Below are 57,020 nucleotides of genomic sequence, written 5' to 3'. Positions count from 1 at the left end.
GTGAAGTCACCGTCGAATTCGGCGGCGTTGATGATCGCGACCTTCAAGGTGTGTGTGTGCAGGTTGGGCGTCTCGCTGTAGAGCAGCATGGCGTCCATGCCGTTGAGTCGCTTCACTTCCCCACCCCCTGCGGACCGTCGGTGTCCAAGGGCTCCATCGAACCACTCCGGCGGTGATGATCGGGGGGGTTTCAGTCAGCGGGAGCGCGGAACGCCTGCTCAGTTGACGGCGGGGATGACTTTGTCGGCGAAAAGCTGGGCGTACTCGACGAACCGTTCAGCGGGCAGTCCGGGGGTCCGCAGCATCATGAAATGCTCGACGGGTATTCGCTCGCGCATCGCGCGGAAGTGAGCGACGGCCTGATCCGGCGTCATGATCTGGAGGATTCCGCTGCGTTTGAAGGTATCGATATCCATCTGCTGCGTCGCGGCGTTGGCCATACCGATCGCGTTGTCCTCGTTCATCCATGCGCCGTAGCTGGAGAACACGTGGTGGTAGAAGGGGGCGAGCTCCTCGAGAGCTTCGTCGGGATCCTCGGCAACTGTGAAGAACAGCCCGGGAATACGGATGGCTGCGGTGGCCGGATCTCTCCCGCGGAGTCGCAGTTTGACGAGATAGGAGTCGCAGACCTCTTCATTTTTGAGGTAGCCGTCGGCGTGAACGGCGACCCGCTCGAGGGCCCGGTCCGTGAATCCGCCGATGTAGAGAGGAATTTGTCCGCGCGGTGGCGCGGGCATGATTCGCGCGTCCTTGACGGTGTAGTGCTTTCCGGCGAAGTCCACCGTCTCGCCGGCCCACAGCGCGCGAACGATGTGCAGGAACTCGTCGAAACGAGTTCCACGCCGGTTGAACGATTCTCCGTACATCTCGTATTCGCGGCGCCGGTAACCGATCGCGAGCGCTGTCTCGAGCCGGCCGTCGGAAAGGATGTCGAGAACAGCGCACTCTTCGGCGAAGCGCACGGGGTGATAGAGAGGCCCGATCGCGACGGCCGCGCCGATACGAAGCGTCGATGTTCGTGCCGCCATTGCTGCCAAAACCAGATTCGGCGTCGGGAGATAACCGTCGTCGGCACCGTGATGCTCGGGTAACCATGCGCCGCGAAACCCGACGGTCTCAGTCCAGGCAACTATGTCGAGCGTTTCCCGATACACGTCGACCGAGGGGCGCCGCCACTGCTCGGGATTCCGCATGTCGTACAGATAACCGAAGGTGAGCGCCACGGGTCTTACCTACCGCGCGTCATCCGACGCTACCGGCCAATGATCGAGCCATGTCGGCGGCGGTGGCGACCGACTGCAGCACCATGGACCCGAATGCGTCGGCGACCTCGCGGTCGCCGTCCGGAGACGTCGCGTTGCGCGCATAGGTTCGTTCCAACACGATGCCGATCTTGAAGTTGGCCAACACCAGGTAGTAGTCGAGGTTGTCGGTCGGCAGGCCGCTGATGTTCTCGTAGTGCTCCAAGAGTTCACTGCGCGGCGGCATGCCCTCCATCGGCAGGTAGAAATCGGTTTTCGGCTCGTCACCGTCGTAGCCGAGGACCGCCCAGGCGAGGTCCAGCAAGGGGTCGCCGATCGTGGTCATCTCCCAGTCCACCAACGCGGCCAATCGTGCCGGTGCACCGTGGGCGAACATCACGTTGGCGAACTGGTAGTCGCCGTGCATGATGCCTGGCGTGAAGTGTTCGGGCCGGTTGGCTCGGAGCCAATCGGCGGCGATGTCCAACCCCGGCAGCTCACGAACCTGAAAACCCGAGAGAAACGACAACCAACGGTCGACCTGACGTTCGTGGAAGCCCTCTGGCCGGCCGAAACCCTGGAGACCCTGCGCCCGCCAGTCCACCCGTGCCAATTTCGCGGCGCCTTCGACCAGCTGGAACGCGAGTCCGCGTCGGGCCTCCAGATCGGTGTCGAAGGGCGCCGCCCAGCCCCTGTCCATCGGGCTCCACCCGTCGATCTCGGCCATGACATAGAACGGCTTGCCCAGCACTTCACCCGTCTCGTCCGCAGCGATCAATTCTGCGTGGGGGACGTCGGTACCCGACAGGGCGCGCACCAGGCGGATCTCGCGCAGCAGGTCGGCCAGTCGCCGCTCATCAGCGCGATCACCCGGCATCCTCATGACCATCCGGCTCCCGCCGCGTTGGATCACGTACAGCGCGTTCTGGGACCCACCTGAAAGATGCTGCAGCACAGGCAGTTCACCGCTTCCGGTCACTTCCTGTTCGTCGAGCCATCGGCTCAGGCGGTGGACGTCGATGCTATTGTTCACGAAAGCGCTCCTGTTTATGTCCGGACTCGATTCAAGCAGTGGCTTTGGGACCGCGAGGATTCCAGAACGACAGACGCCAACTGGACATGTCCAGGCAGTCGGACATGACGATTCTTCCGGCCGCCACGCCCTCCTGGATCTTGTTCAGGATGGCATCGACATCGCCTTCCATCTCGTAGATGATCGCGTACCGATGCTCGGGTGCTGTTCCGCCCTCCATGTGATAAATGTCGGCGTCCTTGAGGTCGTAGCGTTGCGCCGACAGCATCCCGGGAATGGCGAGCAGGTCCGGAATGTGGACGTTGTCGTACCAGTCGTTGAACTCGTCGTCCCTGCCCTCCAACGGGTTTGAGAAGACGATCTGGATAAATCTGTCGGACATGTTGCTCCTGTTCTGATCTCAGGTGTTCTGTTCCATCGCGGCGATCCATTCTTCGTAGTCGGCTGCCTTCGCGGACAACAGTTCCTGGCCGAGGGTTGAGTCCAATATGAGGAAGCGCTCCGCGTCGATCGCATTGACCAAGCGGTCAGCCACCTGCGCAGGAGTCGCGGCATTCTGCACTATCGGGTGGTCGGCCGGTATTCCGTCACCCAGCAGCATCGGCGTCAGCATCGGGCCCGGGCAGAAGCATGAGACCTTGATCCCTTTCGGTCGGTACGTGGCGGCCAGCCACTCCGAAAATCCCAAAGCCGCTTTCTTGGTAACCGAGTAGGCCGGCTTGTCGGGGTGTAGCGCCAAAGCGACGATCGACGCAGTCTGAAGAAGATAACCCTCGCCGCGCGCGAGCATCGCCGGCAGCACTTCCCGAACGGCGTACACGTGCGACATCACATGCAGGCGCCAGCTCACGTCCCACAACTCGTCATCGGCGATGCGGCCGTGCTGAGCAGGACCGGTGTAACCGGCGTTGCTGAACCAGATGTCGACATCGCCGTGGGTTCGGCGAGCCAGGTCTGCAACGGCGCGGACGTTCTCCTCCACCGTGATGTCGCACGCCAGACCTACGGTGTCGACCGCTTTGCAAACACGCTCGACACCCTCCGGGTTCTTGTCGGTGACAACAACTTTCGCGCCCTCATCGGCGAATCTGTGCGCGCACGCCTCACCGATTCCGCTACCGGCTCCGGTGATGACGACGACTTTGTCGCGCAGCTGCATCTATAAGGCCCGCTCCGAAGACGCCATGGCGGGGCGCAACTCGCTGACCGACTTGACGCTGATGTCCCAATCGCCGACCTGAGCACGCAGCGCGCCCACCGTCGCCTGTTCACGGGGGACGTGCGCGAACGGATCGTACCGGAAGTGCCGCATGGCGTTGAGGTGTGTGATCTTGTTTATCTCCTCGTCGGGGACGTCGACAAGTGACTTCATCAGCACCTCCGGCGCCTGCGGCCACGTGGTGTCCGAGTGCGGGTAATCGCACTCCCAGGTGATGTTGTCGATGTTCAGGTGATGGCGGTTTTCGATGCCCACGAAATCGTCGATGAAGCAGAAGATCACGTGCTCCTTGAAGATCTCGGATGGCAGGCGATCACCGAGGTCCATGCCGCTCCAGTGCTGTGTGTGCTTGTAGATGTAGTCCACCCGCTCGCAGAAGTACGGCAGCCACCCTGTGCCCCCTTCGGACAGGGCAATACGAAGCGAGGGGAATTTCCGGAAGACCGGGCTCCACAGCAGATCCGCTGCGGCGGAGAACAATCCGATCGGAGAGAGGGTATAGATGAGCTCGATGGGCGCATCCGGAGAAGTCATGGGTGGCGCAGAATTCGACCCGAGGTGGATGCACACGACGGTGCCCTCGTCGGCGCAGGCCTCCCAGAACGGATCCCAGTGCTCGTCGTAGATGCTCGGCAGGCCCAGGTCATAGGGGCTGGAAGAAAAGGTCACGGCGTGGCACCCACGTGCAGCGAGGCGCCGCACTTCGGCGGCAGTACCCTCCGGGTCCCACATCATGGGTAGTCCCAGAGGGATGATCCGGCCGGGGTGTGTGCCTGCCCAGTCTTCGACGTGCCAATCGTTGTAAGCGCGCACCATCGCCGCGGCCTGGTCCTTGTCCGCGGTCTCCATGAACAGCTGACCGCAGAATCGGGGGAAGGATGGAAAGCACATCGAACCGAGAACGCCGTTGGCGTTCATGTCCTTTACCCGAGCGTCGATGTCGTAGCAGCCCAGCCGGATCTCTTCGATCGATGTGGGTTCCATGCCGAATTCGCTCGGTGGACGCCCCGCTACGGCGTTGAGCGCGGGGTTGAGAATCTCCTGGTTCTCATAGGTCCAGGCCATCGTACCGTCGTCACGACGGATGAACCGGGGTGCCTTGTCTTCATATTTCTTGGCGACCCGCCCCTCGAACATGTGGGCCGGTTCGATCACATGGTCGTCCACGCTCACCAGAATCAGATCATCGACGTTCATTTTCTTCCTTTTCTTCGGTGACGGTTCGCCGCGACGGTTGTGCACAACGGATCAACCCATCAGGTCGAGCATCAATCGCTCACTGAATTCCGACTCCTCGGCCCACGCCACATTGGCCGCCATGGCCCGCGTCCACACGGACACCGCACGGGCTGAGTCATGATCAGCAGCCGCGCTGACGAACTGTGAGAAAAGGCCCTGAGTCCGGCGATTGGATTTCGTGACCCAGGGAAGGCCCGTTACGTCGGCCGTGATGCTCGGTTCGACGGCAACGCGAACCCAGTGCAGAATCTCGGCGATCACGGTGAGTGCGGGATTCTTGACGGCAGAGAATGCGATCTTCTCTGCCTCTCGATAAGTGGTGACGAACCTTGCGGTGTCTTCGACGGATTCGGCGAGGTCGGTGTTGATGCCGTTGAGAACGGTGAGTTGTCTCGCTCCGATCCGCGATGCGACCAGACCCATGATGGAGGGTTCGATCAGCCGAAGTCCCCGGTGGAAGTCGGCCAGGGTGGTGCCGCGCGCTTCGAGCACGATCCCGGCCAATTTGGCGGCGACACGTGTGGTGGGAGTCCGGATGGCAGCCCCGGCCCGGTCGCCCGTGCGCAGATCCAGAAGGAACTCCATCTCCAGAATCCGTAAGGCCTCCCGCAGTGTGGGTCTGGATATGTCGAATTCGGCGGCCAACTCGGCCAACGGCGGCAGGCGGTCCCCCTCACCCAGCCGGCCCTCGGCGATACGCGCTCGGATCTCGGTGGCCACCACAGACGCCCGGCGGGGTGCCGATTCGCCACTGTCGTGCCCGGCCTGGGCCCGCCACAGCGGTGTGACATCGATCGGTTGCCGGCTGACGTTCCGGCTTACCAGCATCCGATTGGTGGTGTAAAGGTAGTCGCTCCAAGTATTTTGGGCGAGCGCCCCGTCCCTGCGCCTGGCCGCGTCCAGGAAGGCGCTGTGGCTGACCACCACGCGCCGAGCTATCTGCTCGGCCGAAGAGTTGTCGGTGCTGCCGATGGAGGAGTAGACCTGCCCGGCGTAGATGTCCCGGAAGACGCCGGCGATGACCGCAAGGGTGCGGTTTCCGGACAGCTCGATGACGGCCTGGTCGAAGGCCGACATCGCGGTGACGAAGGCGAGCGGACTGTCGGCCGCCCGTTCCGCATCGTGGAGTTCGACCAGCGTTTCGATGTCTTCGAATCCGGCTTGGGCAGCGAGTAATTCCGCTGCCGGCGGTTCGACGACCGTGCGCACCTCTTCCAGATGAGCGAGGGTGGTCTTGCGCAGTTGCAGAAGAAGCGCCACGTATCGGGCCACCGCGTCCAGGCCGGGCCGCCGGACCACCGCGCCACCGCCGCGGCCGCGCCTGATCTCGACGAGCTGCTGGGACTCCAGGATCCGCAGCGCCTCGCGCAGTGTCTCGCGGGAAATCTGCAGTTGCGCGGTCAGGTCTGCTTCGGGTGGGAGCTGCTGATCGGCGGCGAGCTGGCCGCTGAGGATCTGGCGCCGAAGGTCGTCGGCGAGCAGATGCGAAACCTTCCTGGTGTTGCGCCTCGGCAGGGCGCGCCACACCGGGTCGCCACCGTCCATGGGCACAGGTGTGACGGCTTCGCGGGTCTGCGTATCGCGGTTTTCGGTCATACCGCAGTCAATACCATCGCGCCGCATTGTGGATACAGGCCGCTTGCCACCAATGCGACCTGAGCCTCGGGAACCTGCCGGGCCCCGCCCTGACCTCGCAGTTGCAGCACCGCCTCATTCAAGAGGCCGATTCCGTGGAGTCGGCCTTCGGCAAGCTGGCCGCCCGCTGTGTTCAGGGGGAAGTCGCCACCTGGCGCCAGGCGTTTTCCATCGCCTACCCAGTCGCCGAATTCCCCTCGAGCGCAGGCGCCGAGCGTTTCGATCCACGCCACGGTCACCGGTGTGAAGCCATCGTAGAGTTGCGCGACGTCGACATCATCGATCGTCACCGATGACCTGCGCCATAGCCGCTGAGCGCAATCGGCCATACCTCCGTAGAGGAAGTCGACATCGAAGACCCAGTCCGCGCCGCGTCCGGTGGCGTAGCTCATCGCGTCGACCAGCACCGCGGGTTGGCGTAGATCCTTCGCACGCTCGGCGGTGGTGATGACGGTGGCCACCGCGCCGTTCACGGGGTAATCGCAGTCGAGTACGCGCAGCGGGTCGACGATCATCCGTGAGGACAGATAGTCGTCCAGGGTGACTTCGTCCCGCAGCACGGCACGGGGGTTGAGTGCAGACCACCTTCGTGCGTTGACCGCGATGCGGCCGAAATCTTCTTCCGGGCGTTCGTACTCATCCATCCAGCGGCGCTTCTTCAGCGCGAGATTCACCAGGATGCCGCCGAGGTAGCCGTAGGGGGTGAGGAACTGATCTCGCCCGGTGATCTCGGCCGGCCCGCTGACCACACCTCCCTGGTGGCCGGCGGCGCGGGTCAGGCACCGGAAGGTGAGTACGGTTTCACACACCCCGGAGGCCACGGCCATGACGCCCGCGAGGGCGCCAGCCATTCCCGACGGGTTCGATGCCATGATGTCGGCGAAAGCGGCCAGGTCTGGCACCCCGAGCAGTCGCGCCATATCCTGGGCGCCAGGCGATTCCGGCCCGAACTTGTATTCGAAGATGCCATCGATGTCTGTTGCGTTCAGCCCGGCATCCGCCAACGCATCGGCGGTCGCCGCGAGCGCGAGCGAGTTCGGGTGGGGCTCGCCCTTGCGGCTCAGTTCGGAGTAGCCGACGCCGACGATTGCGACGGGACGGGTCAATGAACTCATCAGGCGGCCTCGGAGAGTCGGAACTGCGGAAGCGTGAGCGAACCCCGGTTCGCGTACACGACCTCGACCCGCATGCCGCAGGAAAGCGCAGTGCCATCGGGAACACCGACCAGATTGGTCAGGATGCGCAGGCCGGGTTGTTCGTCGAGTTCGACGAGCACGACAACATACGGCAGAGCGTCGATGAAGCCGGCGTGCAGCGGCCGGTCGACCACCGCGTAGGAGTAAATGAAACCGCGGCCGGAAACTTCGGCTGGCTCGAAATCCTGTGCCTGGCAACGGGAGCAGCATACTTCAGGCGGATACTGCAAAGTGCGGCACGAGCCGCAGCGCTGAAGTACCAGTCGATGCTCTGCGGCGGCGTTCCAGAAGAACCCGCTGACATCGTCGGGCGCCGGCACCGGCCGAGGATCGGCCGACGTTTGGGCGTCCTTCTCAGTCACCGATCTCCTCCGCTCGCGGTGTCGTAACTACTAAAGCTAAAAAATACGACAGAGTCAACTATTTAGCACGCTCCGCCACGGCGGCGGCTACAGCACCCGCACCTGGCCTTCAATGGCCGGAACCGTCTCAGGGAGTCGGTAGGTAGAGATCCCGTTGCGGTACATCACGTTTTCGCGGGCGTGCTCGGGTAAGTGCTTGACGAGCCAGCGGGGGTCGTCGAACGTCCAGTGCGGGTAGTCCGAACTGTAGAGAAGGATCTTGTCGCACTCCATCCACTCGAATGCGCGAAGCAACTCCGTCTTGTCCTCGGGATAGTCGAGCGGTTGGGTCGTGAACTTGATGTGATCCTTGACGTATTCGGACGGCCTGCGCTTGATGTCGACCCAGGGCTTGCGCGCCTCGTAGATGGCGTCCATCCGCCACATCAGCGGCAGGATCCAGGTGAAGGCGTGCTCGATGAAGACAACGCGCAATGCGGGAAATCGGTCGAACACTCCGTCGAAGATGAGGCTCATCACCTGGTTCGCAGCCAGTAATGAGTAGGTGACCATGAAGTCGTGGTTGTAGCTGGGTATCCCGACTGGTGGCATCGGAAGTTCCTCGTGATGGCTGCGGCCAAGGTGGCAGCTGACGGTGATGTCGTGTCGGGTTGCCGCTGCCCAGATCGGGTCGTATTTCGGATCGCCCCATGACGGCCGGGGTTCGGCATTGATGAGGACCTGGGCCATGTAAGGGTGAGGGGCCCACCGCTCGATCTCGCGGACACACGCCTCGGGTTCCTCGATTGCGAGGCAAATAGATCCACGCCATCGTTGGTGCCAGTTGTTGCGATCGTCGAGCCAGTGGTTGGCTTGCCAGCTGTTGTGGGCGGAGCAGATCGCGGCGGTCGCCTCCGGCAGTCGGCAACTGCCGTGTATCGGCTCCAATATCGCGATGTCGGCACCGGCCTCGAGGATCAATTGTTTGAAGGCCAGTTGAGGATCGCTGCCGGCAAACTCGCCATCTGCCGGAAAGGTGTCTACGCGCATAGCGCGGGCATGGGCGTAATCCGGTGCGTCGTAATAGATCTGTTCACCCACGGGTCGGCTGAGAAAGTACTTGCTGCGCCACGGCTCGGGGATGTACTGCGTCAGATCCCCGCTCCTGGGAACGGGATGCACGTCGGAGTCGACACAGCGAACAGCGATCCGCTCGGCGGGTGCCGTGCGTTCACCTGTGTGGATAGTGGGCATCATCTCTTCTTCGTCACTCGAAATACGCAGCAGTCAACAACTCGGAAGATCGTTGTTCTACTGGAGCGCCCGTTGTCGACCAAGCTGCGAATCTGGGTCGGCAGACATCTCATCGAGAACAATGGCCTGTTCCGGACATGACTGCGCTGCCTCGCGCACTCGTTCCTCCTGGTCGGCCGGTACGACTTCAGTGACCGCGGAAGAGCTACCGTCCACTTCGCTGAGTTCGAACATGTCGGGCGCGATCATCGCGCAGAGCGTATGCCCCTGGCAGCGGGTCGAATCGACGTGGACCTTCACGAAAATCTCCCTCCGAGAGCTCCGGGCCGTGATCGCGTCATACCCAGCGGGCAGCGATCACCGACGCACGGCCACTCGATCAGCTAACCGCAGACAGCCGACCTAGTCAACTATTTTTCATGTTAGGGTCGCATCGCTACTGGCGAGGGTTCGTTCCGCGCACCGTGCGGAGCCACGAAGGCGGGAGGGTTCGATGCCGACTGAGCACACGACGAGCACGGGGACGGTGGCCCCGCCGAGACCGACAGCCGATCGGCAGCTGCTCATCGACGGCCGATTGGTGGAAGCGGACAGTGGGCAGGTGTTCGCGTCCGTGAACCCGGCAAACGGCCAGGTCTTCGGCCACGCGCCTGACGCATCTGTCGCTGATGCGGAACGCGCCGTCGCAGCCGCGCGACGGGCATTCGACCACACTGAATGGTCTACCGACACCGCGCTGCGCACCCGTTGCCTCGAACAGCTGCACACCGCCTTGCTGGATCACGCTGGCGAGCTCAGGGAGCTGACCATGGCCGAGGTGGGCGCCACCCGGATGCTGACCGAGGGTCCGCAGCTCGACAACCCGATAGCTTTGGTCGCCTACTACGCCGATCTGCTCAAGAGCTACTCGTTCGTCCAAGACCTCGGCGTGGTCGAGAGCCGGGGACAGCAGCATCACCGCTGGGTCGAAAGGGAGGCAGTCGGCGTCGTCGCCGCGATCATCGCCTACAACTATCCCAACCAACTCGCGCTGGCCAAGTTGGCTCCGGCACTCGCGGCGGGTTGCACAGTGGTCCTCAAAGGTGCGCCGGACACGCCGCTGGTCACGTTGGCCATCGGTGAGTTGATCGCCGAGCACACCGAAATTCCGGCGGGAGTCGTGAACGTCCTCTCCGGTGCGGATCCGCATGTCGGCGCTTTGCTGACGACGAGTCCCCAGGTGGACGCGGTCACCTTCACCGGGTCCACCGCGACCGGCCGACGGATAATGGCGGCCTGCAGCGAGACCCTCAAGAATCTGTTCCTCGAACTCGGCGGAAAGTCGGCGATGATCGTCCTCGACGACGCCGATTTCGCGAGCGCTGCCATGATGGCCACGTTCATGATCACCTCGCACGCCGGCCAAGGGTGCGCACTGATGAGCCGAGTGCTGGTGCCGCGCAAGGCCAAAGACGACTTCGTCGAACTTCTGGCCCAGAACTTCGCCGTGGTGACATACGGCGACCCGCTGGACCCGAACAACTACATGGGTCCGCTGATCAGCGAGCGTCAGCGTGACAAGGTCCATCACATGGTGCGCAGGGCGGTGTCTGCAGGCGCGAGGCTGGTCGTGGGAGGGAACAAGGTCGATCCCGGATTCTTCTACGAGCCGACACTTCTGACGGATGTGGACCCAGACAGCGAGATCGCCCAAGAGGAGGTCTTCGGGCCGGTCCTGGTGGTCATGGACTATGACGACGACGACGACGCGGTGCGGATCGCGAACAATTCCATCTACGGATTGTCCGGCGGTGTGTTCGGCAGCCACGACCGTGCCGTCGGTGTGGCGCGCCGGATCCGCACCGGAACGCTGAGCATCAACGGCGGGGACTACTCGGGGCCCGACTGCCCATTCGGCGGCTACAAACAGTCGGGCATCGGCCGCGAAATGGGGGTTGCAGGTCTCGAGGAGTTCTTGCAACGCAAGACTTTCGCGGCGGCAGTCCAGTGAAACCGCTCGACGGCATCCGAGTCCTCGAGGTGGCCATGTACGGGTTCGTCCCGACGGCTGGTGCGGTATTGGCCGAATGGGGCGCCGAAGTCACGAAAGTGGAGCACGCGGTGACGGGTGACCCTCAGCGCGGGTTACGCCAGATCGGTGCGTTGGTGGTCGAGGGGGAGCCCAACCCCAATGTCGACAACGCCAATCGCGGTAAGCGGAGCATCGGTTTGGACCTCTCGATACCTGAAGGGCGCGAGGTGCTTTTCGAGCTCACGCGACGGTCGGATGTGTTCCTGACGAGCTTCCTGCCCTGCGCTCGAACGAAGTTCGGCATCGACGTCGACGACGTCCGTGAGATCAATCCGACAATCATCTACGCTCGGGGGAGTGCTTTCGGTCCTCGTGGGCCCGAGGCCGACAAGGGCGGTTACGACATGACGGCGTTCTGGTGCCGCGCGGGTGCCGCTGCAACGGTCACGCCGCCGGAGATCGACGGCATGATCAGCCTGCCCGGTCCTGCCTACGGCGACACGATCTCGGGGACGAATTTGGCGGGCGGGGTCGCGGCGGCGTTACTGAAGCGCGAGCGTACGGGTGAGCCCTCGGTGGTCGACGTCTCCCTGTTGGGCAGCGGAGCATGGGCAATGGGGCACACGATAACGCTGACCAACCATCTGGGTCAGCGGCTCGTGGCCCAACCCGCGAACGCCAACAGGTCGCCCAACAATCCATTGGTAGGGCTGTATCCGACGGCCGACAATCGATTCATCTCGTTCGTGATGATGCAGCCGACGAAGTTCTGGTCCGACGTGTGTCGGCACATGGATCTGCCGGAGCTCGCCGACGACCCGCGATTCAGCGATGTCGAGTCGATCGCCGCCCATGCACCAGAGGCCGCGGAGATTCTGTCCAAGACCATGGCCAGCCGCACGCTGGCCGAGTGGTCCGAGCGGTTCTCGACCCTGGCCGGACCGTGGGCGCCCGTACAGGACACCCTCCAGGTCGCACGCGATGTCCAGATCCGGTCCAACGAATACCTGGTGCAGGCGGGCCAACTGGAGTTGGTGGCCAATCCGGTGCAGTTCGATGTGACTGCGCCTCAAGTCGAGCCCGCCCCGGGGTTCGCGGAGCAGACCGATGAGATCCTCGCCGAACTCGGGTTGGACTGGGAGCAGATCATCGATCTGAAGACGCTGGGTGCCGTGACCTGACGTCCAGAACGTCGAATTCGATCGGTACCTTCGCACGTCTGCCAAAATAGTTGACTCGGTCGTCTGTCTGAGGTTAGCTAGGCGCGGCACCGGTCGCCCGGTGGCCTACAGACCCTCAATGTTGCGGGAGGGAGAGCACCGATGCCGCATCCGATCGCGCGTCCCCTGGTAGGCGTGGCAACTATCGCTGCGGTGGCAGGAATTGCGGTGCTGGTCGCGCAGTTGTTCCGTGGCGGATTCACCGAAGCTGTACCGGTCACAGTGGTTTCGCCCCGGGCGGGGCTGATGATGTACCCCGACGCCAAAGTGCAGATGCGCGGAATCCAAGTCGGCAAGGTCGCATCCATCGAGTCCTTGCCATCCGGCAGGGCCGCAATACATCTCGCGATCGAGCCCGGACAACTGGAGATGATCCCCGCAGATGTAGAGGTCAACATTGCATCGACAACGGTGTTCGGCGCCAAGTTTGTCGAGCTCGTCCCGCCGGCCGGATCCTGGTCGCAGAGCCTCACCGCCGGCCAGACGCTGGAGGCCGGAGATGTCACAGTCGAAATCAACACGATCTTTCAACGGCTCTCATCGGTGCTGGCGAAGATCGACCCTGCCAAGCTCAATGAGACTCTCGGAGCGATCTCGTCGGCCGTGAACGGCCGGGGCGACCGCTTCGGTAGAACTCTTGAAGGCTTCGATTCGGTTCTCGCGGAGGTCAATCGGAGTCAGTCCAGTCTGGAGCACGACATAGCCGTCGCTCCGGAGGTCCTGGCCGCCTACGCCGACAGTGGGACCTTCATCACCGAAACCCTCGACAACGCGGCGCATGTGAGCGAGTCGATAGTGACAGAAGAGCGCAACCTCGATGCCTTCCTGGTGAATATGATCGGTCTCGCGGATATCGGAAACGACGTCCTTGGTGGTAACCGTCAGGCACTCACCGACGTGATGCATCTGTTGATCCCCACAACCGATCTCACCAAGCAATACCACGAAGCATTGACGTGCTCACTGCAAGGGGTTCTGCCGCTTGCCAATTCCGCGCCAGAGTCCGTACCCGGTATCACGATATCGACCGCTTTCACCCTCGGTGTCGATCGCTATCGCTACCCGGCGGACCTGCCCAAGGTGGCGGCGAAGGGCGGACCGCGATGCGCTGATGTGGGTATGCCCAACCTGCCGTTCGAGTCCAGGCCGCCGTTCGTGGTGGCCGACGTCGGCAGTAACCCCTGGAAGTACGGGAACCAGGGCTTGCTGCTGAATGCCGACGGGCTCAAGCAGTTCCTCTTCGGTCCCCTCGACGGGCCGCCGCGCAACTCGGCGCAGATCGGGCAGCCGGGGTGAGGGGCCAGCGGCGCACTGGTGTCAAATTCGGCATCTTCGCATTGATCATGGCGCTGTTGACCGCGGGCCTGTTCGTCACCTTCAGTGAACACCGATCCGGCTCGGCAACAACCTTTTCCGCAGTATTCGTCGACGCCTCCGAGATCACCAGCGGTGACAGCGTGCGGGTGGCCGGCATCCGGGTCGGCACGGTGCGCGATGTAACTTTGCAGCCGGATAAGACGGTCGAGGTCACGTTCGATGTGGATCGTGGCGTGGTGTTGACGACCGGCACGAAGGTGGCGGTTCGGTACTTGAACCTCGTCGGAGACCGCTACTTGTCCCTCGTCGACGGGCCGGGGTCCACGCGGATCCTGCCGGCAGGGTCCCGGATACCGTCCGATCTCACCGTGCCGGCGCTTGACCTCGACGTGCTGCTTGGTGGATTGAAGCCTGTTGTACAAGGGCTCAATCCGCAGGACATCAACGCCTTGACGGGCTCGCTGCTTCGTATTCTGCAGGGCCAGCAAGGAACGCTCGAATCGATCTTCACCCATACGTCGTCGTTCACCACCGTCCTGGCCGACAACGGTCAGGTGGTTGAGCAGTTGATCGCCAACCTGCGGTCACTCCTGACCGTCCTGTCAAAGGAGGGCGGTAAGTTCTCCGCCACCATTGACCGCCTCGACGTGCTGGTCGGTGAATTGTCCGCCGAGCGCGACCTCATCGGTTCGGCGATCGACTCGGTTGCGAACGGAACGGCGTCGCTGGCCGGTCTGCTGGCCGACGCGCGTGCGCCGTTGAACGGAACCGTCGACGAACTCGGCCGAGTGGCACCCCTGCTCGAAAAGGACCTACCCCACCTGGAAGCGGCGCTGAAGAAGGCTCCCGGAAACTACCGCAAGTTGGTTCGCATTGCCTCGTATGGAAGCTTCATCCAGTTTTATATGTGCGGCATGACCATTCGGGTCAGCGACCTTCAGGGCCGCACGGCGGTCTTCCCCTGGTTCAAGCAGCAGACGGGGCGGTGTGCGGAGGAATAATGCTGAAATACCGAGGCTCCCACCTGCCTAGAGCGGGCTTCATCGGTGTCGTCGTCATCGTTTTGACGATTGCTGTCGGGTTGCAGCCAGAGCGGTTGGTGTCGTGGGCTACCGACGTCAGATATCAGGCGTTGTTTGCCGAGGCCGGTGGACTCGCAGTCGGCAACGACGTGACCGTTTCGGGCACCAAGGTGGGTTTGGTGCAGGAAATCGAACTTGACCGCGGTAAGGCGCGCGTCACCTTCACTGTCAATTCCGGGGTGTCTCTGGGATCACTCACCACGGCGCACATTCGCACCGGCTCCCTCTTGGGTGAGCGCAAACTGACCCTCGAGTCGGACGGTCCTGACGTCCTCGCGCCGTTGTCGACGATTCCGCTGACGAGGACGTCGTCGCCGTACTCGCTTACTGACGCGGTGGGTGACTTCACCACCAACTTCGCCCACACCGACACGCAGGCGTTGAACCAATCCCTGGACATGTTGTCGACCACGATCGATCACATCGCGCCACAGCTGGGCCCGACATTTGATGGGTTGAGCCGTCTTTCGCGGTCGCTGAACAATCGCAACGGGTTTCTCGTCGATCTTCTGAAGAATGCGAGCGACGTGAGTGGAATTCTTTCCGAACGAAGCGGCCAGATCAATGCGCTCATCCTCAATGCCAACGACCTCCTCGAGGTCTTCAACGATCGCAGACATATGATCGTCGAACTGCTCGCCAACATCTCAGCGGTCGCCAAACAGCTGACCGGCATGGTTGGAGACAATGAGCGGGAACTGGCCCCAGCCCTGGAGAAGCTCAACGCTGTCACCGCGATGCTGGAGAACAATCGCGATGACATCGCGGATGCCCTGGCGGGCTTGAAGAAATTCTCGATCACCCAGGGCGAGATCGTGGCAAGCGGAAGCATATACAACGCCTTCGTTCCCAACATTGCCATGCCGGCGATGCTTCAGCCGTTCCTGGATTACGCGTTCGGCTTCCGCAGAGGGGTTGATGCCGGCCAACCGCCGGACAATGTGGGACCACGCGCCGAATTCCCGTTCCCAGTCAACGGGATTCCCGAAATACCCCTTAGTGCGATTCCCGAGGGCCACCGGTGAACCGCCGGCGGCTGGCCGGGGTGACCGCGGTGACACTGATAGCAATAATGATCGCGGCTGGCCTGGTTGTGGTCCGGCAGGCGTTCCTCGGCCCCAAGCTGATCACAGCGATCTTCAGCACGGCAACCGGGATCTATCCGGGTGACGACGTGCGCGTGGTCGGTATCAAGGTCGGCCACGTCGATTCGATCCAGCCGAGCGGACAAACCACCAAGTTGACACTGTTCGTCGACCACGACGTTCCGGTGCCCGCGGACGCCCGCGCCGTCATCGTCGCCCCCAATCTCGTCGCCGCGCGCTACGTCCAGCTGACGCCGGCCTATGAGGATGCGGGACCCACGATGAGCGACGGGGCCCAGATCCCGCTTGAACGCACCGCAGTGCCCGTCGAGTGGAATGAAGTGAAGACGCAGCTGATGCGGCTGGCCACGGACTTGGGCCCTGCGGGGGATGTCTCGCGCACGTCGGTGGGCCGCTTCATCGAAAGTGCCGCGACGGCAATGGGCGGCAACGGTGACAAGCTTCGCCAGGCACTGGCTGAACTGGCTGGGGTCGGGCGCATCCTGGCGGAGGGCAGTGGCGACATCGTCTCCACGATCAAGAACCTTCAGATCTTCGTCAGTGCGCTGCGTGACAGCGGTGAGCAGATCGTGCTGTTCCAGGATCGGTTGGCCACGCTTTCGAGCCTGCTCGATGACAACAAATCAGCATTCGATGCGGCGCTGAGAGATCTGTCAGAGGCCATCGTCGATGTGCAGCGATTCGTCGCAGGCAGCCGCAACCAGGCCTCCGAGCAGGTCCAGCGGCTGGCAGGTGTCACGCAGAATCTCGTCGACAACCGTATGACCGTAGAGAACATCCTCCACATCGCACCCAACGGAATTGCCAACGGCTACAACATTTACAACCCCGATACCGGCGCTGTCTCGGGCGCGTTCGTGATCAACAACTTCTCGAATCCCGTTCACTTCATCTGCTCTGCGATCGGTGGCGTGGAAAACATCACCGCCCCCGAAACCGCGAAGCTGTGCGCACAATATCTCGGACCGGCACTGCGGCTGCTCAACTTCAACGGCGTGCCGATGCCGATCAACCCGTATCTGCGCAAGTCGGCAAACCCGGCGAATCTCATCTACACCGATCCCGTCTTGGCGCCGGGAGGTGCGGGGCCGAGTCCTGCTCCGCAGGAGCCACCGCCGGCAGTGTCGGCCTTCACCGGTGCCGGTGATGTCCCGCCTCCGCCCGGGTACGGGCTGGCTCCCGCGGTGGCCCCGGGTCCCGGGGCCCCCGACCATCTGCCGGCCGCTCCCTCACCCGCGTTGTTCCCCGGCGCACCGATCCCGCCGGCGCCCGGCCTGCCGCAAATGCTGCTTCCGGCAGAAGGAGGACCCCGATGAAGGGCTCCGGCTCCAAGGCGCTGCTCCGATCACTCGCCGGAATCGGCATCGCGGTCACCGTCGCGGGATGCGCCTTCCAGGGCTGGAATTCGATTCCGCTGCCGGGTGCGGTCGGTCGCGGCCCCGGCGCCGCTGTCTACCACGTGCAGGTCGCCGACGTCGGCACCATGGAGTCGAATTCGCCAGTGATGATCGACGATGTCATCGTGGGCAGCATCGGCAAGATGACGGTTCGTGACTGGCGCGCGGACGTGGAGATCTCAGTCAAGCCCGAGGTTGTCGTACCGGTGAATGCAGTCGCGACCGTCGGACAGACAAGCCTGCTCGGGTCCATGCACCTTTCGCTCAACCCGCCGATCGGTGAATCCCCCGTGGGCCGCCTCGAACCGGGGGCGACCATCCCGCTCGCAAGGTCGGCGACCTATCCCTCCACCGAGCAGACGCTGGCCGCCTTGTCGGCCGTCGTCAATGGAGGAGGGCTGGGGCAGATCGGCGACATCATCCACAACTTCAACGCGGCAATGGGCGGTCGCGAAGATGCCATCCGCGACCTGCTGTCCCAAGCCGACATCTTCGTCGCCACGTTGGACAGGCAGAGTGATGCGCTTGTCGCATCGATACGGGAACTGGATCGCCTGGCCGGACAGCTCGTTGGGCAACGTGACGTCATCAAGCATGCACTGCAGCGCATTCCGGAGGCGGTCGACGTCCTGATCCGCGAGCGGCCGAACTTCACGACGGCGCTGGACAGGCTGCGGGTGTTGAGCGACACGGCAACGACCCTCGTCGCCGACACCAAGGAAGAGATAGTCACCAACCTGCACAACCTCGAACCAACCATCAGGGCGATCGCCGACGTCGGGGGGGATCTGGCGCAAGCACTCGGATACGTGACGACCTTCCCTTACACCCAGAACCTCATCGATCGTGCCGTTCGGGGTGATTTCATGAACCTCTACGCCGTCATCGATCTCACCGTACCGCGGCTCAAGCGGACCCTGTTCCTCGGCACGCGGTGGGGAGAAGAAGGGGCGAAACTCATTCCCGCTCCTGGTGATCCGGAGTGGATGCAGTATTCGTATACACCGCTCCAACTCGGTGTGACGGAAACGCCCACCAACGCATCGAACCAGGTTCCAGCTAGTGAAAGAACGTCCCCGCCGGAGGGGGCTGCGGTCAGCGGGCCGGTGCTGCCGGTCGCGCCGCGTCGGGAATCCTCAACGCCAACGGCTGCCGGCCAACCGATCTTCGCCGGCCCGTATCCAGTCGAAGCGTCATCGATGCCAAACGGTGGTGGCTGATGCTGACCCGATTTGTCCGGAACCAGTTGATCATCTTCGTCATCGCATCGGTAGTCGGCGTCACGGTGATGGTCGTGCGGTACATGCAGGTTCCGACCCTGCTCGGCATCGGGCGGATCACCGTGACCTTGGAGTTGCCCGCCTCCGGCGGCCTCTACCGATTCGCCAATGTGACCTACCGGGGCTCCCAAATCGGGAAGGTCACCGAGCTCCGGCTTACTCGCTCCGGCGCAGAAGCCATGTTGTCCTTGGAAACCTCGCCGCGGGTTCCCGAGGATCTCGAGGCTGCGGTGCGCAACGTCTCCGCGGTCGGCGAACAGTATGTGGACCTGCGACCCAACACCGATGCCGGACCGTACCTTCGGGATGGTTCGGTGATTCCGGTGCAACGCACCAGCCTTCCACAGCCCGTCGGCCCGCTTCTCAACCGCGTCGAGAGCCTGGTGGACAGTATCCCCGAGGACAAACTCGGCGCGCTGCTCGATGAATCGTTCAAGGCCTTCAATGGCAGCGGCTATGACTTCGGCTCGCTAGTTGATTCGTTCTCGACTCTGGCCACAGACCTCAGAGGAGTTTCTGGCCAGACCCGTTCCTTGATCGACGACAGCGTTCCGCTGCTGGACGCGCAAGCCCAGTCGGCCGATTCTCTGCGCTCGTGGATTCGGAGCCTGGCCGGCGTCACGGGCCAGCTTCGTCGCAACGACCCACAGATCAGAACGTTGCTCGGCTCGGGACCCGAATTCGCCGAGGAGGTTTCGGCGCTGTTGACATCGCTGAAGCCGACCCTTCCCATACTGCTGGCGAATCTGACGACAATCGGCCAGATCCTAGTGACCTACAACCCGTCCCTCGAGCAGCTACTCGTCTTGCTTCCGCCGCACATCGCGGCCACGCAGTCGCAGAGCAGCGCGAACAATGCCACCGGAATCGCACAGGGGGACTTCGCGATGAGCATGGGTGATCCCACCCCGTGCACGGTCGGCTATCTTCCGCCGTCGGCTTGGCGTTCACCCGCTGATACCTCCGAGGCAGATACTCCGGACGGCTTGTACTGCAAGCTGCCTCAGGACTCGCCGATCGCCGTCCGTGGAGCCCGCAACTTCCCGTGTATGGGGCACCCGGGGAAGCGTGCCCCGACGGTGGAGATCTGCAACAGCGACAAGCCCTTTGAACCGCTCGCCATGCGGCAGCATCCCATTGGGCCGTACCCGATCGATCCCAATCTGGTATCCCAGGGCATTCCCGTCGACGACCGGGTGGATCTCGACGGCCGCATTCACGCCCCCGCGGGGGGAACACACATGCCGCCGCAGGCCTCGCTGCCGTCCGCCGACCCGGGCCGCAGCGCCACCCCCGCGGCGCCGAGCTCCTTTGGGGGCGGAGAATCCGCCCGTGGCCGCGTCGCCGTCACGACGTACGACCCGCGGACCGGCCGATACCTCGGCGCCGATCACCGGTTGTACGAACAAGCCGGCCTCGTACCCGGTTCCTCGCCCACGTCGTGGAAGGACCTGATGCCGACATGAGTTCGGACCGCACATGTGAGCGGGAGCCGACGCGGATGTCGCCGGACTGGCATGCCGCTCGGCGTCCGGGAGCACCCGCCATTGTCATGGGCCACAGCGGCGAAACCGTCACCTATGGGCAGCTCGACGAGCGGTCGCGGCGGTTCGCCGCCGCTCTTCGTCAGTGGAATTTGCACCCCGGTGATCACGTCGCGCTGTTGGTGGGCAACGAGCGCGCGTTCCTCGAGGTCGCGTGGGCGGCGCAGCGCGCCGGCCTGTACTACACCGCCATCAACAGCCATTTGCGCCCCAACGAAGTGCAGTACGTGCTGGACGATTGTCACGCCGCCGCGTTGGTGTCCAGCACCGATATGTCCGCGGTTGTGGAGCGCCTCGACGTCTCCAAGATTCGGGCACGGGTCTCGGTCAATGGGCAATTACCCGGCTTCGTCCCCTACGACACCGTTCTCGCCGCGTCATCCGCCGGTCCGATCGAAAGCGAGTGCGAAGGGCGCGAGATGTTGTACTCGTCCGGAACGACAGGATTTCCGAAGGGGGTACGTAAATCGCTGCCGGGCACAGTGTTCGGGGACCCGGCAGCGGTGCCCGCCCAGATCGCCCTGGGCATGACCGAAGGCGGCGGAATCGGCTCGGTCTACCTGTGTCCTGCGCCGCTGTATCACTCCGCACCGCTGGTGGGATCCATGTCCTGGCATCGTGTCGGCGGGACGGTGGTCTTGATGGAGAATTTCGATCCCCGTGAGTGCCTCGAGTTGATCGAGAGATACCGGGTCACCGAAGCGCAGTTCGTTCCGACGATGTTCGTCCGCATGCTTCGACTACCCGAGGAGGTTCGCATGCGGTATGACGTCTCGAGCCTGCGGCGCGTCCTGCACACGGGCGCGCCATGCCCGGTCAGGATCAAGCGGGAGATGCTCGAGTGGTGGGGTCCCATCATTGACGAGTATTACTCGGGCACCGAGGATCTGGGCGCAACGTACATCTCGGCACAGGAGTGGCTGAGCCATCCGGGTTCGGTTGGCCGACCCATCGAAGAATGCCACATCCTCGGTCCGGACGGCCAGGAGTTGGGCCCCCGCGAAGTGGGTGTGGTGTATTTCGCGGGCGGCAGACCGTTCGAGTATCACAATGACAGCCGCAAGACCGAGTCAGTGGCCAACGACAAGGGCTGGCGGACCCTGGGTGATATGGGCTTCCTCGACGAAGAGGGCTATCTCTACCTGACCGACCGACTGGCGCACATGATCATCTCCGGCGGTGTGAACATCTATCCGCAGGAAGCTGAGAATGTGTTGACCGCACACCCGGCCGTGGCCGACGTCGCGGTGATCGGCGTGCCCGACGACGAGATGGGCGAGGCTGTGAAAGCTGTTGTCCAGCTGGCCGACAGCTCGCGAAAGGGAACGACCTTGGAGGCGGAGCTCATCGATTACTGTCGCGCAGAGTTGGCGACTTACAAGTGTCCGCGGACCGTCGACTTCGTCGACGAACTACCGCGTGACCCCAACGGCAAGCTCTACAAGAGGCGGCTGCGGGACCGGTATTGGGCCGGCCGCGATTCGCGGGTGATCTGATCCAACTGTTCAAACGATGCGGGCTTCACCCTTGAATTCCGTTATGGGGCGTGCCAGCCCCTGCTCCTCGCAGATTCGCTGGAGCCGGTCGAGCGTCTCCTCCAACCCCGCACCGCTCTTCTTGCCCGGCGTGAAGGTTGCGGGAAGATGGCGCATGCCCTGGATGGTGCCAATGGTGTCGTAGTGGACCGTCCGCTCAGGATCGCAGCGGTAATCGGGCATGCGATCCAGCACCGCGGTGAGCATCGATTTGAACACAACCCGCGCCAGGTTGGAGCCGATACACCGATGCACACCGAGTCCGAAGGCGAAGTGCCGGTTGTGCTTGCGATCGAGGAGTATTTGGTCCGGCTGCTCGAAGAGCAGGGGGTCACGGTTCGCGAACGCCCAGGATATGTAGACCCGGTCGCCCTCCTTGAAGTCGATCCCCAGCAGCTCGGTATCAGTATCCATGGTGCGACCGTCCCCGGGTGCGGGTGTGTAATAGCGAAGAAACTCCTCGGTGGCCGAATCCAGCAGCGCATTCCGTTCGCTGATCAACCTCTCACGTTCGGCCGGGTTCTCCGAAAGCCACTCCAGCGAATGCGCAGTCAGCGCGGTCGTGGTGTCGAAGCCGCCGCCGATGAGCAGGTTCAACATCCCCAGCAACTCCATGTCGGGCGGTGCCCCGCCATCGATTCGCAATCGAGCCAGCGCGTCGATGATCCCGGGCCGGGGGTTGTCCCGGATCTCAGAAAGATTGTTCATCAGGTCCATGCCCATCGCCACGTACATCTCCATGACGCGTTGACGATCGGGGGAATCGGGCTTCGTGTAGACGAATGCGTGTGTGGGCTCGCTGTACATGGCCCACTTCTGGACCGGGATCCCCAGCATGGCGAGCGTCAGGACGGCCGGCACCACGTTGGCGAGGTCATCGACGAAGTCGATGCTGCCACTTTCGATCTTCTCGTCCAAACACGCGCGGACCGTCTCATCGATGAACGGCAGCCACCGCTTCACCGCAGCCGGCGACATATAGGGGTTCAGGACATTGCGGTAGGTTCGATGTTCTTGCCCGTCCATTTCGAGCATTCCACCCCGCACACCTGCCGCCTCGTCGGGCAATGGGATCGAGATGCCTTGATATCCGCGCTTTGTGCCGTCGATGTCATGTTCGTTCGAGATATGCGGACACCGTGCGAGTTCGAAGACGGCGTCGCTGCCGCCGGCCACCCAGTAGCCGCCGTAGGTGTCATTCCACGCCACGGGGCACCTCTGGTGCATTTCCTGGGCAATGTCGTCGAATCGTTGCCGGAACTCAGGAGTGTGTCGGTCGAACTCGATACGCGGTTGTTTGCGGGTGTCTTCTCGGACAACATCTTCCAGCGTCATGGCGTGTCTCTTCTCGGTTCGTGGGTCTTCGTCGATGAACTGATCCGAATCATGTGTTGCCGATCTCGAGTTCGAGATATTCGGCGAGCTTCTCACGAGCAGCCTCGAGCTTGGCCGGAATCCACTCGCGTGGCCACATACCCTCGCTAGGCGAATGGTCACGCAGAACTTGACGCGCCACCGTCGTCTTGTGCACCTCGGTTGGACCATCGACCAGACCCATCGCGGCGGCACCGTGGATCATTCTGAACAGCGGCATCTCGTTGCTGACGCCGAGCGCACCGTGGACCTGCATTGCCCGCCACGCGATATCGTGCAGCACACTCGGCATCGTCGCCTTCACGGCAGCGATATCCTTGCGAACTCGCTTGTAGTCGTTGTACTCATCGATCTCCCAAGCGGTGTAGAGCACGAACAATCTGAACTGCATGAGCTGAGCGTAAGAGTCGGCGATGAACCCTTGGACGAATTGCTTGTCCGACAACCGCGAGCCCGCGGTCTCACGGCTCAGTGCGCGTTCGCACATCATGTCGAGTGCCTGACGCGCCAGGCCGATCGTCCGCATGGCGTGGTGAATTCGTCCGCCGCCGAGTCTCGTCTGCGCGATTGCGAAGGCTTGACCCTCACCGCCGAGCAACGCCTCCGCCGGTACCCGGACGTTGTCGTAGTGGATCAGGGCATGAAAGCCCTCGTTGACGGGCTCGCCGTAGAGACCGACGTTGCGTTCGATCGTGACGCCCGGGGTGTCTGTGGGAATCAGGAACATCGACATCCCTTGGTACGGACTGACATCCGGGTTGGTCACGACCATCACGATGAGAAACGATGCGGTCTTGGCGTTGGAGGAGAAGTATTTCCAGCCGTTGATCACCCAGCCGTCGCCATCGCGGTGTCCGCGCGTCTGGAAGCGAGTGGGATCGGCTCCTGCTTGAGGCTCGGTCATCGAATAGCTCGAGAACATCTCGCCGTCCAGCAACGGCTGCAGATAGCGCTGTTTCTGCTCCTCGGTGCCGTAGTGTGCGATGATCTCGGCGTTTCCGGTGTCGGGCGCCTGGCACCCGAACACGATCGGCGCCCACAACGAGCGGCCCAGGATTTCGTTCAGTAGGGCCAGCTTGAGTTGCCCGTACCCCTGGCCACCCAGTTCAGGGCCGAGGTGAGTCGCCCACAACCCCTTGCTCCTCACCTGCGCCTTGAGCGGATCGATTGCCTTGCGCCGAGCGTCGCTGAGCGGTACGAACTCCTGACCCGGCCATACCAGGTCCAACGGCTCGACTTCCTCCCGCACGAAATCGTCGGCCCAGTCCAGCAAGCCCTGGTACTCAGGATCCGTTCTGAACTCCCACGCCATGCCGCCTCCTGTGTACGCGTACCGGTGTACGTCCCAGTCGATTGCGGTCAGCGTGATCGCCGCTCCATGCCTGTTGCCGCGAATCATGGTCGAGCGACAGATACCGACCTTTCGACAAGGTAGTAGTGTATAACAGACCGAGTCAACTATTTTTGTTGCGGGAGCGGTGGATGCCATCTCAGGCGGGGACCAAGCCCGCGGACGGCAGGGGAGCGGGCTCCCCAGAGCATTCGGCCGGCCGGGTTGAGCGACACATGCTGATCGACGGCGTGCTGTCGGACGGTCGCAGCCGCCAAACATTTCCGTCGGTGAACCCGGCGACCGGTGCGATCATGGGCTTTGCGCCAGACTGCGACGTCGACGATGCACAGCGGGCCGTCGCGGCGGCCCGGCGTGCTTTCGACTCGACGAAGTGGTCCACCGACATCACGTTCCGGGTCAAATGTCTCACGCAGCTCCACGCGGCCCTGATCGGGCATCGCGAGGAACTGCGGCGGCTGACCGTTGCCGAGACGGGGGCCACCTGGCGGCTGACCGAAGGGCCATACCTCGATGCGCCTATCAACGCGGTAGGCCGTCATGCGGATACGTTGGCGGCCAATTCGAGCACCACTGCCGGCGACGGCGATGCGGGCCGGGGGACGCATTGGACCGAGAAGGGTCCGATCGGCGTGGTGTCGATCTTCACCGGCTCCAGTCACCCGATCCGCATGACGATTGCCGCCTTGGGCCCGGCGCTGGCCGCAGGTTGCACGGTGGTGTTGAAAAGCGGCTCCGACGCTGCATTGACAACGCTTGCGCTCGGCGAGCTGATCGCGACGACGACCGAGATTCCCGCCGGGGTGGTGAATCTGCTGGCTTCCCTGAACCCAGCCGTGGACAGCACACTCGCCAGCCACCGAGATGTCGACTTGATCTCCTTTACCGGATCAGTAGCAGCGGGGCGCCGCCTCATGGTCGCAGCCAGTGGGGCTGTCAAGCGGGTGTGGATGAAGCCGGAGCGAAAGTCGACAGCGATCGTGCTCGACGATGCCGACGTCTCGACCTGTACTGAGCAGATAGCGCTGATGGCAACGTCGCATGCGGGACAAGGCTCGGCTCCGATCTCACGGGTCTTGGTGCCTGCCCACCGCTGTGACACAGCGGTGGGTGACCTGGCGAAATGCCTGGCCGCGGTGCGCTATGGCGACCCCGCCGATGTCTGCACCTGGATGGGACCGCTCATCAGTGATCGGCGTCGCGACGAGGTCGATGAGATGGTCAAGCGGGCCATCGCGTCCGGTGCAACGCTCGTGAGGGGCGGCGGAATGGTGCGGCCTGGTTACTTCTACGAACCCACGTTGCTCACCGGGGTCGACCCCGAGAGCGAAGTGCTGGCGGCGGAAGTCGGTGGTCCGGTTCTGGTTGTGGTCCCCTACGACGACGATCGAGATGCAGTTCGGATCGCGAACCGTTCGATATGCGGACCGTCCGGCGTCGTCTTTGGGTCCCACGAGCGTGCGCTCGCGGTGGCGCGCCGGGTGCGGACCGGCCGGATGAGCATCAACGGCGGCAACTATCTCGGTCCCGACAGCCGCTTCGGTTACGCCGAGGAGCACGACATTCCGGCTGACGGATCCGTAGAGCTCGAGAAGTTCCTCGAGCACAAAACGTTCGCCGCTGCCGACCCAGGGGAGTATCGACGTGCCGTGGACTTTTGAGGACCGAGTTCAGCTTGCCCGCGAATTCCTCGACAGCATAGGAGATCTCGACTTCGACCGGGTCGCGCGTCATCTCGCCACCGATGCCATGATGGTGCTGCCATTCGTCGAGGATCTTCCCGCGACGCGGGGAAGCGCCGCGATAGTCGACCAGTTGCGCACTTCGATGCCGGCGATGTTCGTGCGGATGGACTTCGTCTACGACCGGTGGTACGAGGTAGCCGGCGAGCAGCTGGTGATCGCGGAGTACCACAGCGAAGCTTCACGGCGGGGGAACGGGGGCATCTACCGGAACACCTACATCACCATATTCGGCTTCGAGGCCGACAAGATCACCCTGTACAAGGAGTACCTGAATCCCCTCGGATTCGTCGGTCTCACGCCGCCGGGCCCAGCGGGCGAGGTGGCAGCGGCACGAGACGAGCGGCTCTTGCCTTGACGACGAGGACCTCGGTATCGTCTTCGATTAGGCAATCGACTAATCAGCCGGGTCAGGGGGCATCTGGCCAAGAGAAGGAGTCCGACTTGACGGTTGCGAGCCCGAGCGATGTCTATTACGACCCTTTCGACCCCGTCATCGACGCCGATCCGTATCCGGTCTATCGACGGCTGAGAGAGGAAGCGCCGTTGTACTACAACGCAGCACATGACTTCTTCGCCGTCAGCCGAGCCGACGATGTCGAGCGGGTGCTGTTGGACCACCGAACATTCATCTCGGGCCGGGGTGCGATTTTGGACTTCATACGGGCCGATATCGAGATGCCGCCGAGTATGTTCATCTTCCAAGATCCGCCGGTCCACACCAGATATCGCAAGGTGCTGCATGGTGTCTTCACCCCGCGCCGCATAGCCGAGCTGGAGGACAAGGTTCGCGAGTATTGCGCACGCAGCCTCGATGCGGTTATGGGCGCCAAGAAGTTCGACTTCATGGCGGACCTCGGCGCGCAGGTTCCAATGCGCACGATCGGCATGCTTCTCGGTATTCCGGAGTCTGCTCAGGAGGCCCATCGGCAGGACACCGACCGCAGCCTGCGTGCCGACCCGGGCGAACATCTCACGCCGCAGGAGGGTTTTGCCGACGGCTCAAGTTATGCCGAGTACATCGATTGGCGCGCCAAGAACCCGTCAGACGACCTGATGACCGATTTACTCAACGCCGAGCTCGAAGAAGAGGATGGCTCGACCCGCCGACTCACCCGTGACGAAGTGCTGACCTACACAACGCTTCTCGCCAGCGCCGGTGCCGAGACCACCGGGCATCTGATCAGTTGGACCGGCAAGACACTCGCTGACCATCCGGACCAACGGCGCCAATTGGTCGAGGACCGCTCATTGATTCCCAGGGCCATCGAGGAAGTTCTGCGTCTCGAATCGCCCGCGCAGCAATTCGCCCGGTACGTCGCGACTGACACAGAGTTCCACGGTGGGACCGTCCCCGCTGGCAGTGTGATCCTGTTCCTGATCGGGTCTGCCAACCATGATGATCGACGGTTCCCCGACGGGGATCGCTTCGATATCCACCGCGAGTACATCAAGCACTTGTCGTTTGGCATCGGCGCGCACTATTGCCTGGGTTCGGCCCTGGCGCGGTTGGAAGGTCGTATCGCCCTCGAGGAGATCCTCGACCGCTTCCCGGAGTGGGAGATCGACGTCGACAATGCCCGTATGGCGAATTCACCCGCGCTGCGGGGCTGGGATTCGTTGCCGGCCATCGTCTGACCGACAAAATGGATGAGATGGTGTCATGACCATTCGGGTGGTGCAGTGGACCACCGGTCAGGTGGCTCAAGCCGCGGTTCGGGCAGTCCAGGCGCAACCAGGGCTCGAGCTCGTCGGATGTTACGCATGGAGCGAAGGCAAGGTCGGCAAGGACGTCGGTCAACTGTGCGGTATCCCGCCGGTCGGGATACCGGCGACAAGCGACATTGACACGATCGTCGCACTGAAACCCGATGTCGTGCTTTACATGCCGATGGTTCCGAATCTCGACGAGATGGTCCGGCTCCTCGATGCAGGTGTCAACGTGATCTCGACGGCGGGATTCATCACGGGCCATTCCTTCGGTGAGCATGAGCGTCAACGTTTGCACGATGCGGCCGTCCGGGGTGGCGTGTCGTTGTACGGTTCAGGAATCAATCCCGGGCTGGCCAGCGTGATCGCGCTCGTCTCCGCGGCCGCGTGCCGCGAAGTGGACCGAATCACCATCCACGAAGCGGTCGACTGCACACCCTACGAGTCCCCGGAGACGTGGCTGGCGCTTGGGTTCGGTTCGCCACCGGACACACCGGGGCTGATTGACATGATGCGGCAGCGGATCTCGGCCTTCGAAGACGCCATCGAGATGATGGCCGGCGCGCTACATGTCGAGCTCGACGAGGTGCGCTTTACGCCGCAGCTCGGTATCGCCACAAAGCATCTCGACCTCGGCTACATGGAGATCGGCGAGGGCACGGTTTGCGGTATGAAGGCGATGTTCCAGGGTATGAAGGCCGACCGGCCACTCCTCGAGATGGATTTACTGTGGCGTCTCGGGGATGCGATGGAACCCGATTGGCCGATCGAGCACGGCTACGTGATGGAGATTTCCGGCGTGCCCAATATCCGGGTTCGTTACGAGCCGGTCTTCGGCGGCGCCGAGGAGGAGTACGTCGCCGCCCCGACCGCCAATCCCGCGGTGAACGCAATCCCGGCCGTCGTGGCGGCGAACCCGGGCCTCGTCACTGCGGGTGAATTGCCTTTGATCACCGCGAATTCGATTCGCGGAAGTGGGGGATGACATTCCCCGCGAAGAGCTCCATGCTCGCGTGGATCTGGTGTACCGCCATGCCAGGTAGTGCCATTGCGGCAACCAGGTGCGTCAGCCGCGCTCCAGCTCGGTAGGTCTCGATCTTCTCGATCACGTCGTGAGGTGAGCCGACGAGCATGTCTTCACCGAAGAAATCCATCGACTGCCGTTGCACTATCTCCTCGGCGGAGGGCAACGCCGGCAAGTCGGCGTCCGCAATGCCCTTGGCTTCGGCTGTCCACTTGAGATAACTCGCCGCCATGTAGCGCAGAGGTTCAGCGGCGATTTCCCAGGCCTGTCGACGCGTGGGCGCGACATAGGTCGGCACGGTGGCGGCCACGTGGAAGTCACGTGGGTTGCGGCCGTGGGCACGTAGCGCGTCGTCGTAGACGGCGGCCGATCCGGGCCCGCCGCTGAGGAAGTGCATCCCCATCGCTGCTGCCCGCTCGATCGCCTTCGGCGCAGTGCCCCCCACCCACATCGGCGGGTGCGGCTGTTGCAGTGCAGGCGGAGTGATTCGAATGTCGTTCAGCTTGATGTACTTGCCGTCGATGGTGACGTTCTCGCCGGACAGGAGTCGCCGCACGATGGGCAGGCTTTCTCGCATACGACTTGCACGCTCGCGGGCCGGGATACCCTGGGCGTCGAATTCGCCTGGCCGATAACCGAGGCCGACTCCGAGGTCGAAACGACCGCCGGAGATGATGTCGAGTGTTGCGGTGTCCTCGGCGACCTGGACCGGATTGTGCAGCGGAAGGAGTAGTAGGAACGTCCCGATGCGGATCCGGTCGGTGCGCGCGGCGATGGCGGCGCCGATCGGAAAGAGTGACGGTGAGTAACCATCGTCGATGAAGTGGTGCTCGGTGAGCCAGGCTTCGTCGAAGCCCATCCGCTCCGATTCCACCACGAGGGCGAGGTGCGATCGGTAGAACTCGTCCCAGGGCACAGAATCTGGGTTCCTGAACGGCCACAGCAGGCCGAACTGCAAAGTCATCGGCGGCCTCGACGTCGCGCAGATCGCCGCTTCCCCTCGAATTCGCCGATCAGCCTCTCCATTACGCGTGCCGCCTGTTCGTGCCCGAGGCTGAGGCCATAGGACCGCTCCTCACCCATGAACCTGCCGACACCGTCCATGAACAACATCACCGCTTCGGGCGGCCAGGCCTGCGTGTCGATATCGTAGCGGGCCAGAACCTCCGACAGCCCCTCGAACTGGATCCGGCGGAACCGCACCGAGAACTCCTTCATCTCCGCCTTGACCGCCTGACGGTGGTTTCCGAGCGCGAGGAATTCGAGATTCAGCGTCGTGTTGGACTGCTCGCGGATCAGGTCCCAGAGCGCCCAGAGCGGCTGATCAGAAACGAGCGCCTCGGCTTGGCGGCCGAGCATCCGGGCCGCGCTGCGCCGGAAGACCTCGATGAAGAGGTTGTCCATCGGGCCGAAGTAGTAGTACACGAGGCCGGGATTGACGTCCGCTTCCGCTGCGACCCGGCGGGACGTCACCGCGGCATAACCCTCTGCGAGCATGAGTCGCTCTACGGCATCGAGTAGTGCCGTCCGGGAGTCGGGTTCCTGGGCATCGGTGGGTCTTTTCGGTGCCATTCGAGCAAGGTAACCCACCGTATGCCCGGTCATGTCATTCGCGCGCCGGGATCGCCCGGCGCGAGGCCCATCCCGAGCAGCCACCGGGCATGCCGGTCCATCATCACGTCGTATTCGCCGTGCACGGCGTGCGTGGATATCATCGCGATGTCCTGCGACATCCTGCGTAGATGGTTGTCGGCTCGGTAGCCGCTGGATCCGTTGCCGTCGACGAGTTCGCGTAGGGCTTCCCGGACCGTGCGCAGAATCGTCACCCCGTGCAGCCCATTCATCGCCTCCTCTTCGAGTGTCTGAGGGACTCCGCGCCGAGCGACCTCGAGGGCCTCGTTGATGGCAGCATCCCGGACCAGGTGCATCATCCGCGCTGTCTGGAACGCGTTCACCCATCGAATGCGTGCCATAGGGCGTTCGTTGCGGGGCGCGCTGTTGATCCCGGACGCCGTGTTCATGCGCTCCCGCGTCATCTCGACAGCAGCGTCGAGCGCGCCGACGTAGAGCGATGAAATGGCAGTTGTCATGACGGAGAAGGGAAGTCGCATGACCTCCTCCTCGTGGAAAGTGCCTTCATGGTCGGCCGCCGACATCATCTTGGCGAAGGGGAGCGCCCATGTGTCGGGGATGACGACATCCTTGGCGAGGATCGTGACGCTGCCGGTGGCCGCCATGGCTGCCACGTCCCAGTCGTCGACGAGTTCAAGCTCGTCTCGCGGCACGATCACCCACGACATGTCGTCGTCGACGATGACGGGAACAAGCGCGTGGGAGGCGTGCAGGATTCCTGTCGCGTAACCCCAGCGACCATTCACTCGCAACTTGCCGTCGGCCCGCTCGGCAGTGCCGGGAGAGGAGAGGATTGCCGCACAACGCACTGAGGCTCGGTCGGCGAACAATAGTTCCTGGACTTCACGCGGATACCGGCACAGGAACCAGTTGTGGAAGTTGTAGAAGCCCGTGACCCACGCCGTCGAGATGTCCGCGGTGGCAATGAGCTCGATTACCTTGTTGAGTTCGTGAGGTCCGAGGCCGCAGCCGCCCCAGAGCTTCGGCACCACCACCGAGAACAGGCCGGCCGCCTCCATGTCGTCGACGAGCTGGTCATCCAGGCGCCGGTCGATCTCCATCTGACGGGCGAGGGCGCGGATCCGGGGGACGAATTCTCGTGCCGTTCTAACCACTACCGCCGTGCCCGAGCCACCGGGGGTAGAAACTCGATCCACGACCGTCATAACATCTCCTCATGTTAGTCGAATGCCTAATCTGGACAGTACCGAGACAACTGGACTCGGGGCAAGCGAACGTTGATCGGGGATGTGGATGGCAACGCTGACAGGCAAAGTCGCTGTCGTGACGGGCGCCAGCCGCGGCATCGGAAAGGGCATCGCCCTTGCACTCGGAGAACAGGGTGCCACCGTCTATGTCACCGGACGCACCCACGCGGCGCATATGCACGAGCTTCCCGGCACCGTCGGTGAAACCGCCGCCGAAATCGACCGACGGGGAGGACACGGGGTGGCGGTCGCAGTCGATCACGCCGACGACGCCCAGGTTTCCGCACTGTTCGACAGGGTGCAGCGCGAGCACTCTCGGCTCGACATCCTCGTCAACAACGCCTTCGCACTGCCCGAGGACCTGACCGATGGGAAGCCGTTCTGGGAAAAGCCGCTCGATTACTGGGGCATGGTCGACGTGGGCGTCCGGTCGAACTACGTCGCAGCCCGGCACGCGGCCCAGATCATGGTGCCGACAGGGACTGGACTGATCGTGGCGATTTCGGGGTACACCGGCGTCTCCTACACCTATGGCGTCGTGTTCGGAATGTGTAAAACGGCGGTCGACCGCATGGCACACGACATGGCCATCGAGCTCGAACCGCACAATGTCGCATCTGTCTCGCTCTGGCAGGGCCTCACGTATACCGAGCGCGCACAACGGAATCTAGCGGCCAATCCCGCGATGAGGAATGCGGCGGCGACGAACCCCGCGGGGGGCTGCTCGCCCGAGTTTCCCGGCCGTGTGATCGCTGCAATGGCAACCGATCCGCAGGTGATGAGGCATTCCGGCGGAACGTTCATCACCGCGGAGCTCGCGGCGGCTTACGGCGTCACCGATGTGGACGGCAAGGCCATTCCATCGATGCGGTCCGAGCGGGGTTCACCCATCTGGCAACCGGTTTCAACAGTAAGCCCTTGAGAATGCGGCATCGTGCGGCTGTCGGCTCTGGCCGCACCATCACCGAAGGACCGCGCCTCCGTCGACGTTGATGGTCTGGCCATTCAGCCAGGCGCCTTCATCGGACATCAAGAAGGCGACCAAAGCGGCGATGTCGTCGACCTCCCCGACCCGGGTGCTGCGCATACCCTTGAGCGCGGCCGCCTGAAGTTGTGGCCACTCGGGCAACGACCGGATCACCTCTGTTGCGGTCAGCCCGGGAGCAATTGCATTACAGCGTATTCCGTGCCTTCCCCACCGGGATGCGATGTGGCGGGTCAGCGCACACACGCCAGCCTTCGCGGTGGCATAGGCCGGCCGGGTCGGCTCGCCTTGGAACGCAGCCGCCGATGCCATGTTGACGATAGCCCCGCCACCGCGCGCCAGGAGATGGGGAATGCTGTGCTTGAGGGTCAGCAGGTAGCCGCGCAGGGTCACCGTCATTGTCCGTTCCCAGACGGCCAACTCGATATCGACGGCGTCGGTGTCGCCGGGCAGCAGGGTCATATCGGAGCCGACATTGAACAGCAAGTCCACACCGCTGAATTTGGTGACGCTGGTGTCGATGAGCTCGGCGACGGAGCCGGGCTCCGCCAGGTCGAACCAAACCGCCGTGGCTACCCCGCCATCGGCGGTGATCTGCTGAGCCGCAGTCGCCGCGCCGTCGAGGTTGACGTCACCGATTACGACTGAACAACCCTCCGTGGCCAGACGTCTGGCGGTTGCGGCGCCTATCCCGGTTGCGCCCCCGGCGACCAGGGCAACCTTGCCATCGAGTCCGGCTAGACTCATTGGGGCTCTCGCCGGTTCAACCGTTCGCGCACTCGCTCGACATCCTCGAGCACGTCGGCGATCGTCTGCTTCAATCGTTTGTTCTCCTCCTCGGCGGCTATCCGCTGATGGTCGCGTGGCAGAAGGCCATGAACGAACAACCGGACGCAATACCGGGTGTGCCGGTCGACGGCCTTCTTGTCCAGCACCACACCGCGAGCGCTCGCGTTGGCAGGACCGCCGGGGATGAGGTCGATGAAGGCTTCTGCGGCCAGACCGGCGTCCTGAACCGATATCCCGTCCGGGCCCAGCCGTCGCCGGAACAGTTCGGCGAGATAGGCGAGCGTCGGCTCGGTACCCTTCTGCACGTTGAACGCCGCGATCTCGGGCATCTGCGCGGATACGGCGTTGGTCAGGCGCAGCAGCCGCAGGCCGCCCGGTCGCAGGACGTTGGCCACCAGGATTCGTCCGATCTCGAGAAGAGTCTCCTCGAGATCGTCGGTCTCGACAGCCTGCAACTGTTCGACCGGCACAATCCAGTCCTCGATCGCCCGGGTGAGTGCCGCCTTGAACAAGCTCGTCTTGTCCTCGTAGCGGGCGTAAACGGTGCGCTTGGCCATCCCGGCCGCGGTCGAGATCGCCTCGATGCTGGTGCGCTCGAAACCGTTCTCCAAGAAGAGGTCCAGTGCGGTATCGAGTAACTGCTCGTTGCTCAGCGTCGGCCGACCGGGTCGGCGCCTCGTCGCCCTGCTTCCCGAAGAAGCCGGCGGCGGGGACGCGCCTGCGCGTTCGATCACACATAGATCTTCCATGCCAGGTCTCCCGGAGTTCCAGCGGGCTCATGATATTTGTGACGCTGATGGTGACTTATCATCACATAATTCGTCGAAAGCTTGTCTAAAAGAAACGATCAGGGTAACAATTAATTTCTGTCATCCCTCACGGCGGCGGACCGCCCTGACGAACTGGAGAGACCATGAAGGTAGGCATGCATCTGGGCTATCAGAATCTCCACGGCGTGCCCGACGTCGAGAGCTTCATGGAGGAGTCGAAGCTCGCCGTGGAAGCCGAGGCGATGGGCTTCGACTATGTCGGTCCGGTGGAGCACCACTTCACCGACTACGGCGCGTGTCCGGATCCCTTTCAGCTGCTGTCGTGGGTTGCGGCCCAGACCAAGAACATCAATCTGGTCACCGCCGCGGTGATCCTGCCCTGGAACAACCCGCTGCGCGTCGTCGAGCAGGCGATCGAGCTCGACATTCTGTCCGGAGGCCGCCTCATACTGGGCATGGGCCGTGGTGCCGCCCGACGCGAATTCCGGTCCTTCGGTGTCGAACTCGCCGACTCCCGGGAGATGTTCGACGAGGCGGCGGTCATCATCATGGAGGGCGTCGAGACAGGTATCGTCGAAGCAGACACAAAGTGGTATCAGATCCCTCGCACAGAGATCCGTCCCGGGCCCTTCAAATCCTTCAAAGACCGGACCATCATGGTGACGATGTCGCCGAGCTCGGTCGACGTCGCTGCCAGATTCGGGCTCAAGGCGTTGCGCTTCTCCCAGGGTGACTGGCGCAACGCCATCCCCGAAATCACCCAGTATCGAACGAATTTCGAGGCATTACACAACAAGACCGCACCGCCGTTCATCATCTCCGATTTCGTGTGCTGCTTCACCGACAAACAGCGGGTCGCCGATTACACCGACAACTACTTCGCCAGGATGTTCTCCACGGTGGCCAACCACTACGAGTTCATGAGTGATCACTTCAAGGACCTGCCCTCGTATGCCGCCTGGACCGCCATGGGTGAGGCCGCCGCCGCGGCCGGCGGCCCGGACAAGGCTTACCGTGACTACATCGCGGGCAACATGATCGGAACCCCGGATGAGCTCGTCGAACATCACCGCGTCCGCAAGGAGATGGTCGGTGACTACGAGATGCTCGCCAACTTCAGCTGGGGTGGAATGCCGTATGAGCTTGTCTACGAACAGCTGAAGTTGTTCGCAGATAAGGTGTTGCCAGACCTGAAGGGCTGAGTGGATGGTGGCCGGTGGACCGGGCACATGAAGGGACGGGTTGATGAAGGCCATCGTGTGTCGTGGGTACGGCGAGCCCGAGGACCTTGTGCTCGATGAGCTACCCGATCTCACACCCGGGCCCGGTCAGATCGTCATCGGGGTGCGCGCGGCCGCGGTCAACTACCCCGACGTCCTGTTGATCGGCGGCAATTACCAGGTCAAAGTGCCGCCACCGTTCAGCCCGGGCAGCGAGATGGCCGGAGATGTCGTCGCGGTCGGCGACGGCGTGGACGTGCGCGTGGGCGCCCGGGTATGCGCGACCACCTTCGTCGGCGCCTTCGCCGAGCAGGCTGTGGTCGACGCCCGAACGCTGACACCGATTCCTGACGACATCGACTACGCCGAGGCCGCCGCCTTCGGCGTCACTTATCGAACCGCCTACTACACGTTGCGCACGATCGCGCCGGTGCAGCCGGGTGATTGGGTGGTCGTGCTCGGGGCCGCGGGCGGTGTCGGGCTCGCCGCGGTGGACATCGCCAAGCTCATGGGGGGAAGGGTTCTGGCCGCGGCGTCCGGCGAAGACAAGCTCGATCTCTGTCGCCTGCGCGGCGCCGAGGCATGCGTGGACTACGACCGCGAAGATCTGCGAGAGCGGATCAAGGAGATCACCGGCAAGGCGGGCGCCCAGATCGTCGTGGATCCCGTCGGCGGATCCTATTCGCTGCCCGCGCTTCGTGGCCTCGGACGTCACGGTGTCTTCGTCACGTTGGGCTACGCTGCCGGCCCCATTCCCGCCATCCCCCTCAATTTGGTTCTACTCAAGGGGATAACGGTGCGCGGCATGGAGATTCGGACCTTTGCCTCCGACTATCCGAATGAGGTCGTCCGCGATGACGAGGAGCTGCACCGACACTATGTCGAGGGCAGGCTTCGTCCCTACATCGGTGCGCGGTTCGCGCTGAGTGACGCGGCGCTCGCGTTGCGCTACGTGGCCGACCGCAAGGCGCTGGGCAAGGTCATCATCGATATGTGAACAAGCACGGGGTCACTGCCCGGGGCCGTTGGGCCACTTGGTCATGCAGCCGGCGTCGATCGGGACGCTGGTCCCCGTCATGTGTTTGGAGGCGTCTGAAGCCAGGAACAGCACCAACTCGGCAACGTCTTCGGGTTCCAACCACGGTGTGGGAAGCGCGTGGTAGAACTCCGAGGCAGCCCGGAAATCGTCTTTGGTGACGGTGCCTTCGATGTCTGGACGAAAGACCTGGTAGATCCCATCGGCGTTCATCAGATGGGTGTTGCAGTTGGTCGGATGCACGATATTGACCCGAATTCCGTTCGGCGCCAGATGCAACGCCATCTGTTGGGTGTAGCCGACGAGCGCCTGCTTCGACCAGCTGTAGCCGGCTCCGCCGGGCCCCATGATGGTCCGGGGATCCACGTTGGCCGTCATGGTGTTCGGGATCAGCGCAGCGGTGGAGCCGGTGATGACGATCGACGCACCGGTTCCGGCCGCGATCAGGTGTGGAACCGCGACCGCCACGGTGTTCATCACGCCGATGAGATCGACGTCGACGGCATCCTGGAAGTCCATCGGCTGCGGGTCGCCCATGGCCAGCGGCAGGATGCCGGCATTGGCCATCACCGTGGTGAGCCGGCCCAGCTGGGCCACACCCTGACCCAGTGCGTCAGCGAGCTGTTGACGGTGGCGAACGTCGGCCTTGGCCGTCACGCAGGTGCGGCCTTCCTTCTCGACAAGACGTCTGGTCTCTTCGAGGTCCTCCCAGCTAGCCATCGGATAGGGGTTCGACTCGATGTCTTCACAGATGTCGATCGCGATGATGTCGGCGCCTTCGCGCGCCTGCAGCACGGCGTGTGCACGACCTTGCCCGCGGCCCGCGCCGGTGATGAACGAGACCTTTCCCGACATGCGTCCTGTCATGGTTCCTCCGTGAGGTGGTGTGAACGTTCAGAGCGTCCGGAAAAGGCCGCCGTCGACAAGCACCTGTGCGCCGTTGATGTAACCGGCGGCATCGCTGGCGAGAAAGACGCACAAACCAACGAGATCCTGTGGCACACCGATTCGCTTCATTGGGTTGATCGCTGCAGCAGCAGCCTGGCCCTCGGGGCCCCACGCCCTGGACATGTCGGTGTCGAAGGCACCGGGCATCACGAGGTTCGCCCGAACTTTTGGCGCCCAGGCTCCGGCCAGGGCGAGGGTGAGGGCATTCAACCCCGCCTTTGCCATGGCATAGGGGAGGTCGGCGGCGTCGGGTCGCAGCGTGCCGGCCGATGTGACGTTGATGATCGAACCACCATGGGTTTCGGCCATCCGGGCCCCGAATAAGGCCGACAGGCGGAACGGACCACGGGCGTTGACGGCCTGAACCTTGTCGAATAGTTCTTGTGTCACCGTCGAGAGATTGTCGTAAACCGGTGACATGCCAGCATTGTTGACCAGCACGTCACAGCGGCCGAAAGCGTCGTAGACGGATTCGAAGAGGCTCTCGGCGTCGTCCCACCTACCGACATGGCAGGCGACGGGGAGTGCTCGTCGTCCAGTACCGGCTTCGATATCTTTGGCGGCAAGCCGGCAGTTGTCGAGCTTGCGACTGGCGATGACGACGTCGGCACCCGCCATCGCGAAACCCTCGGCGACCGCTCGTCCGATGCCGGTACTGCCACCGGTGATCACCGCGACCTTGCCGGACATGTCCAATAACTCCGCTGTCGACTTCCCTGTCACATCACTCCCGTGTGGCTCGCTCGGACATCCGGTTCCGCTGACGCCGCGTCGCGGCGCATCAGGCCGTGGAATTGGTGCAGCGCTCAAGACGGCCAACCGAGTATATGCGACCGAGTCAACTATTTTGTGCGGCCTGTGTAGAGTGGCAGTGCGATTTGCGAACAGCCCTATCATTGGTTAGTCATATGTCTAATAGGGAGCATCGGCATGGTCGAGGATCCGGACTCGAGTGTTGACCTCAGATACCGGCTCGACGTCGCCGCTCGCACACCTGTGGACGCGGTTGAACGTGTCGGCGGTTGGCTGTTCGACCGGGCCAGGGCGGGCTGGGATGTCACCGTGTTCGTCGCCGAACCCGGCGACCCCCGGCCGCTGTGGATCCTCGGCGTCGAAATGGGTGATCTGGAAAAGGCGTTGGAGCTTCCGCATCGGTTGCCGGCGGCCCTCAGTGTTGCGGCCGAGTTGTACACGATCGACCCACGGTTGCGGGATGTCGTGCGTACCACCCTCAGCCGTCGCACGCCCGAGATCACGGTATGGGGAGGTTCTTCCCCGGAGCTGGGCCGGAAAACCGTCGCCGCGTGCCACGCTCTCGGCGCCGCTGCAAGAACGCACAAGGCCCACGCGTTAGCCGCCGCACACGTTCGAACCGCTGCGGTTGATTCCACCGAGATCCTCGGTTTGGTGAGACGCAACCCGAGAGTGGCCGAAGACCACCTCTGTGAACAATCGGCGAGCCGAGTCGTCGGTCCGGTCGCATGCGCTTTTCTGGCGGGTGGGGGAAGGGAGGGCGCCTAGTCCAGGGCCGCCAGCGCGGCGCGGGTATCGAGATCGACGAACGCCGCCGAATACCGTTGCGCTAAAGCCAGACAGATGTCGGCGCCCTGCCAAGCGTCGCCGCCGGACAGCGTCGCCATCCAGATGGCCAGCCCATGCGCGACCGACGCGCGGTAGCGCAGCCACACCTCCTCGGCCGACGGAAGTTCGTCGGCGGGCAGAGTAAGTGCGGCCCGGTACTCGTCGAGCAGATCCCGCTCGGCTTTTCTGCGATCCTCGATCGTCAACGCACCCTGCAAGAAGTAGCCCACATCCAGCGACCAGTTACCGCGTCGGGCCATTTGCCAGTCCAGGAACCCCACGTCGTCATCGGGCAGCACGTAGGTGTTGCCGATGTGCGGATCGCCGTGCAGCAGGGTCTGCGGTGGGGTCGTGAGGGTGCCGATGTAACGGGCCCAAATGTCGACGAAAAGCTCTGTGCCGCTCATCTCGACGATCTCCGAAGAGACCGTCTTGCCCAGTCGCTCACGAGCGATGTCCAGCGGGGCGTGCTCGAGGCCTTCGAAAGCGACGAACGGCTCGAGCCAGTCGAGTGCCGGGTTCGCGGTCAGCCGCTCACCCCAGAATCGGCTATGCATCCGCGCCAGCCCGCGCACTCCGTTGGCGACCTGCTCGACCGTCATTGGCCGGGTGGAGTCGCGTGGGTCGGCGCCGCGCGCGACGACGTCCTCCATGATCATCACGAAGTTCGAGCCGGGCTCGTCGATCAGCGCGGCGTAGACGCTCGGATGGTCCAGCGGCAGTGAGACCCCCGAAGTGAAAAGCCGCGGTTCGTGGAACAGGCCGCTGGTGAGAGCGACGAGTTCGGCGTGGTCGGGGTCGACGGCCTTGGCGAAGACCGTCGCCGGACCCGACCCCGCCGAATACCTCAGCGCCAGCCGCGCCCGTCGGTTGGTGCCGTCGTCGCGCAGCGCGACGCTGACGGCGTCGACGGTGGCGCCCGGGAAGTGCTTCCCGAGCACCGCCGTCATCCACCCAGGCGTGATCTCCTCCCAGCTGCGCGGAAGCGACAGCTCGGCGGCGGTCATCTGCCGGGCCCCGTTACTTGAGGCAGCTGCCGCCGTCGACCGGCAGCGTCACGCCGGTGATGTAGCGGCTCTCGTCGGAGGCCAGGAACAGCACGGCGTTGGAGATGTCTTCGGGCTCCACCCAGCCGATCGGCAGCGTGTGCATCATCTGCGCGACGACCTTCATGTCGTCGGGGCCCGGGTTCTCCAGGTCGGGACGGAACAGCTTCATCGTCCCCTCGTTCATGTACAGCGGCGTGTTGACGTTGGTCGGGTGGACGGAGTTGACCCGGATGTTCTGCGCGCCGAGTTCGACCGCGAACGTCCGCATCAGGCCCACCACACCGTGTTTCGCGGCGACGTAATGGCCCGTGTGCGGGTAGGCCTTCAGACCGCCGACCGAACTGGTGAGAATGATCGAGCCGCCGCGGCCGCCGGCGAGGATGTGCGGGACACCGGCCTTGACGGTCTTCCAGACGCCGCCGAGGTTGACGTCGATCATGTCGGTCCAGTCGCCTTCGCTGGTCTTGTCCAGCGTGGCACCGCCGTTGCCGATGCCGGCGTTGGCGACGATGATGTCCAACCGACCCAATTGGTCGACGCCGGTGTCGACGGCGGCCTTGAGCGCGTCGAAGTCGCGGACGTCGACCTCGGCGGTGTAGATGCGGCGGTTGAGGCCCTTCACCAGATCAGCGGTTTCCGCAAGGTCTTCGGGCGTCGACAGTGGAATCTGCACGCTGTCGATCTGCTTGCAGATATCGACGGCGATGATGTCGGCGCCTTCCTGGGCCAGCCGCACGGCATGCGCGCGACCCTGGCCGCGGGCGGCGCCGGTGATGAAAGCGACCTTGCCTTCAACACGTCCGGTCATCGTGTACCTCAATTCGTTGTTGTTGCTGAGTATTTCGGATGTTCGTCAGGAGACGAAGGTGGGCATCGATTCCCAACCGCGGACCGCTGTCGTGGGGGACGGTTTGGCGTTGGGCCAGTCCACCTCCCACGTCGGGAACCTCTTGAGAATTTCTTCGAGCGCGATCCGGCCTTCCAGGCGTGCCAGGGCGTTACCCATGCAGAAGTGTGTGCCTGCGCCGAACGTCATGTGCGAGTGCAGCTCTCGGTGGATGTCGAAGACGTCACCGTCGGGCGGGAAACGGCGATGGTCGCGGTTCGCGGCACCCACGAGCATCAGCATCGCCGATCCCTCGGGCACGGTCTGGCCGTAGTACTCGACGTCACGGGTCACGTAGCGGGCGATCTGCAGGGCGGGCGGCTCCCAGCGCAGGATCTCTTCGATCGCCTGGGGTATGAGGCTCGGGTCGGCCGCCAACTCGGCCCGCTGATCCGGGTAGTCGGCGAGCGTCTTTCCCGCCCAACCGATCAAGCGCGTCGTGGTCTCGCTGCCCGCCGTGGCGATGACCGTCAGGTACATCAACAGTTCTTCCCGGCGTAGTCGGCGACGGGTGCCGGTCTCGTCCTCGAACTCGGCATTGAGCAGGTCGGTCATGATGTCGTCGGACGGGTGCTCGGTGCGGTAGTCGATGAACTCGGCGAACACCTCGCCGGTGGCCAACAGATCGACCGAGTCGCTCTGCAGCGTCGCCTCGCCGTGCTCGGTGACGCGGCGTTGGTCGGCTTCCGGTATGCCCAGCAGCATTCCGATGACGCGCATCGGCATCTGCGCGCCGAGATCGTGGACGAAGTCGAACGTCTCCGTACCTACCAGCGGGTCCAGGCACCGGGAGGTGAACTCGCGGATCTGGGGTTCGAGTGCCTGCACCTTGCGCGGGGTGAACACCCGTGAGAGCAGGTTGCGGTGGATGTTGTGGATCGGTGGATCTTCGAAAATCAGTGTGCCCGGGGGGATCTCCATGCCCGACTTGATGATTTCGAGTAGCGCTCCTCGACCCGAGATGAAGGTCTGGTGGTCGATGACCGCCTTGTTGACGTCCTCGAACCGGCTCAACGCGTAGAAGTCGTGTTTGGCGTTGTAGTACAGCGGCGCCTCCTCGCGCAGACGCGCGAAGACGGCGTAGGGGTTCATGTTGAGTTCGATGCTGTACGGGTCGTAGTACAACTCGTCCTGGTCCACATCGTGGACGTCGTTGTTTTCAGCGCTGATCGTCACCGGATCGCCTCTCGCCGGTCAGGTCGCATAAGACAGGGGGCTGGCATTTGTCTCACAACTCTGGCATTCGCGACGAAGGGGTGTCAATACGGGATTCAAAATGGAATATTTAAGCTCTTCGCTCAGAAGAATCGGATTCTCCGTATCGTCTGGGACCGTATTCGAAAGACGCCGCGGGGTGCCGAGAACGTGATTCTCGCTCCGGCCCGTGAGAACGGAGTTCTCCGCTACTGGGCGGCGAATCCGTGTGAGACGAAGTCCCAGACCTCGTCGGCGGTGATCGGGTGCGTAGTGCCGTCTTCGGCGCCGTTGGACTGCGCCACGAACATGACCGTCTGCATCGCCATGGCCGCCATCCGCTTCGGGTTGATGCCCTCCCGCAACTGGCCGGCCTCGCCGGCTTCCTCCATCAGCTCGGTCAGCAGCGCGAGCAGCGGTGCGTGCGCGACCTTGACCTCTGCGGGGTGCGAGAGCAGTAGCCGAGGTGCGAAGTCGGTGAACAGCGGCCGCTTGGCGGTCGGGTCCGGACGCGAGGATTCGAACAGCAACTGCACGGCGACCTTGAGTCGCTCGATCGGCTCGTCCTCGGTGGTGGTGGCGGCGCGAATCTGGTCGGCCGACCGGCTCAGCGCGTCCTCGAAGAGCGCCAACAGCAGCTCGTGCTTACCGTCGAACTGCAGGTAGAAGCTGCGTAGCGACTGCCGCGAGCGGTCGACGACCTCTTGGACGGTGAAGTCGGTGCTGCCTTTTTCGATGATGATCGCCTGCGCGGCATCCAGGAAGCGCTGCACGCGTTGCGCGGCCCGGAGCTTCGCCGTTTTGATCGACCGTTCGACCGCACGCTGCTTCCAGGCGGGCTCTTCGCTGGGGCTTGTCACCGGTGGCTCAGACGCCGGCCGGGTGGGGAGAACATGAACTGACTGTACCGGAGAACGTCTCGCCATTGCGGTCCTCGACCCCCTCGCGGCCAACGTGTCAGAGATTGTAACTTTCTCACGATGAGAATAGTATTCTCATTTTGGAGATAACAATAGTCCTACCAAAGATTTGATCCGGCGGGAGTCCCGTGCAGCTCACCTTCGATGCTGATGTCGAGGCCTTCCGCGCCGACTTCAACGCCTTCCTCGACGAACATCTTCCCTCCGATGCCGTGGCCGTGGAGCGGTCGCGGTCCAGCAGCGACGTGCCGGCCTGGGCGCGGGACTGGCAGCGGTTGATGTTCGACAACGGCTGGTTGTTGCCCGGCTACCCGCCGGAGTTCGGCGGCCGCAATGCGACGATCCTGCAGCAATACGTGCACCAGGAGGAACTGGCACGTCGGCGGGTGTATCTGACTTTCAACCCGCAGGGCGTGGGCATCATCTCGGCGTCGTTGATCTCGTTCGGCACGCCTGAACAGCAGCGCCGTTGGGCGGTCCCGATCCTGCGCGCCGAGATCACCGCGTCGCTCGGGATGAGCGAGCCGGGCGCCGGTTCGGACCTCGCGTCGCTGCGGACTGCCGCGGTGCAAGACGGGGACCACTTCGTCGTCAATGGGCAGAAGGTGTGGACCTCGGGGGCGCACGACGCCGACGTCCTGTTGACTTTCGTTCGTACCGATCCGAAGGCGCCCAAGCACAAGGGCATCAGCGTGCTGATGATCCCGACGGACCTGCCGGGCGTGGTCCGACGCCCGTTCGCGTCGCTGTGTGACGCCGACGACCTGGACTTCAATGAGGTCTTCTTCAACGACGTCCGGGTGCCTGCCGAGAACCTGATCGGGCCGCTGAACGAGGGCTGGCGGGTCGCCAACGGTTCGCTCGGCCATGAGCGAAACATGTTGTGGCTCAGCTATGCGGACCGCCTGCAAGAGCTGGTCGAGGATTTCCGTCCCAGCACCGCACTCGATCGCGACCGGTTCGCCGGGCTCGTGATGGACAACCAGGCGTTGCGCCTGCTCGGCTCGGTGGCGTTGGCCCGTGCCGCGCGCGGCGATGAGGATGTGGCCGCCCTGTCGGTGCTCAAGCTTCTCGGCTCGGAGGCGTCGCAGTCGGCGGCCGAGTACGCCGTGGGCGCTGCGGGCGCCGACGCGCTGAATCATCCGACGTTCTCGGGGCCGTACAGCGCACAGCATCTGGAGCTGTACCGCTGCGGCTGGTTCGAGCGTTACGTTCGCACGTTCGGCGGCACGATTGCCGGCGGCACCTCCGAGATCCAACGCAACATCATCGCCCAGCGGTTGCTGGGACTGCCTCGAAACTAGAAGGGCTGCACCATGTACATCGAATACGAGGTCGCCGACCGCATCGCGACCATCACGCTGAATCGGCCTGAGGCCGCCAACGCGCAGAACCCCGAACTGCTCGACGAGCTCGACGGCGCCTGGACCCGCGCGGCGGAGGATCCCGAGGTGTCGGTGATCGTGTTGCGTGCCAACGGGAAGCACTTCTCGGCTGGCCACGACTTGCGCGGCGGGGGGCCGGTGCCGGACAAGATCACGCTGGAGTTCATCATCCAGCACGAGGCGAAGCGCTATCTGGAGTACACGCTGCGGTGGCGCAATGTGCCCAAGCCGTCGATCGCCGCGGTGCAGGGTCGCTGCATCTCCGGTGGGCTGCTGTTGTGCTGGCCGTGCGATCTGATCATCGCGGCCGATGACGCCCAGTTCTCCGACCCGGTGGTGCTGATGGGCATCGGCGGCGTCGAATACCACGGCCACACATGGGAACTCGGGCCGCGCAAGGCCAAGGAGATCCTGTTCACCGGCCGTGCGATGACCGCCGACGAGGTGGCTGCCACCGGCATGGTGAACAAAGTCGTGCCTCGCGATCAGCTCGACTCGGAGACCAGGGCGATGGCCGAACAGATCGCGAAGATGTCACCGTTCGCGCTGCGCCAGGCCAAACGTGCGGTGAACCAGACGCTCGACGTGCAGGGCTTCTATGCGGCCATCCAGTCGGTGTTCGACATCCATCAGACGGGCCACGGCAACGCGCTCAGCGTCGGCGGATGGCCGGTGCTGGTGAACCTCGACGAGATGAAAGCCAGCATCCAGTAATTCTTTGTTGGCGCGAGCGTGCGTGTCTGCACACGACACGCCGCCAGATCTCGACAGTTTGCGCGCGCTCACGCGGCGCGGGCGTGACGAAGCTGTCGGTCGATCCTGCCTACGAAGTCCGCGGGTCGGTGCCGCACGTCGTCTGAGACGATCGCGATGACGGTCCAGCCGACGTCCTGCAGGGCGAGTTGGCGTCGGCGGTCATTGCGCAGCACGTCGGGATCGGTGTGCCAATCGATGCCGTCGTACTCGACCGCGACATGAAAATCCGGCCACGCGAAGTCGAGACGTCGCAGCTGTCCGTTGCCGTCGACGACCCCGTACTGCAGTTCGGGCATCGGCAAGCCACCGTCGATCATTGCCAGCCGCGCTTCACTTTCCATCGGAGACTCGGCGCGTCCGTCGGCGAGAGGAAGTAGGTCGCGCACCGCGACAATGCCGCGCCGGCCGGCCTGTTGGATTGCCGCGCGCCACAACTCAGCCCGGGTGCATGTACCGGAGCGGAGCGCGGCATCGAGCGTTGCGAGTGCACGCGGCCGTCGCAAAGCGCGGGCCACTTCGATCGCGGTCCATGCCGGTGACGTCGCGATCCGGTCGGCGGTGTGGACCAGCGGTGCGCCTTTCCGGCGGTGCACGACAAGACCGTCGGCCGGGCGCAGCTGATGACCGGGCGGATTGAGCACGTGAAGTGCGGAAGGCCCTTCGGTGTCAAAGCCGAACAGGGCCGCGGCGGTCGACAGGCACACCGGTACCGTCGTGCCACACGACAGGTCCAGTCCGCGCAGCCGTAACTCGTCCGTTGGCTCTCCGAGACAGTAGATCCCATGCCAGACTCGCTCGAGATACTTGGCTTTCAACACTGATTCGAATGTGTATCTGGGAATGATCGCCAGGATCTGGGCGCTGGTCGCCACGCCACCTTGCTCGTCGAACAACTGCCTCAGGGCGGTATCCATGGCGGCAATCCTCGCGCCGACGCGTCGACAGTTCGGACGCGAAGAACACCGTCTGTGGATGAAACCGCCTTTGTGCACAGTCGGTGGCGCCGAGCGTGCGCAAAGCGCTGAGATTCCGCGGCGTGTCGTGTGCAGACACGCACGCTCGCGCCAAAGGAAGGAGGGGGGAGGTCGCGGAAATGAACTAGAGGTGGGCGAGGCGGGGGACCGAACCTCTGGCGCGCAGGCCGGCGCCGGCTCTCTTGGTGAGTTCGCGTGAGCTGCCGAGCAATCCGTCGAGCACCAGGGCCCGTTTGATGTGCCGGTGCAGGTCGTGCTCGGCGGTGAAGCCGATACCGCCGAGCACCTGCTGGCAGTGCTTGGCCGCCGTCATCGCCGCCTTGCCTGCGGCCGCCTTGGCCAGCATCGCCGTCAGGTCCGCGCTTTCCGTACCGGGCAGGCCCAGCGTCGCCTCGGCGCCTTCGATCGCCACGAGCGTCTCTGCCAGTCGGTGCCGGATCGCCTGGAACGACGCGATCGGCTTACCGAACTGGACGCGGTCCAACGCGTGCTGACGGGCCAGTGCCAGCATCCCGCGAGCCGAACCGACCAGCCACCAGCCCACCGCGCGACGGGCCTCGCCCATCCGCATCAGCTCGCCGTCGGGCACCCGGCGCAACGGCAGGTCACCCAGCGTCGGCTCGGTGTTGGCCGTGCGCTCCCAGACCACCCAGCTGCCGCCGGTGTAGGGCATCGGCGGTGTACCACCGGGCAGGCCGCCGATGGTCTCCAGCAGCACATCGTTGAGAACCGAAGCGTGCGAACCGGTTTCGCCGAGCAGGCGGAACACCAGCGGAATCGCCTGATCCGGGGTGTCGGCCAGCATCTCGGCCCAGCCGAGCTCCGCGAGCGCCGCGTCCAGCTCGGCTCCGGAGGCGGACAGCATCGTCTTGCGCAGGGTGTCTTCGAGCATCGCCAGTGATTCGGCGTCCAAACCGGATTCCACTCCTCACTCCTTACCGAGATCGAGCAGGCGACGGGCGATGATGTTGCGTTGCACCTCGGCGGTGCCGCCGTAGATGCTCGCGGCCCGCGAATACAGGTATTCGGTCCGCCATGGGTTGTCTTCGAGTTCGATGCGCCCGGGCAGCAGGTCGCGCACGGTGTCGTAGAGCCGCTGTTCGGCACCGGCCAGCAGCACCTTGTCGATCGAGGTGTCTGCGCCCAGTTTTTGTCCCTCACCCAGCCGGTGCTGGGTGGCGCGCGAGCGGCAACGCAGCGTGTGCAGCGCGAGGTATACCTCGCCCAGGTCCGAGTCTGAGGCGGTGCCAAGGCCTTTGACCTCGTTGACCAGGTCGTCGAAGCGTGAGTACAGATAGGCGATGCGCTGCCAGAAGCAGGTGGAGCGCTCGTAGGGGAGAAGGTCCATCGCAACCTTCCAGCCGTCGCCGGGGTTGCCCAGCATGCGGTCCGCCGGCACCACCACGTCGTCGAAGTACACCTCGCAGAACTCGTCGACATCGTGCATGGTGCGCAGTGGGCGCACCGACACTCCGGGCGAATCGAGGTCGACGAAGAACGCGGTGATCGCCTCGTGATTGGGCGTGTTCGCGTCGCCGGTGCGGGTGAGCAGGATGCACCGCTTCGCGTACTGCGCGAAGCTGGTCCACACCTTCTGGCCGTTGACCACCCAGTTGTCGCCCTGTGGCACAGCGCGGGTCGTCAACGACGCCAGGTCGCTGCCCGAACCGGGTTCGGAAAAACCTTGGCACCACGACTCTTGACCCGAGAGCAGCCGCGGCACCATCTCCGCGGCCAGTTCCGGTCGGGCGTAGTCGATCATGGTCGGCGTGAGCACGTCGAGCATCGAATACGGGCCCGGGTGGTCGAGACCGCGTCCCACGACCTCCTCGCCGACGATGGCGCGCAGGATGTCGGGTCCGCCGAGCCCGCCGGCCGACTCCGGCCAGCCGTAGCGCATCCAGTCGGCGTCGTACAGCGCCTTGAGCACCCGCAGGTGCTGGGCTTGGTGCGCGTCGAGCGAATGGTCGTCGGTGAGCGGGGTCAGATCGTTGGCGTCCAACCATTCCCGCAACGCAGTGCGGAACGTGGCGGGCTCGTAGAGGTCGTCACTCATCCGGCCTCGGGCCTTCCGATGGCGTGCGGACGGCCGGAGTCGTGGTCACCGCTGCGCCGAATGAACGTCATGGCACGGGTTTTCAGCCGCCAGCCGTCCTCGGTGCGGACGTAGGTGTCGTTGTAATACCCGATGCGCATGTCGTGTTTGGAGTGCTCGATGAAGCACAGCGGCTGCGTCCCCGACGCCTTGTCGGGGTCGTCCGGATCCAGATGCACCAGAGACGTGCCGGTCATGAACAGACCCTTGGGTGCGGCCTCGACGAGTTCGGGGAAGCGGTTCAGCGTGTAGGTGGAGCCGAACGCGCTGTACGTCCCGTCCGGGGTGAACACCGAAGTCAGCCCCTCGATATCGCCCTGGGTGATGGTGACGGCGTACTTGGCCAGCAGCTGCTGGATCTCGACGAGGTCGTCAGTTCGAGTCATGTCGGAAGACCTTACCGCCCTTCATTACAAAGCTGACATCCCGTGTAACGCCGATATCGACCAGGGGGTCGCCTGGCACGGCGATGATGTCCGCGAGGTACCCCTCGGCGATGCGGCCCAGGTCGCTTCTGTCGATCAGATCGGCGGCGACGACGGTGGCCGCACGTAACACCGCGGCCGGCGGCATACCCCAGTCCACCAGTGTGACGAGCTCGTCGGCGTTCTTGCCGTGGGGGATGGCCGGAGCATCGGTGCCGACGGCGATCTTCACCCCCGCTTCGTAGGCGGCCTTGATCGATGTGCGCGCCTTCGGGAACATCTCGGCCGCCTTGTCCTGCAACGCCTTCGGTGCCCGGGACACATCCATGGCCTCGGCGAGACGTCGGGTGGTCACCAGCCACCGGTCGTTGTCGACGAGCATCTGGATGGCTTCGTCGTCCATCAGGAAGCCGTGCTCGATGCAGTCGATACCGCATGCCACGGCGTGCTTGACCGCCTCGGCTCCGTGGGTGTGCGCAGCCACCTTCAGGCCGCGCCGGTGCGCCTCGTCGACGATGGCCCGCAGTTCCTCGTCCGAATAGTGTTGTGCGCCGGCCTCTCCGGTCAGCGACATCACGCCGCCGGAGACACAGACCTTGATCAGTTGGGCGCCGTGCTTGATCTGGTAGCGCACCGCCTTGCGGATCTCGTCGACGCCGTTGGCGATGCCCTCCTCGATTGTCAGCTCCAGCGCGCCGGGCATGAACGCGGCGAACATCGTCGGATCCAGGTGGCCCCCGGTTGGGGTGATCGCATGGCCGGCCGGGATCACCCGCGGACCGTCGATCCAGCCCGCATCGATCGCCTTGCCCAGCGCGACGTCGAGCAGGTACCCGCCGGTCTTGACGAACAACCCGAGGTTGCGAACCGTGGTGAAACCGGCCCGCAACGTGCGTCGCGCATTGCCGACGGCACGCAGCACCCGCGTCGCGGGATCGTCCTGGACCTGGGACAGGCCGGGGTTCTCGCCCCGGCCACCCATGAGCAGGTTGACCTCCATGTCCATCAGGCCGGGAAGCAGGATGGCGTCACCGAGATCGATGACCTCACCCTCGCCGTCGGCCGCACCGCCGAGACCGACGATGCGGTCGCCGTCGATGCGCACGATGCCCGGCCGGACGATCTCGCCGGCGTCGACGTCGAGTAGACCCGCGGCCTTGAGGGTCAGCACTCCTAGACCACCGGCTCCCTGATACAGGTGATATAGGTGGCGCCGCTGTCGAGCACGCGCGGCTGCTTCCACACCTCGATCGGGAACGACACATTGACCAACGATTGCATCATGTGGATGAGAGCCTTTGCGTCATCCGGCATTCCGTCGAGGGGGAAGCGCGCGTCGCAGTACTCCATGACGGCCTCGAGGCGTTCCATGCCGGCGTCGTAGAACTCCTGCATCTCTTCCATCGTCGAGGACAGTCGCTTCTGGTATCGCTCTTCTTCGGTGGGTAGGCACCAGTCGGTGAACCGCTCCAGGTCGGCGAATTCTTCCGGCAACTTAGGCATTGATCGCGTCCTTCTCGCTCGCGCTGGTGGAGGTCTGGCCGTTGGTGAGGCCTTTCTCCTTCTTGTAGGCGTTCACGTGATCCCACGCCGTCTTGTGCAGGTGACGCAGCAGGACCTCCTGGTCGCACAACGGGAAATCCTTGACCACACGGGTGTTGATCATCGTCTGAGTGGCCTCGAGAGTGTTGGCGTCCTGGAACGCGTACTCCTTGAACGTCACGGCCGCGAGTTCGTGAGCAAGCCGCTCGCGGGTGTTGGTGGCGGGCACGAAGTACAGGGTGCACTCGAAGATGTGCTTGTCCACGTCGGTGGGCCAGTAGTGGTACGTCAGGTACCAACCCGGCGCCCACAGCAGCAGCGTGAAGTTCGGGAAGAACTCGAAGGAGTCCTGACCCCAGGCGTGGTGCCGCGACGGGTTGACCGCCGGCGGCAGCTCGTCGGGCAGGATGCCCTTGATCTTGGGCCGGTCCCACGGTCCGAACAGCCCGCTGTGCAGGATGCGCTCGATGGGCTTGACCATGTTGATGTCCTTCGGCGGGCTCATGCCGCCCCAGGAGGACACCATGGAATGCCTACCCTTGATGTCGTAGGCCAGCGCCTCGAAGCCGTAGCTCGCCAGCTTCTCGGCCTCCTCCTTGACCGCCTGCTTCATGTGCAGGATCGGCGCATGGTAGAACTCGACGAACGCGTCGATGAACAGCTTCCAGTTCGAGTTCACCTCGGCGCGATACGAATACGTCTCGGTCATCTCGTGGAACGGATAACCCTCGAGGCCCTTCGCGAAGTCGCCGAGGTAGTCGATCAGCGGCTCGGCGTCGTTGTCGAAGTTGATGAAGATGAAGCCCTCCCACACCTCGCACCGCACCGGCACCAGGCCGTAGTCGGCCTTGTCGACGTCGAAGAACTCGCCCTCCTGCTGGATGAAGGTCAGATCACCCTTGAGGTTGTAGCGCCACGCGTGGTACTTGCAGGTGAACTGGCGGCACGTGCCCGAGACCTCTTCGCCGGGGTAGTCGTTCCACACCAGCTTGTTTCCGCGATGGCGGCACATGTTGTGGAACGCGCGCACCTCGTTGTCGCCGTCCTTGACGATGATCACCGACGTGCCCGCACCCGCCGAGGGCATCTCGCGCGTGAAGTAGCTGCCCTTCTTGGGAAGCCGCTCCACACGTCCCACGTTGAGCCAGCACTTGCGGAAGATGGCCTGCTGCTCGAGCTTCCACTGCTCCGGGTCGATCGAGTCGGTGTAATCGACCGGCGCGGTGCCGAGTTCGGGCCAGTGCTCCGTCCAGCTACCTTCTTCTGGTTTCGGGAAAAATGCCACGGTGTCTTACCTCTCTGCGAGATCTTCGGAGTCTGGTTCCACGCCGAAAGTGTTGATGGCCATGGCTAGTGCGCCATAGCAACCGATGGTGAAAACGAGGTCCATCAGCTGACGTTCCTCGAGGTGTTCGGACAAGGCGGCCCACGTTGCATCGGAAACGTTGGCGTTGTCCTGAAGTTCGTCGACCGCACGCAGTACGGCCCGGTCGAGCTCATCTGACGCCTGACCGTGTTGCACGGCGGCGATGACCTCGTCGGTCAGGCCCTCGGCGCGGCCCATCTCGACGTGGTGGCGCCACTCGTATTCGCAATTGGTCAGGTGCGCGACGCGTAGCACCGCCAGCTCGCGTAGCCGTGGCGGCAGCGTCGACCCGTACAGCAGGTGGAAGTTGAACCGCAGGAACGCGCGGGTCAGCTTCGGATGGCGAACCATCGTCGCCAGCAGGTTGCCCGCCAGTTGGGGATTGCGCCGCTCGGGAGCCATGCTGGACAGGGCCTCGTAGACGGCTTCGTCCCACTCCTCTGCGGGCAGCGGTGGCACGCGCAAGGCGCCTCCTTCCTGTGTGCTCTCGACTATGAGAATCAGGTTCTCATATTTCGCCAATAGATTTCCACCTTTCTCGCCAACGGTCAACGGCTGAGGCCATCAGCGGTGGTCAATCGGGTGCCGCGCGGAACCCAATCGCCCTGACAGGAGGGCATAGGGTGGCTTTCGGACATTGATTCTCGTACGGTGAGAAGATAGTTTCCTCACATTGAGCACAGTCCGGATAGCTAGCCTCGGGGGACGCGACGAAAGGAACGGGCATGAACAAGGACGACATGATCTTGATCAGCGTTGATGATCACATCGTCGAACCGCCCGACATGTTCAAGAACCATCTGCCCAAGAAGTACATCGATGAGGCGCCGCGGTTGGTGCACAACCCCGATGGTTCGGATACCTGGCAGTTCCGCGACACGGTGATTCCGAATGTGGCGCTCAACGCGGTGGCCGGGCGGCCCAAAGAGGAGTACGGGCTGGAGCCGCAGGGTCTGGACGAGATCCGGCCCGGCTGCTGGCAGGTTGATGAGCGGGTCAAGGACATGAACGCCGGCGGCATCCTGGGGTCGATGTGTTTTCCGTCCTTCCCCGGCTTCGCGGGCCGGCTGTTCGCCACCGAGGACCAGGAGTTCTCGCTGGCACTGGTGAAGGCCTACAACGATTGGCATGTCGAGGAGTGGTGTGGGGCCTATCCGGCGCGGTTCATTCCGATGACGCTGCCGGTGATCTGGGATCCGGTCGAGTGTGCCAAGGAGATCCGGCGCAACGCTGAGCGTGGTGTGCATTCGTTGACGTTCACCGAGAACCCGGCGGCCATGGGGTATCCCAGTTTCCATGATTTCGAGCATTGGAAGCCGATGTGGGATGCGCTGGTGGACACCGAGACCGTGCTCAACGTGCACATCGGGTCCTCGGGGCGGTTGGCGATCACCGCTCCGGATGCGCCGATGGATGTGATGATCACCTTGCAGCCGATGAACATCGTGCAAGCCGCGGCCGATCTGTTGTGGTCGCGCCCGATCAAGGAGTATCCGACGCTCAAGATCGCGCTGTCTGAGGGCGGTACGGGGTGGATTCCGTACTTTTTGGAGCGGGTGGATCGCACCTATGAGATGCATTCGACGTGGACGGGTCAGGACTTCGGGGGCAAGCTGCCCAGTGAGGTGTTTCGTGAGCACTTTTTGACCTGTTTCATCGCCGATCCGGTGGGGGTGGCCACCCGCAATGCGATCGGGATCGACAACATCTGCTGGGAGGCCGATTACCCGCACAGCGACTCGATGTGGCCCGGGGCTCCCGAGCAGCTCGACGAGGTACTCACCGCCAACAATGTGCCCGATGACGAGATCAACAAGATGACCTACCAGAACGCGATGCGCTGGTATCACTGGGACCCGTTCACCCACATCACCCGGGAACAAGCCACCGTGGGTGCGCTGCGCAAGGCCGCCGAAGGCCACGACGTCTCCATCCAAGCCCTGTCGAAGAAGGAAAAGACCGGCGCGTCGTTCGCGGACTTCGCGGCCAGCGCCAAGCAGGTGTCCGGCAACAAGGACTAGCGGTCTGCAAATATCGGGAGGTCCGGCCGCGGGGTCGGAAGCAGCGTCTTCGAGTGCGCCGGTGCGGAAGCTGCGTTCACGCGCCGGCGCACTGTTCTGCGGAACGATGACAAGAGGAGAACCACCGTGCCTGGCGGGATGAGTTTCGAGCTGACCGAGGACCAGGAGCTGATCCGCAAGTCCGTTCGTGAGTTGGCGAGCAAGTTCGACGACCACTACTGGATGGAAAAGGATCTCGCACACGAGTTCCCGCGGGAGTTCTACGACGCGATCGCCAAGGGTGGCTGGCTGGGCATGACCATCCCCGAGGAGTATGGCGGGCACGGCCTGGGCATCACCGAGGCGACGCTGTTGCTCGAGGAGGTGTCGCGCTCCGGGGCGGCGATGAACGGTGCCAGTGCCATTCACCTGTCGATCTTCGGGATGCAACCCGTCGTCAAGCACGGCTCCGACGAACTCAAGGCCGAGACACTGCCGCGGATCGTCAACGGGGATCTGCACGTCTGCTTCGGCGTCACCGAACCCGGTGCCGGGCTGGACACTTCGCGCATCACCACCTTCGCCAAGCGCGAAGGCGACAAGTACCGGATCAACGGCCGCAAGGTGTGGATCTCCAAAGCGCTGGAGTCCGAGAAGATCCTGCTGCTGACCAGGACTGTGCCTTTCGACGAGGTCACCAAGAAGACCGACGGCATGACGCTGTTTCTCACCGACCTTGATCCCGACCGCGTCGACATCCGGCCGATCAAGAAGATGGGACGCAACGCGGTCAGCTCTAACGAGGTCTTCATCGACGACCTGATGGTGCCCGTCGAGCACCGCGTCGGCGAAGAGGGCAAGGGCTTCAAGTACATCCTGGACGGCCTCAACCCCGAACGGATGCTGATCGCGGCCGAGGCGCTGGGCATCGGGCGGGTCGCGCTGGAGAAGGCCGTGAAGTACGGCAACGAGCGGCACGTGTTCAACCGGCCGATCGGGATGAACCAGGGGCTGCAGTTCCCGCTGGCCGACTCGCTGGCGCGGCTCGACGCGGCCGAGTTGGTGTTGCGCAAGGCCACCTGGCTCTATGACAACGGCAAACCGTGTGGGCGCGAGGCCAATACGGCGAAGTACCTGTGCGCCGACGCCGGGTTCGGCGCCGCCGACCGGGCGCTGCAGTTGCACGGCGGCATGGGGTATTCGGAGGAGTATCACGTCTCCCGCTACTTCCGTGAGTCGCGGCTGATGAAGATCGCGCCCGTGAGCCAGGAGATGATCCTCAACTTCCTCGGCGAGCACGTTCTCGGACTGCCGCGCAGCTACTGACGGAGGATCACGACCACCGATGGTGAACTATTTCGACCTGTCCGGCCGTTCTGCGCTCGTGACCGGTGCCGCGGGCGGCATCGGCTCGGCCGTCGCACAGGCCCTCGCCGACGCGGGCGCCGCGGTCCTCGTCACGGACCTGGACAAGGACGCCGCAGCCGCTGTCGCCGAACGGATTTCAGCCGGCGGCGGTCATGCGGAGTCCGCCGCTCTGGACGTCTCCGACCGGGATTCCGCCGACGCCGCGGCCGCGCAGGCGGCAGCCCTGACCGACGGCGCGCTGCACATCCTGATCAACAACGCGGGCGTCACCAAGCCCGCGATGTTCGAGAAGACGACGCAGAAATCGTTCCGCCTGTTGTTCGACATCCACGTGATGGGCGCGTTCAACGTCACCCAGGCCGCGCTGCCGCACATCCCGACCGACGGCACCGGGCGCATCGTCAACGTCACCTCGGCGGCCGGCCTGACGGGCACCCTCGGCCAGGTCAACTACTCGGCGGCCAAGGCGGGCATCATCGGGTTCACCAAATCCCTTGCGCGCGAACTGGCGACCAAGAAGATCACGGTCAATGCGCTGGCGCCGCTGGCCGCGACACCGATGACCGAGACCATCCGCACCAATGAGAAGTTCTCGGCGAACATGATGAACCGCATCCCAATGAAGCGGTGGGCGGACCCGGAGGAGGTCGCCGGCGCGTTCGTGTTCATGGCATCCGATGCGGCGTCCTACATCACCGGACAGGTGCTTCCGGTCGACGGCGGAATGGTGATGTGAGCACACCAGCGCCCCTGAGCGGCGTCACGGTCGTCGCGATGGAACAGGCCGTGGCCGCCCCGATGTGCACCCGGGTACTCGCCGACTTCGGTGCCCGCGTGATCAAGGTGGAGAACCCCAACGGCGGCGACTTCGCCCGCGACTACGACGACGTGGTGAACGGGCCCGGCGGGTTGGCCGCGCATTTCGTCTGGGCCAACCGTGGCAAGGAGTCGGTGACGCTGAACACCAAGGCGCCCGAGGGTATCGACCTTCTGCACCGCCTGCTGGACCGCGCGGACGCGTTCGTGTCCAACCTCGCACCGGGTGCCACCGCGCGGATGGGTCTTGCCCCGGCCGACCTTGCACTCCGTCACCCCAACGTGATCCCCGTCGAGATCGACGGGTACGGTCCCGGCGGCCCGATCTCCCACAAACGTGCCTACGACCTTCTCGTGCAGGCGGAGTCGGGATCGTGCGCGGTCACCGGCTATCCGGGAATGCCGGCCAAACCGGGACCCGCGATGGCCGACTTCTCGACGGGCCTGTACGCCGCGATCTCCATCCTGGCGCTGCTGCTCGGACGAGCCAGGGGCAATGCCGGGGCCGCGAGTCCGTCCGTCGCGCTGAGCCTGTTCGACGTGATGACCGACGTGATGGGTTATCAGTTGACCTACACCCAGCATTCGGGCATCGACCAGGAACCGCTCGGCGTCGGCTCACCCGCCGTCGCGCCCTACGGGGCGTTCCCGACGCGCGACGGCCAGACGGTGGTCCTCGGCACCACCAACGACCGGGAGTGGCAGCGCGTGGCCCGCGAGATCATCGACCGCCCCGATCTCGCCGAGGATCCGCGCTTCGCCACCAACCCCGACCGGTGCGCGCATCGCGAAATTCTCGAGGAGGCCATCGGATCATGGTGTGCCCAGCGTGATCTCGCCGAGATCCAGAAGATCGCCGACGACGCCGGAATCGGCAACTCGCGGTACAACCTGCCCAGCGAGGTCGTCGCACACCCCCACCTCACCGCTCGGGACCGGTGGCGCACCGTCGCCACCCCCAAGGGTGATATCCGCGCGCTGCGCCCACCGCCGGTGATCGCCGGCTTCGAGCAACCAATGGGGGCGGTGCCCGGCTTGGGTCAGCACACCGATGCCGTCCTGGGCGAATTGGGGCTGACGGCAGAAGATCTCGCGCGACTGCGCGCCGACAAAGTGATCGGGCCCGCGTACTCGTGAGTGATGACGTGCTGCTGAGTTCCGACAGCGAAGGGGTGCGAACCCTGACGTTGAACCGGCCGGACCGCAAGAACGCCATCAACGCAC

General features: G+C 63.8%; 56 protein-coding genes (2 of these 56 cut by a window edge). 24 read left to right on the top strand and 32 right to left on the bottom strand.

What is annotated here, in order from left to right; all coding sequences use genetic code 11:
- From AU197_RS21835 to AU197_RS21785, 11 genes are all read right to left on the bottom strand, one after another.
- On the bottom strand, window positions 1-116 hold the start of the coding sequence (locus tag AU197_RS21835) for a WS/DGAT/MGAT family O-acyltransferase (protein WP_064405368.1). Its footprint begins 1,318 nt before the window's first position; only the first 116 of its 1,434 coding nucleotides appear in the window; it begins with the start codon at window positions 114-116; the stop codon falls past the left edge of the window.
- A 102-nt stretch (window positions 117-218) separates the two neighbouring features.
- Window positions 219-1,223 carry an LLM class flavin-dependent oxidoreductase gene (locus AU197_RS21830; protein ID WP_231745148.1) on the bottom strand — a complete coding sequence of 335 codons (1,005 nt, stop codon included), beginning with the start codon at window positions 1,221-1,223 and terminating at the stop codon, window positions 219-221.
- Between the two features lie 19 nt (window positions 1,224-1,242).
- Complete coding sequence (locus AU197_RS21825; RefSeq protein ID WP_064405366.1) at window positions 1,243-2,274, bottom strand: phosphotransferase family protein; 1,032 nt, start codon at window positions 2,272-2,274, stop codon at window positions 1,243-1,245.
- Between the two features lie 31 nt (window positions 2,275-2,305).
- Window positions 2,306-2,656: a DUF4286 family protein gene (locus tag AU197_RS21820; protein WP_064412932.1), complete on the bottom strand. Its 351-nt coding sequence runs from the start codon at window positions 2,654-2,656 to the stop codon at window positions 2,306-2,308.
- An 18-nt stretch (window positions 2,657-2,674) separates the two neighbouring features.
- A complete protein-coding gene (locus tag AU197_RS21815; RefSeq protein WP_064405362.1) occupies window positions 2,675-3,433 on the bottom strand; it encodes an SDR family NAD(P)-dependent oxidoreductase in 759 nt (252 codons plus the stop codon).
- A complete protein-coding gene (locus AU197_RS21810) occupies window positions 3,434-4,690 on the bottom strand; it encodes an amidohydrolase family protein (protein WP_064405599.1) in 1,257 nt (418 codons plus the stop codon).
- A gap of 51 nt (window positions 4,691-4,741) precedes the next feature.
- Complete coding sequence (locus AU197_RS21805; RefSeq protein ID WP_064405360.1) at window positions 4,742-6,328, bottom strand: FadR/GntR family transcriptional regulator; 1,587 nt, start codon at window positions 6,326-6,328, stop codon at window positions 4,742-4,744.
- Window positions 6,325-7,482 (bottom strand): thiolase C-terminal domain-containing protein, encoded by a 1,158-nt coding sequence (locus tag AU197_RS21800; protein WP_064405358.1) that lies wholly within the window; start codon window positions 7,480-7,482, stop codon window positions 6,325-6,327. Before AU197_RS21800 ends, AU197_RS21805 begins: the two co-directional genes overlap by 4 nt.
- Window positions 7,482-7,883: a Zn-ribbon domain-containing OB-fold protein gene (locus AU197_RS21795; RefSeq protein ID WP_197415625.1), complete on the bottom strand. Its 402-nt coding sequence runs from the start codon at window positions 7,881-7,883 to the stop codon at window positions 7,482-7,484. The genes AU197_RS21800 and AU197_RS21795 overlap by 1 nt, the downstream gene beginning before the upstream one ends.
- 129 nt (window positions 7,884-8,012) lie before the next feature.
- A complete protein-coding gene (locus AU197_RS21790; RefSeq protein ID WP_064405597.1) occupies window positions 8,013-9,158 on the bottom strand; it encodes an amidohydrolase family protein in 1,146 nt (381 codons plus the stop codon).
- 57 nt (window positions 9,159-9,215) lie between these two features.
- Complete coding sequence (locus AU197_RS21785) at window positions 9,216-9,458, bottom strand: ferredoxin (RefSeq protein ID WP_064405354.1); 243 nt, start codon at window positions 9,456-9,458, stop codon at window positions 9,216-9,218.
- A 193-nt stretch (window positions 9,459-9,651) separates the two neighbouring features.
- On the opposite strand from AU197_RS21785, the gene AU197_RS21780 reads away from it, so the two are divergent.
- From AU197_RS21780 to AU197_RS21740, 9 genes are all read left to right on the top strand, one after another.
- Window positions 9,652-11,148, top strand: a complete 1,497-nt coding sequence (locus AU197_RS21780; protein ID WP_064405353.1) for an aldehyde dehydrogenase family protein — start codon at window positions 9,652-9,654, stop codon at window positions 11,146-11,148.
- On the top strand, window positions 11,145-12,350 hold the full coding sequence (locus tag AU197_RS21775) for a CaiB/BaiF CoA transferase family protein (protein ID WP_064405351.1): 1,206 nt from the start codon (window positions 11,145-11,147) through the stop codon (window positions 12,348-12,350). The genes AU197_RS21780 and AU197_RS21775 overlap by 4 nt, the downstream gene beginning before the upstream one ends.
- Window positions 12,351-12,491: 141 nt before the next feature.
- Complete coding sequence (locus AU197_RS21770) at window positions 12,492-13,685, top strand: MCE family protein (protein ID WP_064405350.1); 1,194 nt, start codon at window positions 12,492-12,494, stop codon at window positions 13,683-13,685.
- Window positions 13,682-14,707, top strand: a complete 1,026-nt coding sequence (locus tag AU197_RS21765) for an MCE family protein (RefSeq protein WP_082696799.1) — start codon at window positions 13,682-13,684, stop codon at window positions 14,705-14,707. The genes AU197_RS21770 and AU197_RS21765 overlap by 4 nt, the downstream gene beginning before the upstream one ends.
- Window positions 14,707-15,813: an MCE family protein gene (locus AU197_RS21760; protein WP_064405347.1), complete on the top strand. Its 1,107-nt coding sequence runs from the start codon at window positions 14,707-14,709 to the stop codon at window positions 15,811-15,813. Before AU197_RS21765 ends, AU197_RS21760 begins: the two co-directional genes overlap by 1 nt.
- Window positions 15,814-15,842: 29 nt before the next feature.
- Window positions 15,843-17,210 (top strand): MCE family protein, encoded by a 1,368-nt coding sequence (locus tag AU197_RS21755; protein WP_286145568.1) that lies wholly within the window; start codon window positions 15,843-15,845, stop codon window positions 17,208-17,210.
- Window positions 17,207-18,511, top strand: coding sequence for an MCE family protein (locus tag AU197_RS21750; protein WP_064405342.1), 1,305 nt, complete (start codon window positions 17,207-17,209; stop codon window positions 18,509-18,511). The genes AU197_RS21755 and AU197_RS21750 overlap by 4 nt, the downstream gene beginning before the upstream one ends.
- On the top strand, window positions 18,511-20,037 hold the full coding sequence (locus AU197_RS21745) for an MCE family protein (protein ID WP_064405340.1): 1,527 nt from the start codon (window positions 18,511-18,513) through the stop codon (window positions 20,035-20,037). The genes AU197_RS21750 and AU197_RS21745 overlap by 1 nt, the downstream gene beginning before the upstream one ends.
- Entirely contained in the window at window positions 20,034-21,611 is a 1,578-nt protein-coding gene (locus AU197_RS21740) for an acyl-CoA synthetase (RefSeq protein WP_156434513.1), read from the top strand. The genes AU197_RS21745 and AU197_RS21740 overlap by 4 nt, the downstream gene beginning before the upstream one ends.
- A gap of 9 nt (window positions 21,612-21,620) precedes the next feature.
- On the opposite strand, the gene AU197_RS21735 is transcribed toward AU197_RS21740, so the two are convergent.
- On the bottom strand, window positions 21,621-22,985 hold the full coding sequence (locus AU197_RS21735) for a cytochrome P450 (protein ID WP_064405337.1): 1,365 nt from the start codon (window positions 22,983-22,985) through the stop codon (window positions 21,621-21,623).
- A gap of 49 nt (window positions 22,986-23,034) precedes the next feature.
- Complete coding sequence (locus AU197_RS21730) at window positions 23,035-24,336, bottom strand: acyl-CoA dehydrogenase family protein (protein WP_064405594.1); 1,302 nt, start codon at window positions 24,334-24,336, stop codon at window positions 23,035-23,037.
- A gap of 170 nt (window positions 24,337-24,506) precedes the next feature.
- On the opposite strand from AU197_RS21730, the gene AU197_RS21725 reads away from it, so the two are divergent.
- The 4 genes from AU197_RS21725 to AU197_RS21710 all read left to right on the top strand — a co-directional run bounded on the left by AU197_RS21725 (window position 24,507) and on the right by AU197_RS21710 (window position 28,812).
- Window positions 24,507-26,036, top strand: coding sequence for an aldehyde dehydrogenase family protein (locus tag AU197_RS21725; protein ID WP_064405334.1), 1,530 nt, complete (start codon window positions 24,507-24,509; stop codon window positions 26,034-26,036).
- Window positions 26,020-26,475 carry a nuclear transport factor 2 family protein gene (locus AU197_RS21720; RefSeq protein ID WP_064405333.1) on the top strand — a complete coding sequence of 152 codons (456 nt, stop codon included), beginning with the start codon at window positions 26,020-26,022 and terminating at the stop codon, window positions 26,473-26,475. Before AU197_RS21725 ends, AU197_RS21720 begins: the two co-directional genes overlap by 17 nt.
- A gap of 86 nt (window positions 26,476-26,561) precedes the next feature.
- Complete coding sequence (locus AU197_RS21715; RefSeq protein WP_064405331.1) at window positions 26,562-27,755, top strand: cytochrome P450; 1,194 nt, start codon at window positions 26,562-26,564, stop codon at window positions 27,753-27,755.
- A gap of 25 nt (window positions 27,756-27,780) precedes the next feature.
- Window positions 27,781-28,812 (top strand): NAD(P)H-dependent amine dehydrogenase family protein, encoded by a 1,032-nt coding sequence (locus AU197_RS21710; protein ID WP_064405329.1) that lies wholly within the window; start codon window positions 27,781-27,783, stop codon window positions 28,810-28,812.
- On the opposite strand, the gene AU197_RS21705 is transcribed toward AU197_RS21710, so the two are convergent.
- From AU197_RS21705 to AU197_RS21695, 3 genes are read right to left on the bottom strand one after another with little or no spacing between them, the layout of a single operon-like run.
- Entirely contained in the window at window positions 28,778-29,815 is a 1,038-nt protein-coding gene (locus AU197_RS21705; protein ID WP_064405326.1) for an LLM class flavin-dependent oxidoreductase, read from the bottom strand. The genes AU197_RS21710 and AU197_RS21705 overlap by 35 nt on opposite strands.
- On the bottom strand, window positions 29,812-30,423 hold the full coding sequence (locus AU197_RS21700; protein WP_064405325.1) for a TetR/AcrR family transcriptional regulator: 612 nt from the start codon (window positions 30,421-30,423) through the stop codon (window positions 29,812-29,814). Before AU197_RS21700 ends, AU197_RS21705 begins: the two co-directional genes overlap by 4 nt.
- 29 nt (window positions 30,424-30,452) lie before the next feature.
- Entirely contained in the window at window positions 30,453-31,649 is a 1,197-nt protein-coding gene (locus AU197_RS21695) for an acyl-CoA dehydrogenase family protein (RefSeq protein WP_082696796.1), read from the bottom strand.
- Window positions 31,650-31,737: 88 nt separating this feature from the next.
- Between AU197_RS21695 and AU197_RS21690 the strand changes: the two genes are divergently transcribed.
- Window positions 31,738-32,613, top strand: coding sequence for an SDR family NAD(P)-dependent oxidoreductase (locus AU197_RS21690; RefSeq protein WP_064405592.1), 876 nt, complete (start codon window positions 31,738-31,740; stop codon window positions 32,611-32,613).
- Window positions 32,614-32,652: 39 nt separating this feature from the next.
- On the opposite strand, the gene AU197_RS21685 is transcribed toward AU197_RS21690, so the two are convergent.
- Both AU197_RS21685 and AU197_RS21680 read right to left on the bottom strand, forming a co-directional pair.
- Window positions 32,653-33,423: an SDR family NAD(P)-dependent oxidoreductase gene (locus AU197_RS21685; RefSeq protein ID WP_064405321.1), complete on the bottom strand. Its 771-nt coding sequence runs from the start codon at window positions 33,421-33,423 to the stop codon at window positions 32,653-32,655.
- Complete coding sequence (locus AU197_RS21680; RefSeq protein ID WP_231745147.1) at window positions 33,420-34,199, bottom strand: TetR/AcrR family transcriptional regulator; 780 nt, start codon at window positions 34,197-34,199, stop codon at window positions 33,420-33,422. Before AU197_RS21680 ends, AU197_RS21685 begins: the two co-directional genes overlap by 4 nt.
- 179 nt (window positions 34,200-34,378) lie before the next feature.
- Between AU197_RS21680 and AU197_RS21675 the strand changes: the two genes are divergently transcribed.
- Both AU197_RS21675 and AU197_RS21670 read left to right on the top strand, forming a co-directional pair.
- Complete coding sequence (locus AU197_RS21675; protein ID WP_064405318.1) at window positions 34,379-35,437, top strand: LLM class flavin-dependent oxidoreductase; 1,059 nt, start codon at window positions 34,379-34,381, stop codon at window positions 35,435-35,437.
- A 43-nt stretch (window positions 35,438-35,480) separates the two neighbouring features.
- A complete protein-coding gene (locus AU197_RS21670) occupies window positions 35,481-36,452 on the top strand; it encodes an NADPH:quinone oxidoreductase family protein (protein ID WP_064405316.1) in 972 nt (323 codons plus the stop codon).
- 12 nt (window positions 36,453-36,464) lie between these two features.
- Here the strand turns inward: AU197_RS21670 and AU197_RS21665 are convergent, their stop codons facing one another.
- Both AU197_RS21665 and AU197_RS21660 read right to left on the bottom strand, forming a co-directional pair.
- On the bottom strand, window positions 36,465-37,358 hold the full coding sequence (locus tag AU197_RS21665; protein WP_064405314.1) for a mycofactocin-coupled SDR family oxidoreductase: 894 nt from the start codon (window positions 37,356-37,358) through the stop codon (window positions 36,465-36,467).
- Between the two features lie 27 nt (window positions 37,359-37,385).
- On the bottom strand, window positions 37,386-38,129 hold the full coding sequence (locus AU197_RS21660) for an SDR family NAD(P)-dependent oxidoreductase (RefSeq protein WP_064405312.1): 744 nt from the start codon (window positions 38,127-38,129) through the stop codon (window positions 37,386-37,388).
- 240 nt (window positions 38,130-38,369) lie between these two features.
- Between AU197_RS21660 and AU197_RS21655 the strand changes: the two genes are divergently transcribed.
- Window positions 38,370-38,960: a hypothetical protein gene (locus AU197_RS21655; RefSeq protein ID WP_174523794.1), complete on the top strand. Its 591-nt coding sequence runs from the start codon at window positions 38,370-38,372 to the stop codon at window positions 38,958-38,960.
- On the opposite strand, the gene AU197_RS21650 is transcribed toward AU197_RS21655, so the two are convergent.
- The 4 genes from AU197_RS21650 to AU197_RS21635 form a co-directional block, all read right to left on the bottom strand.
- Window positions 38,957-40,027: a phosphotransferase gene (locus AU197_RS21650; RefSeq protein WP_064405310.1), complete on the bottom strand. Its 1,071-nt coding sequence runs from the start codon at window positions 40,025-40,027 to the stop codon at window positions 38,957-38,959. The two genes, AU197_RS21655 and AU197_RS21650, sit on opposite strands and share 4 nt — an antisense overlap.
- Window positions 40,028-40,040: 13 nt before the next feature.
- Window positions 40,041-40,877, bottom strand: a complete 837-nt coding sequence (locus tag AU197_RS21645) for a mycofactocin-coupled SDR family oxidoreductase (RefSeq protein ID WP_064405307.1) — start codon at window positions 40,875-40,877, stop codon at window positions 40,041-40,043.
- 45 nt (window positions 40,878-40,922) lie between these two features.
- On the bottom strand, window positions 40,923-42,047 hold the full coding sequence (locus tag AU197_RS21640) for a cytochrome P450 (RefSeq protein ID WP_231745158.1): 1,125 nt from the start codon (window positions 42,045-42,047) through the stop codon (window positions 40,923-40,925).
- Window positions 42,048-42,358: 311 nt separating this feature from the next.
- Window positions 42,359-43,075 carry a TetR/AcrR family transcriptional regulator gene (locus AU197_RS21635; protein WP_082696795.1) on the bottom strand — a complete coding sequence of 239 codons (717 nt, stop codon included), beginning with the start codon at window positions 43,073-43,075 and terminating at the stop codon, window positions 42,359-42,361.
- 122 nt (window positions 43,076-43,197) lie between these two features.
- On the opposite strand from AU197_RS21635, the gene AU197_RS21630 reads away from it, so the two are divergent.
- A complete protein-coding gene (locus AU197_RS21630; RefSeq protein WP_064405302.1) occupies window positions 43,198-44,373 on the top strand; it encodes an acyl-CoA dehydrogenase family protein in 1,176 nt (391 codons plus the stop codon).
- Between the two features lie 12 nt (window positions 44,374-44,385).
- Window positions 44,386-45,168 (top strand): enoyl-CoA hydratase, encoded by a 783-nt coding sequence (locus tag AU197_RS21625; protein ID WP_064405300.1) that lies wholly within the window; start codon window positions 44,386-44,388, stop codon window positions 45,166-45,168.
- Between the two features lie 68 nt (window positions 45,169-45,236).
- On the opposite strand, the gene AU197_RS21620 is transcribed toward AU197_RS21625, so the two are convergent.
- The 8 genes from AU197_RS21620 to AU197_RS21585 form a co-directional block, all read right to left on the bottom strand.
- Window positions 45,237-46,124, bottom strand: a complete 888-nt coding sequence (locus AU197_RS21620) for a type IV toxin-antitoxin system AbiEi family antitoxin (RefSeq protein WP_064405299.1) — start codon at window positions 46,122-46,124, stop codon at window positions 45,237-45,239.
- 184 nt (window positions 46,125-46,308) lie between these two features.
- Window positions 46,309-47,076, bottom strand: coding sequence for an acyl-CoA dehydrogenase family protein (locus tag AU197_RS21615; protein ID WP_064405590.1), 768 nt, complete (start codon window positions 47,074-47,076; stop codon window positions 46,309-46,311).
- Between the two features lie 36 nt (window positions 47,077-47,112).
- Complete coding sequence (locus tag AU197_RS21610; RefSeq protein WP_064405297.1) at window positions 47,113-48,240, bottom strand: acyl-CoA dehydrogenase family protein; 1,128 nt, start codon at window positions 48,238-48,240, stop codon at window positions 47,113-47,115.
- On the bottom strand, window positions 48,237-48,665 hold the full coding sequence (locus AU197_RS21605) for a nuclear transport factor 2 family protein (RefSeq protein ID WP_064405295.1): 429 nt from the start codon (window positions 48,663-48,665) through the stop codon (window positions 48,237-48,239). The genes AU197_RS21610 and AU197_RS21605 overlap by 4 nt, the downstream gene beginning before the upstream one ends.
- Window positions 48,652-49,875 carry a metal-dependent hydrolase family protein gene (locus AU197_RS21600; protein ID WP_064405293.1) on the bottom strand — a complete coding sequence of 408 codons (1,224 nt, stop codon included), beginning with the start codon at window positions 49,873-49,875 and terminating at the stop codon, window positions 48,652-48,654. Before AU197_RS21600 ends, AU197_RS21605 begins: the two co-directional genes overlap by 14 nt.
- A gap of 2 nt (window positions 49,876-49,877) precedes the next feature.
- Entirely contained in the window at window positions 49,878-50,207 is a 330-nt protein-coding gene (locus AU197_RS21595; RefSeq protein WP_064346540.1) for a hypothetical protein, read from the bottom strand.
- A complete protein-coding gene (locus AU197_RS21590; RefSeq protein ID WP_064346541.1) occupies window positions 50,200-51,531 on the bottom strand; it encodes an aromatic ring-hydroxylating oxygenase subunit alpha in 1,332 nt (443 codons plus the stop codon). The genes AU197_RS21595 and AU197_RS21590 overlap by 8 nt, the downstream gene beginning before the upstream one ends.
- 6 nt (window positions 51,532-51,537) lie before the next feature.
- Window positions 51,538-52,077 (bottom strand): carboxymuconolactone decarboxylase family protein, encoded by a 540-nt coding sequence (locus AU197_RS21585; protein WP_064405588.1) that lies wholly within the window; start codon window positions 52,075-52,077, stop codon window positions 51,538-51,540.
- Between the two features lie 260 nt (window positions 52,078-52,337).
- On the opposite strand from AU197_RS21585, the gene AU197_RS21580 reads away from it, so the two are divergent.
- The 5 genes from AU197_RS21580 to AU197_RS21560 form a co-directional block, all read left to right on the top strand.
- Window positions 52,338-53,633, top strand: coding sequence for an amidohydrolase family protein (locus tag AU197_RS21580; RefSeq protein ID WP_064405291.1), 1,296 nt, complete (start codon window positions 52,338-52,340; stop codon window positions 53,631-53,633).
- A 138-nt stretch (window positions 53,634-53,771) separates the two neighbouring features.
- Window positions 53,772-54,938, top strand: a complete 1,167-nt coding sequence (locus AU197_RS21575; protein ID WP_064405289.1) for an acyl-CoA dehydrogenase family protein — start codon at window positions 53,772-53,774, stop codon at window positions 54,936-54,938.
- Between the two features lie 19 nt (window positions 54,939-54,957).
- Entirely contained in the window at window positions 54,958-55,716 is a 759-nt protein-coding gene (locus AU197_RS21570) for an SDR family NAD(P)-dependent oxidoreductase (RefSeq protein ID WP_064405287.1), read from the top strand.
- Entirely contained in the window at window positions 55,713-56,933 is a 1,221-nt protein-coding gene (locus tag AU197_RS21565) for a CaiB/BaiF CoA transferase family protein (RefSeq protein WP_082696794.1), read from the top strand. Before AU197_RS21570 ends, AU197_RS21565 begins: the two co-directional genes overlap by 4 nt.
- A gap of 8 nt (window positions 56,934-56,941) precedes the next feature.
- Window positions 56,942-57,020, top strand: the start of a protein-coding gene (locus AU197_RS21560; protein WP_082696803.1) for an enoyl-CoA hydratase/isomerase family protein. It continues 716 nt past the right edge of the window; 79 of the gene's 795 nt are visible here — the first part of the coding sequence; the start codon lies at window positions 56,942-56,944; the stop codon falls past the right edge of the window.

It is taken from the genome of Mycobacterium sp. IS-1590, assembly GCF_001500025.1.
Lineage (GTDB): Bacteria > Actinomycetota > Actinomycetes > Mycobacteriales > Mycobacteriaceae > Mycobacterium.
The sequence above is the reverse complement of the archived record's forward strand: the minus strand, read 5'-3'. Positions and strand labels throughout refer to the sequence as shown.

What these genes read in the sequence shown, in the direction of transcription:
- AU197_RS21725 (WP_064405334.1), top strand. Translation starts at nt 24,507, where the DNA reads ATGCCATCTCAGGCGGGGACCAAGCCCGCGGACGGCAGGGGAGCGGGC.
- AU197_RS21675 (WP_064405318.1), top strand. Translation starts at nt 34,379, where the DNA reads ATGAAGGTAGGCATGCATCTGGGCTATCAGAATCTCCACGGCGTGCCC.
- AU197_RS21695 (WP_082696796.1), bottom strand. Translation starts at nt 31,649, where the DNA reads ATGACGGTCGTGGATCGAGTTTCTACCCCCGGTGGCTCGGGCACGGCG.
- AU197_RS21685 (WP_064405321.1), bottom strand. Translation starts at nt 33,423, where the DNA reads ATGAGTCTAGCCGGACTCGATGGCAAGGTTGCCCTGGTCGCCGGGGGC.
- AU197_RS21645 (WP_064405307.1), bottom strand. Translation starts at nt 40,877, where the DNA reads ATGACCGGACGTGTTGAAGGCAAGGTCGCTTTCATCACCGGCGCCGCC.
- AU197_RS21665 (WP_064405314.1), bottom strand. Translation starts at nt 37,358, where the DNA reads ATGACAGGACGCATGTCGGGAAAGGTCTCGTTCATCACCGGCGCGGGC.
- AU197_RS21730 (WP_064405594.1), bottom strand. Translation starts at nt 24,336, where the DNA reads ATGGCGTGGGAGTTCAGAACGGATCCTGAGTACCAGGGCTTGCTGGAC.
- AU197_RS21710 (WP_064405329.1), top strand. Translation starts at nt 27,781, where the DNA reads ATGACCATTCGGGTGGTGCAGTGGACCACCGGTCAGGTGGCTCAAGCC.
- AU197_RS21750 (WP_064405342.1), top strand. Translation starts at nt 17,207, where the DNA reads ATGAAGGGCTCCGGCTCCAAGGCGCTGCTCCGATCACTCGCCGGAATC.
- AU197_RS21745 (WP_064405340.1), top strand. Translation starts at nt 18,511, where the DNA reads ATGCTGACCCGATTTGTCCGGAACCAGTTGATCATCTTCGTCATCGCA.
- AU197_RS21595 (WP_064346540.1), bottom strand. Translation starts at nt 50,207, where the DNA reads ATGCCTAAGTTGCCGGAAGAATTCGCCGACCTGGAGCGGTTCACCGAC.
- AU197_RS21575 (WP_064405289.1), top strand. Translation starts at nt 53,772, where the DNA reads ATGAGTTTCGAGCTGACCGAGGACCAGGAGCTGATCCGCAAGTCCGTT.
- AU197_RS21735 (WP_064405337.1), bottom strand. Translation starts at nt 22,985, where the DNA reads ATGACGCTGGAAGATGTTGTCCGAGAAGACACCCGCAAACAACCGCGT.
- AU197_RS21770 (WP_064405350.1), top strand. Translation starts at nt 12,492, where the DNA reads ATGCCGCATCCGATCGCGCGTCCCCTGGTAGGCGTGGCAACTATCGCT.
- AU197_RS21790 (WP_064405597.1), bottom strand. Translation starts at nt 9,158, where the DNA reads ATGCCCACTATCCACACAGGTGAACGCACGGCACCCGCCGAGCGGATC.
- AU197_RS21700 (WP_064405325.1), bottom strand. Translation starts at nt 30,423, where the DNA reads ATGGCACCGAAAAGACCCACCGATGCCCAGGAACCCGACTCCCGGACG.
- AU197_RS21660 (WP_064405312.1), bottom strand. Translation starts at nt 38,129, where the DNA reads ATGTCCGGCAAGGTCGCGGTGATCACCGGTGGCAGTACCGGCATCGGA.
- AU197_RS21655 (WP_174523794.1), top strand. Translation starts at nt 38,370, where the DNA reads ATGGTCGAGGATCCGGACTCGAGTGTTGACCTCAGATACCGGCTCGAC.
- AU197_RS21640 (WP_231745158.1), bottom strand. Translation starts at nt 42,047, where the DNA reads ATGAACCCCTACGCCGTCTTCGCGCGTCTGCGCGAGGAGGCGCCGCTG.
- AU197_RS21605 (WP_064405295.1), bottom strand. Translation starts at nt 48,665, where the DNA reads ATGACTCGAACTGACGACCTCGTCGAGATCCAGCAGCTGCTGGCCAAG.
- AU197_RS21635 (WP_082696795.1), bottom strand. Translation starts at nt 43,075, where the DNA reads ATGGCGAGACGTTCTCCGGTACAGTCAGTTCATGTTCTCCCCACCCGG.
- AU197_RS21615 (WP_064405590.1), bottom strand. Translation starts at nt 47,076, where the DNA reads ATGCTCGAAGACACCCTGCGCAAGACGATGCTGTCCGCCTCCGGAGCC.
- AU197_RS21650 (WP_064405310.1), bottom strand. Translation starts at nt 40,027, where the DNA reads ATGACCGCCGCCGAGCTGTCGCTTCCGCGCAGCTGGGAGGAGATCACG.
- AU197_RS21740 (WP_156434513.1), top strand. Translation starts at nt 20,034, where the DNA reads ATGAGTTCGGACCGCACATGTGAGCGGGAGCCGACGCGGATGTCGCCG.
- AU197_RS21820 (WP_064412932.1), bottom strand. Translation starts at nt 2,656, where the DNA reads ATGTCCGACAGATTTATCCAGATCGTCTTCTCAAACCCGTTGGAGGGC.
- AU197_RS21815 (WP_064405362.1), bottom strand. Translation starts at nt 3,433, where the DNA reads ATGCAGCTGCGCGACAAAGTCGTCGTCATCACCGGAGCCGGTAGCGGA.
- AU197_RS21580 (WP_064405291.1), top strand. Translation starts at nt 52,338, where the DNA reads ATGAACAAGGACGACATGATCTTGATCAGCGTTGATGATCACATCGTC.
- AU197_RS21670 (WP_064405316.1), top strand. Translation starts at nt 35,481, where the DNA reads ATGAAGGCCATCGTGTGTCGTGGGTACGGCGAGCCCGAGGACCTTGTG.
- AU197_RS21800 (WP_064405358.1), bottom strand. Translation starts at nt 7,482, where the DNA reads ATGAGTTCATTGACCCGTCCCGTCGCAATCGTCGGCGTCGGCTACTCC.
- AU197_RS21780 (WP_064405353.1), top strand. Translation starts at nt 9,652, where the DNA reads ATGCCGACTGAGCACACGACGAGCACGGGGACGGTGGCCCCGCCGAGA.
- AU197_RS21610 (WP_064405297.1), bottom strand. Translation starts at nt 48,240, where the DNA reads ATGAGTGACGACCTCTACGAGCCCGCCACGTTCCGCACTGCGTTGCGG.
- AU197_RS21620 (WP_064405299.1), bottom strand. Translation starts at nt 46,124, where the DNA reads ATGGATACCGCCCTGAGGCAGTTGTTCGACGAGCAAGGTGGCGTGGCG.
- AU197_RS21690 (WP_064405592.1), top strand. Translation starts at nt 31,738, where the DNA reads ATGGCAACGCTGACAGGCAAAGTCGCTGTCGTGACGGGCGCCAGCCGC.
- AU197_RS21810 (WP_064405599.1), bottom strand. Translation starts at nt 4,690, where the DNA reads ATGAACGTCGATGATCTGATTCTGGTGAGCGTGGACGACCATGTGATC.
- AU197_RS21570 (WP_064405287.1), top strand. Translation starts at nt 54,958, where the DNA reads ATGGTGAACTATTTCGACCTGTCCGGCCGTTCTGCGCTCGTGACCGGT.
- AU197_RS21625 (WP_064405300.1), top strand. Translation starts at nt 44,386, where the DNA reads ATGTACATCGAATACGAGGTCGCCGACCGCATCGCGACCATCACGCTG.
- AU197_RS21760 (WP_064405347.1), top strand. Translation starts at nt 14,707, where the DNA reads ATGCTGAAATACCGAGGCTCCCACCTGCCTAGAGCGGGCTTCATCGGT.
- AU197_RS21805 (WP_064405360.1), bottom strand. Translation starts at nt 6,328, where the DNA reads ATGACCGAAAACCGCGATACGCAGACCCGCGAAGCCGTCACACCTGTG.
- AU197_RS21705 (WP_064405326.1), bottom strand. Translation starts at nt 29,815, where the DNA reads ATGACTTTGCAGTTCGGCCTGCTGTGGCCGTTCAGGAACCCAGATTCT.